The sequence below is a fragment of the Pseudomonas sp. NFR16 genome (assembly GCF_900108875.1).
Taxonomy (GTDB): Bacteria; Pseudomonadota; Gammaproteobacteria; order Pseudomonadales; family Pseudomonadaceae; genus Aquipseudomonas.
The window spans coordinates 1,091,415-1,147,139 of record NZ_FNYJ01000001.1; the positions used below are offsets into that span (position 1 = coordinate 1,091,415).

51 protein-coding genes, 1 pseudogene and 1 riboswitch (2 of these 53 running past the window's edge) are annotated in these 55,725 nt (G+C 62.0%); of the genes and pseudogenes, 24 read left to right on the forward strand and 28 right to left on the reverse strand.

The genetic code is table 11. The features are described 5' to 3' along the window. The 3 genes from BMZ10_RS04900 to BMZ10_RS04910 form a co-directional block, all read left to right on the forward strand. A protein-coding gene (locus BMZ10_RS04900; RefSeq protein ID WP_093458897.1) for an MFS transporter crosses the window boundary here: on the forward strand, positions 1 to 211 show its final stretch. 1,004 nt of this gene lie to the left of the window's left edge; the window shows 211 of its 1,215 coding nt (coding positions 1,005–1,215); the start codon falls outside the window, past its left edge; it ends in the stop codon at positions 209 to 211. 108 nt (positions 212 to 319) lie between these two features. Then, positions 320 to 1,099 carry an endonuclease/exonuclease/phosphatase family protein gene (locus BMZ10_RS04905; protein WP_093458898.1) on the forward strand — a complete coding sequence of 260 codons (780 nt, stop codon included), beginning with the start codon at positions 320 to 322 and terminating at the stop codon, positions 1,097 to 1,099. Between the two features lie 135 nt (positions 1,100 to 1,234). Next, positions 1,235 to 1,435, forward strand: a complete 201-nt coding sequence (locus BMZ10_RS04910; RefSeq protein ID WP_093458899.1) for a con-10 family general stress protein — start codon at positions 1,235 to 1,237, stop codon at positions 1,433 to 1,435. Between the two features lie 127 nt (positions 1,436 to 1,562). On the opposite strand, the gene BMZ10_RS27670 is transcribed toward BMZ10_RS04910, so the two are convergent. Together BMZ10_RS27670 and BMZ10_RS04915 are read right to left on the reverse strand one after the other, a co-directional pair. Next, entirely contained in the window at positions 1,563 to 1,733 is a 171-nt protein-coding gene (locus BMZ10_RS27670) for a hypothetical protein (protein WP_177182014.1), read from the reverse strand. A gap of 65 nt (positions 1,734 to 1,798) precedes the next feature. Beyond that, the gene (locus BMZ10_RS04915) at positions 1,799 to 2,356 is read right to left on the reverse strand and encodes an ATP-dependent Clp protease proteolytic subunit (RefSeq protein ID WP_093458900.1); all 558 of its coding nucleotides are present in this window, start codon (positions 2,354 to 2,356) and stop codon (positions 1,799 to 1,801) included. A gap of 227 nt (positions 2,357 to 2,583) precedes the next feature. Here BMZ10_RS04915 and BMZ10_RS04920 point away from each other — a divergent pair, with 227 nt between their 5' ends. The 5 genes from BMZ10_RS04920 (at position 2,584) to BMZ10_RS04940 (ending at position 7,593) form a co-directional block, all read left to right on the forward strand. Continuing rightward, the gene (locus BMZ10_RS04920) at positions 2,584 to 3,579 is read left to right on the forward strand and encodes an aldo/keto reductase (protein ID WP_093458901.1); all 996 of its coding nucleotides are present in this window, start codon (positions 2,584 to 2,586) and stop codon (positions 3,577 to 3,579) included. Positions 3,580 to 3,666: 87 nt separating this feature from the next. Continuing rightward, positions 3,667 to 4,389: an aspartate/glutamate racemase family protein gene (locus BMZ10_RS04925; RefSeq protein ID WP_093458902.1), complete on the forward strand. Its 723-nt coding sequence runs from the start codon at positions 3,667 to 3,669 to the stop codon at positions 4,387 to 4,389. Positions 4,390 to 4,422: 33 nt separating this feature from the next. Beyond that, a riboswitch (cobalamin riboswitch) is annotated at positions 4,423 to 4,618 on the forward strand. 133 nt (positions 4,619 to 4,751) lie between these two features. Further along, on the forward strand, positions 4,752 to 5,780 hold the full coding sequence (locus BMZ10_RS04930; protein WP_093458903.1) for an ABC transporter substrate-binding protein: 1,029 nt from the start codon (positions 4,752 to 4,754) through the stop codon (positions 5,778 to 5,780). Then, positions 5,777 to 6,808 carry a FecCD family ABC transporter permease gene (locus BMZ10_RS04935; protein WP_093458904.1) on the forward strand — a complete coding sequence of 344 codons (1,032 nt, stop codon included), beginning with the start codon at positions 5,777 to 5,779 and terminating at the stop codon, positions 6,806 to 6,808. Before BMZ10_RS04930 ends, BMZ10_RS04935 begins: the two co-directional genes overlap by 4 nt. After that, complete coding sequence (locus tag BMZ10_RS04940) at positions 6,805 to 7,593, forward strand: ABC transporter ATP-binding protein (RefSeq protein ID WP_093458905.1); 789 nt, start codon at positions 6,805 to 6,807, stop codon at positions 7,591 to 7,593. Before BMZ10_RS04935 ends, BMZ10_RS04940 begins: the two co-directional genes overlap by 4 nt. A gap of 15 nt (positions 7,594 to 7,608) precedes the next feature. On the opposite strand, the gene BMZ10_RS04945 is transcribed toward BMZ10_RS04940, so the two are convergent. Then, entirely contained in the window at positions 7,609 to 8,361 is a 753-nt protein-coding gene (locus tag BMZ10_RS04945; RefSeq protein WP_093458906.1) for a hypothetical protein, read from the reverse strand. Between the two features lie 185 nt (positions 8,362 to 8,546). On the opposite strand from BMZ10_RS04945, the gene BMZ10_RS04950 reads away from it, so the two are divergent. Then, entirely contained in the window at positions 8,547 to 9,242 is a 696-nt protein-coding gene (locus tag BMZ10_RS04950; protein WP_093460027.1) for an AzlC family ABC transporter permease, read from the forward strand. Continuing rightward, on the forward strand, positions 9,239 to 9,553 hold the full coding sequence (locus tag BMZ10_RS04955) for an AzlD domain-containing protein (protein WP_093458907.1): 315 nt from the start codon (positions 9,239 to 9,241) through the stop codon (positions 9,551 to 9,553). The genes BMZ10_RS04950 and BMZ10_RS04955 overlap by 4 nt, the downstream gene beginning before the upstream one ends. 43 nt (positions 9,554 to 9,596) lie before the next feature. On the opposite strand, the gene BMZ10_RS04960 is transcribed toward BMZ10_RS04955, so the two are convergent. Beyond that, a complete protein-coding gene (locus tag BMZ10_RS04960) occupies positions 9,597 to 10,886 on the reverse strand; it encodes an MFS transporter (protein ID WP_093458908.1) in 1,290 nt (429 codons plus the stop codon). A gap of 338 nt (positions 10,887 to 11,224) precedes the next feature. Between BMZ10_RS04960 and BMZ10_RS04965 the strand changes: the two genes are divergently transcribed. Next, the gene (locus tag BMZ10_RS04965; RefSeq protein ID WP_093458909.1) at positions 11,225 to 12,274 is read left to right on the forward strand and encodes a mannonate dehydratase; all 1,050 of its coding nucleotides are present in this window, start codon (positions 11,225 to 11,227) and stop codon (positions 12,272 to 12,274) included. Between the two features lie 68 nt (positions 12,275 to 12,342). Here BMZ10_RS04965 and BMZ10_RS04970 read toward each other — a convergent pair whose 3' ends face one another. From BMZ10_RS04970 to BMZ10_RS04980, 3 genes are all read right to left on the reverse strand, one after another. Continuing rightward, positions 12,343 to 13,050: a FadR/GntR family transcriptional regulator gene (locus BMZ10_RS04970; protein ID WP_093458910.1), complete on the reverse strand. Its 708-nt coding sequence runs from the start codon at positions 13,048 to 13,050 to the stop codon at positions 12,343 to 12,345. A gap of 474 nt (positions 13,051 to 13,524) precedes the next feature. Beyond that, positions 13,525 to 14,649, reverse strand: coding sequence for a mannitol dehydrogenase family protein (locus tag BMZ10_RS04975; protein ID WP_093458911.1), 1,125 nt, complete (start codon positions 14,647 to 14,649; stop codon positions 13,525 to 13,527). A gap of 9 nt (positions 14,650 to 14,658) precedes the next feature. Then, entirely contained in the window at positions 14,659 to 15,669 is a 1,011-nt protein-coding gene (locus BMZ10_RS04980) for a zinc-binding alcohol dehydrogenase family protein (protein ID WP_093458912.1), read from the reverse strand. Positions 15,670 to 15,939: 270 nt separating this feature from the next. Between BMZ10_RS04980 and BMZ10_RS04985 the strand changes: the two genes are divergently transcribed. Further along, a complete protein-coding gene (locus BMZ10_RS04985) occupies positions 15,940 to 16,341 on the forward strand; it encodes a hypothetical protein (protein WP_177182041.1) in 402 nt (133 codons plus the stop codon). A gap of 57 nt (positions 16,342 to 16,398) precedes the next feature. On the opposite strand, the gene BMZ10_RS04990 is transcribed toward BMZ10_RS04985, so the two are convergent. The 4 genes from BMZ10_RS04990 to BMZ10_RS05005 form a co-directional block, all read right to left on the reverse strand. Beyond that, positions 16,399 to 17,250 carry an urea carboxylase-associated family protein gene (locus tag BMZ10_RS04990; protein ID WP_093458913.1) on the reverse strand — a complete coding sequence of 284 codons (852 nt, stop codon included), beginning with the start codon at positions 17,248 to 17,250 and terminating at the stop codon, positions 16,399 to 16,401. Positions 17,251 to 17,263: 13 nt separating this feature from the next. Beyond that, complete coding sequence (locus BMZ10_RS04995; protein WP_093458914.1) at positions 17,264 to 17,929, reverse strand: GntR family transcriptional regulator; 666 nt, start codon at positions 17,927 to 17,929, stop codon at positions 17,264 to 17,266. Between the two features lie 113 nt (positions 17,930 to 18,042). Next, positions 18,043 to 19,206 (reverse strand): phytanoyl-CoA dioxygenase family protein, encoded by a 1,164-nt coding sequence (locus tag BMZ10_RS05000; RefSeq protein WP_371265923.1) that lies wholly within the window; start codon positions 19,204 to 19,206, stop codon positions 18,043 to 18,045. Continuing rightward, positions 19,203 to 20,075, reverse strand: a complete 873-nt coding sequence (locus BMZ10_RS05005; RefSeq protein WP_093458915.1) for an SDR family oxidoreductase — start codon at positions 20,073 to 20,075, stop codon at positions 19,203 to 19,205. The genes BMZ10_RS05000 and BMZ10_RS05005 overlap by 4 nt, the downstream gene beginning before the upstream one ends. A gap of 175 nt (positions 20,076 to 20,250) precedes the next feature. On the opposite strand from BMZ10_RS05005, the gene BMZ10_RS05010 reads away from it, so the two are divergent. Then, positions 20,251 to 21,276: a LacI family DNA-binding transcriptional regulator gene (locus BMZ10_RS05010; protein ID WP_093458916.1), complete on the forward strand. Its 1,026-nt coding sequence runs from the start codon at positions 20,251 to 20,253 to the stop codon at positions 21,274 to 21,276. 57 nt (positions 21,277 to 21,333) lie between these two features. Beyond that, positions 21,334 to 22,332 (forward strand): inositol 2-dehydrogenase, encoded by a 999-nt coding sequence (gene iolG, locus BMZ10_RS05015; RefSeq protein ID WP_093458917.1) that lies wholly within the window; start codon positions 21,334 to 21,336, stop codon positions 22,330 to 22,332. 54 nt (positions 22,333 to 22,386) lie between these two features. On the opposite strand, the gene BMZ10_RS05020 is transcribed toward iolG, so the two are convergent. The 9 genes from BMZ10_RS05020 to BMZ10_RS05060 all read right to left on the reverse strand — a co-directional run bounded on the left by BMZ10_RS05020 (position 22,387) and on the right by BMZ10_RS05060 (position 32,839). Beyond that, the gene (locus BMZ10_RS05020; protein WP_093458918.1) at positions 22,387 to 25,488 is read right to left on the reverse strand and encodes an error-prone DNA polymerase; all 3,102 of its coding nucleotides are present in this window, start codon (positions 25,486 to 25,488) and stop codon (positions 22,387 to 22,389) included. Continuing rightward, on the reverse strand, positions 25,485 to 26,915 hold the full coding sequence (locus BMZ10_RS05025) for a Y-family DNA polymerase (RefSeq protein ID WP_093458919.1): 1,431 nt from the start codon (positions 26,913 to 26,915) through the stop codon (positions 25,485 to 25,487). The genes BMZ10_RS05020 and BMZ10_RS05025 overlap by 4 nt, the downstream gene beginning before the upstream one ends. A 7-nt stretch (positions 26,916 to 26,922) precedes the next feature. Then, positions 26,923 to 27,540, reverse strand: a complete 618-nt coding sequence (imuA, locus tag BMZ10_RS05030) for a translesion DNA synthesis-associated protein ImuA (protein WP_177182078.1) — start codon at positions 27,538 to 27,540, stop codon at positions 26,923 to 26,925. Further along, entirely contained in the window at positions 27,540 to 28,157 is a 618-nt protein-coding gene (gene lexA, locus BMZ10_RS05035; RefSeq protein ID WP_093458921.1) for a transcriptional repressor LexA, read from the reverse strand. The genes imuA and lexA overlap by 1 nt, the downstream gene beginning before the upstream one ends. 129 nt (positions 28,158 to 28,286) lie before the next feature. Then, positions 28,287 to 29,090, reverse strand: coding sequence for an isocitrate lyase/PEP mutase family protein (locus BMZ10_RS05040; protein WP_093458922.1), 804 nt, complete (start codon positions 29,088 to 29,090; stop codon positions 28,287 to 28,289). Positions 29,091 to 29,168: 78 nt separating this feature from the next. Then, complete coding sequence (locus tag BMZ10_RS05045; protein WP_093458923.1) at positions 29,169 to 29,708, reverse strand: methylated-DNA--[protein]-cysteine S-methyltransferase; 540 nt, start codon at positions 29,706 to 29,708, stop codon at positions 29,169 to 29,171. A 117-nt stretch (positions 29,709 to 29,825) separates the two neighbouring features. Further along, positions 29,826 to 30,746 (reverse strand): DNA-3-methyladenine glycosylase family protein, encoded by a 921-nt coding sequence (locus tag BMZ10_RS05050; RefSeq protein ID WP_093458924.1) that lies wholly within the window; start codon positions 30,744 to 30,746, stop codon positions 29,826 to 29,828. Positions 30,747 to 30,826: 80 nt separating this feature from the next. Continuing rightward, positions 30,827 to 31,507, reverse strand: coding sequence for a hypothetical protein (locus BMZ10_RS05055; RefSeq protein ID WP_093458925.1), 681 nt, complete (start codon positions 31,505 to 31,507; stop codon positions 30,827 to 30,829). A 192-nt stretch (positions 31,508 to 31,699) separates the two neighbouring features. Next, on the reverse strand, positions 31,700 to 32,839 hold the full coding sequence (locus tag BMZ10_RS05060; protein WP_093458926.1) for an MFS transporter: 1,140 nt from the start codon (positions 32,837 to 32,839) through the stop codon (positions 31,700 to 31,702). 37 nt (positions 32,840 to 32,876) lie between these two features. Between BMZ10_RS05060 and BMZ10_RS27365 the strand changes: the two genes are divergently transcribed. From BMZ10_RS27365 to BMZ10_RS05095, 8 genes are all read left to right on the forward strand, one after another. Continuing rightward, entirely contained in the window at positions 32,877 to 33,119 is a 243-nt protein-coding gene (locus BMZ10_RS27365; RefSeq protein WP_143070254.1) for a hypothetical protein, read from the forward strand. A gap of 68 nt (positions 33,120 to 33,187) precedes the next feature. Next, positions 33,188 to 34,174: an aliphatic sulfonate ABC transporter substrate-binding protein gene (locus BMZ10_RS05065; protein WP_093458927.1), complete on the forward strand. Its 987-nt coding sequence runs from the start codon at positions 33,188 to 33,190 to the stop codon at positions 34,172 to 34,174. Next, positions 34,171 to 35,010: an ABC transporter permease gene (locus tag BMZ10_RS05070; protein WP_093458928.1), complete on the forward strand. Its 840-nt coding sequence runs from the start codon at positions 34,171 to 34,173 to the stop codon at positions 35,008 to 35,010. The genes BMZ10_RS05065 and BMZ10_RS05070 overlap by 4 nt, the downstream gene beginning before the upstream one ends. A 206-nt stretch (positions 35,011 to 35,216) precedes the next feature. Next, entirely contained in the window at positions 35,217 to 36,239 is a 1,023-nt protein-coding gene (locus BMZ10_RS05075; RefSeq protein WP_093458929.1) for a LacI family DNA-binding transcriptional regulator, read from the forward strand. A gap of 110 nt (positions 36,240 to 36,349) precedes the next feature. Beyond that, positions 36,350 to 37,159 (forward strand): sugar phosphate isomerase/epimerase family protein, encoded by an 810-nt coding sequence (locus BMZ10_RS05080; protein WP_093458930.1) that lies wholly within the window; start codon positions 36,350 to 36,352, stop codon positions 37,157 to 37,159. Continuing rightward, positions 37,152 to 38,117, forward strand: coding sequence for a sugar kinase (locus tag BMZ10_RS05085; RefSeq protein ID WP_093458931.1), 966 nt, complete (start codon positions 37,152 to 37,154; stop codon positions 38,115 to 38,117). Before BMZ10_RS05080 ends, BMZ10_RS05085 begins: the two co-directional genes overlap by 8 nt. A 79-nt stretch (positions 38,118 to 38,196) precedes the next feature. Then, the gene (locus tag BMZ10_RS05090; protein ID WP_093458932.1) at positions 38,197 to 39,513 is read left to right on the forward strand and encodes an MFS transporter; all 1,317 of its coding nucleotides are present in this window, start codon (positions 38,197 to 38,199) and stop codon (positions 39,511 to 39,513) included. 16 nt (positions 39,514 to 39,529) lie between these two features. Then, positions 39,530 to 40,513, forward strand: a complete 984-nt coding sequence (locus tag BMZ10_RS05095; protein ID WP_093458933.1) for a 2-hydroxyacid dehydrogenase — start codon at positions 39,530 to 39,532, stop codon at positions 40,511 to 40,513. Positions 40,514 to 40,630: 117 nt separating this feature from the next. On the opposite strand, the gene BMZ10_RS28185 is transcribed toward BMZ10_RS05095, so the two are convergent. Together BMZ10_RS28185 and BMZ10_RS28190 are read right to left on the reverse strand one after the other, a co-directional pair. Continuing rightward, positions 40,631 to 41,494 carry a methyl-accepting chemotaxis protein gene (locus BMZ10_RS28185; protein ID WP_371265944.1) on the reverse strand — a complete coding sequence of 288 codons (864 nt, stop codon included), beginning with the start codon at positions 41,492 to 41,494 and terminating at the stop codon, positions 40,631 to 40,633. Further along, positions 41,489 to 42,256, reverse strand: a pseudogene (locus BMZ10_RS28190) (MCP four helix bundle domain-containing protein); the annotation flags it as partial. The pseudogene BMZ10_RS28190 and the gene BMZ10_RS28185, both read right to left, overlap by 6 nt. Positions 42,257 to 42,881: 625 nt before the next feature. Between BMZ10_RS28190 and BMZ10_RS05105 the strand changes: the two are divergent. After that, entirely contained in the window at positions 42,882 to 43,163 is a 282-nt protein-coding gene (locus BMZ10_RS05105; RefSeq protein ID WP_093460034.1) for a DUF1652 domain-containing protein, read from the forward strand. A gap of 56 nt (positions 43,164 to 43,219) precedes the next feature. On the opposite strand, the gene BMZ10_RS05110 is transcribed toward BMZ10_RS05105, so the two are convergent. Beyond that, on the reverse strand, positions 43,220 to 45,763 hold the full coding sequence (locus BMZ10_RS05110; RefSeq protein ID WP_093458935.1) for a UvrD-helicase domain-containing protein: 2,544 nt from the start codon (positions 45,761 to 45,763) through the stop codon (positions 43,220 to 43,222). A gap of 248 nt (positions 45,764 to 46,011) precedes the next feature. Here BMZ10_RS05110 and BMZ10_RS05115 point away from each other — a divergent pair, with 248 nt between their 5' ends. Continuing rightward, positions 46,012 to 46,707 (forward strand): pirin family protein, encoded by a 696-nt coding sequence (locus BMZ10_RS05115; protein WP_093460036.1) that lies wholly within the window; start codon positions 46,012 to 46,014, stop codon positions 46,705 to 46,707. Between the two features lie 186 nt (positions 46,708 to 46,893). On the opposite strand, the gene pgm is transcribed toward BMZ10_RS05115, so the two are convergent. From pgm to BMZ10_RS05140, 5 genes are all read right to left on the reverse strand, one after another. Further along, the gene (gene pgm / locus BMZ10_RS05120) at positions 46,894 to 48,552 is read right to left on the reverse strand and encodes a phosphoglucomutase (alpha-D-glucose-1,6-bisphosphate-dependent) (RefSeq protein ID WP_093458936.1); all 1,659 of its coding nucleotides are present in this window, start codon (positions 48,550 to 48,552) and stop codon (positions 46,894 to 46,896) included. A 156-nt stretch (positions 48,553 to 48,708) separates the two neighbouring features. Beyond that, positions 48,709 to 51,063, reverse strand: coding sequence for an ATP-dependent DNA helicase (locus tag BMZ10_RS05125; RefSeq protein ID WP_093458937.1), 2,355 nt, complete (start codon positions 51,061 to 51,063; stop codon positions 48,709 to 48,711). Positions 51,064 to 51,194: 131 nt separating this feature from the next. Further along, entirely contained in the window at positions 51,195 to 52,592 is a 1,398-nt protein-coding gene (locus tag BMZ10_RS05130; protein ID WP_093458938.1) for an aminotransferase-like domain-containing protein, read from the reverse strand. 93 nt (positions 52,593 to 52,685) lie between these two features. Beyond that, a complete protein-coding gene (locus BMZ10_RS05135) occupies positions 52,686 to 54,188 on the reverse strand; it encodes a hypothetical protein (protein WP_093458939.1) in 1,503 nt (500 codons plus the stop codon). Positions 54,189 to 54,844: 656 nt separating this feature from the next. Further along, positions 54,845 to 55,725: the 3' portion of a zinc-dependent alcohol dehydrogenase family protein gene (locus BMZ10_RS05140; RefSeq protein ID WP_093458940.1), read on the reverse strand. Its footprint extends 142 nt past the window's final position; the window shows 881 of its 1,023 coding nt (coding positions 143–1,023); its start codon lies beyond the right edge, outside the window; it ends in the stop codon at positions 54,845 to 54,847.

Consider the following 55,725-nt stretch of genomic DNA (forward strand, 5'->3'; position numbering starts at 1 on the left):
GCAAGTGCCCAACAGCAGCCGGGGCGCGGGGCTGGGCGCTTACGCGGTGTTCTTCGACCTGGCGCTCGCCATCGCGGGCCCGCTGATGGGTGCCATTGCGCTGGGCATGGGCTACGGCTGGATTTTCTTCTTTGCCGCGCTGCTGTCGATATTGGCCCTGGCGCTGACCGTGCTGCTGTCGCGCCGTCCTGCGGTGGATACCCGGGTCTGATCGAAGCGGGCGCGCCGGTGGAAAAAGCTGAACTGGAGACACGCGCCCCGGTCCGACGTAAACATCCCTCGCAACAGGAGCGTGCGTGTGACTCCCGACCCTGCAGGCATGAGTGCATCGTCCTCGGACCTGGCCCACGCGCCCGACGTTCATAAGCTGCGCGTTCTCACCGTCAACACACACAAAGGTTTCACGGCGCTGAACCGGCGCTTCATCCTTCCGGAATTGCGCGAGGCGGTGCGCAGCACCGGCGCCGATCTGGTGTTTCTGCAAGAAGTCCTCGGCGGCCATGACCGTCACGCGGCCCGTTATCAGGACTGGCCGGTGACCTCTCAATACGAATTTCTCGCCGACAGCATGTGGAGCGATTTCGCTTACGGCCGCAACGCGGTCTACCCCGACGGTCACCACGGCAATGCGATCCTGTTCAAGTACCCGATCCTGCACTACCGCAACCTCGATGTGTCGATCACCGGCCCTGAGCGGCGTGGTCTGCTGCATTGCGTCCTGCAGGTGCCCGGGCATGCTGAAGTGCATGCGATCTGCGTGCATCTGAGCCTGCTCGAGAGTCATCGGCAGTTGCAGCTGGATCTGCTCTGCGCGCTGCTGGATTCGCTGCCCGATCACGCCCCCGTGGTCATCGCCGGTGATTTCAATGACTGGCAACTGCGCGGCAACAAGCGCCTGGGCCGATGCGAATACTTGCACGAGGCGTTCGAACGCAATCTGGGACGACTGGCCAAGACTTACCCTGCCCGGTTTCCGTTGTTGCGTCTGGACCGCATCTACCTGCGCAACGCCACCAGCCACGACCCCAGGATTCTGGGCACTCGGCCCTGGACGCATCTGTCCGACCACCTGCCGCTTGCCGTGGAAGTGCACATGTGATCGCGGGATCGACTGCAAGCGACGGCTGCCGTTTGTCCGGTAAGCGGTTAATTCTTTAAACCAACGTTCGCCCGCCTCATCCCAAATAATGCGAGCCACATGACTCGCCTTATTAACAACAAGAGGTACGCAATCATGGCTAATACCGGAAAGTCGAACCCTGGCAATTTTGCAAACGATCGCCAGAAAGCCTCTGATGCAGGCAAAAAAGGCGGCCAGGCTTCGGGCGGCAGCAATGTCGCCAATGACCGGCAGAAAGCATCTGATGCAACCCGCGATGACGCGAGCAAGAAAGGTGGCTCCATGCCACAAGGCGGCGCAGGCCGTAAATCCTGATCAGCGATTGCCAGGAGAATCGAGCGAGGGCGAAAGCTCTCGCTCTTTTATTTTGGCGTGGCATCTTTATTCAGGTTCAGAACCGGCAGCGCCGTCCATCCCTGGATGGTCACCCCGTAGCGGCGCCTTATTCATCCCCCTCGATTAACGGCACAGTGGCATCGCGGTCAAACTGCGAGCCCGGGTCTTCGTTGCCCGGATCATTGTCGACGTCGACTTCCACTTCCTCATCAGGCTCAAAAGCGCCTGACACCGCGGCGCCGAGCCGGTCCGAAGGGGTGTTTACTGTGATGTGCATGTCAGGGTCCTCATATCAGGCAGGTTGCTGGCCTGCTTTGGCGAAGCGTTGGTTCAAGGTTGAGATTAGCTCGAGCTGACAGTCCAGTGCGTTGCATCCTCCGCGAACTGCAACTGCTCGACCCGATGGGCGATCCCGCAGGAAAGCGAGTCTTCGGCGCGGATGACTTTTTCTTCGGCCGACAGGCACCGGCCAATGTCCAGCGGGTGCGCGGCACCGTCGGTTTCACTCAGGTAAATATTGACGTAGCGCTGCAAGTCATTGTCCAGGCTGCGCAGGTATTCGCGCAGCCGTGAATGATCCACTGAGCTCTGGTTGAAGTACCAGTTCATCGGGTGAATCAAGAAACGCGAATGCGGACAGGCGATTCGCTCCTCGGCGGCGAGATAAATGACGATGCCCATGGATTCGATGTTGCCGCTGTTAAGCGCTCGAATCGGGACCTTGAGGGATTTGAGGAAGTTGTAGATCGTGAACCCCAGCGCCGTACTGCCGCCTGCGGTGGACAGGTTCAACAACAGGCCGGTGGCGCCTTTGCCGATGGCCTCCAGACAACGATCACGAAAATGCTCGGTGCTGGTCTGATCGACCCCACAATGGAAATGGATGATGTGCTCACTCATCTACTGCCCTCCGCTTCCGGGAAATCACCGCGGCCTGATAGGTTGGAAGCTGCACGGCCGCTAAAAGTTGCATGCTGCCCTCGCCCAGCGCAGTCGGGTCAGGGGCGCGAGCATCCGGCCCGCTCGCGCCGAACTCCTGCTTCAATCAACGATCAGTACAACACACCGCGCACCGTCGATGACACTGCACGCGCGCTTTCCCATGACGCACAGAACAGGGCATTTTCATGAGTCTGCACGACAAGATTATCGGTCATCTGGGCTTCGGCGCCGCACCACTGGGCAACATGTTCCGCACCATCAGCGAAGAGGAAGCGGCAGCCACCGTGCAATCGGCGTGGGATCAAGGCATCCGCTATTTCGACACTGCACCGGTCTATGGCGCGGGCCTGTCCGAACAGCGCCTGGGCAAGGCGCTTGCCGACCATGCGCGAGACGAATACACCCTCAGCACCAAGGTCGGCCGACTGGTTTCAGACGAACTCGACACCGCAGCCCGGAGCGGCCCGTTCAGCGAAGGCCTGAAAAACAAGATCATCACCGACTATTCGGCGGATGCGACGCTACGCTCGATCGAGGCCAGTCTGAAACGGCTGAACACTGATCGCCTGGACATCGTGTTCGTCCACGACGTCGCGCAGGACGCCCATGGTGATGAATGGATCGAGCATTTCAATGTCGCTCGCAAAGGGGCCTTCCGCACCCTCACCCGCCTGCGTGAAGAAGGCGTGATCAAGGCGTGGGGGCTGGGTGTCAACCGTGTCGAGCCGTGTGAACTGACGCTGGACCTGAGCGAAGCGCAGCCCGACGGGTTCCTTCTGGCCGGCCGATATTCGCTGCTGGACCACGATCAGCCCCTGCAGCGGCTGTTCGCCAAGGCTCGGGAGCACAACGCCGAGTTCGTCGTCGGCGGCCCTTACAGTTCGGGCGTGCTGGTGGGCGGCAAGCATTTCGAATACCAGGAAGCGCCACAGGCGATGCTCGACAAGGTTGCGCACATTCAGGAAATCGCCCGTCAGTATCAGGTCGACATCAAGTCGGCGGCGTTGCAGTTCGTCCTCGCCAACCCGCTGGTGGCCGCCGTCATTCCGGGGGCCAGCCGCCCTTCCCGGATCGCTGAAGATGTCGCTGCCCTGCACGCCCAGGTGCCGGTGGGGTTCTGGCAGGCGATGCGCGATCAGGGCTTCATTTCGCCTCAGGCGCCAGTGCCGGCAAAAGACTGAAGACGGACCGCTTCGGCGCCATGCATTATTCGCCAGTGAATCGGCCGCCGGACGGCCGACCTTGAACCCCCGCACGAGACCTCACTGATGCGAATTCTGATCGTCAACGTCAACACCACCGAGTCCATGACCGACACCATCGCCGGGCAAGCCCGCAGTGTCGCGTCACCCGGCACTGAAATCGTCGGTCTGACCCCGCGCTTCGGCGCCGAATCGGTCGAAGGCAACTTCGAGAGCTACCTGGCCGCCATCGCCGTGATGGACCGCGTGTTGGCCTACGACCAGCCTTACGACGCGGTGATTCAGGCCGGTTATGGCGAGCATGGCCGCGAGGGGCTGCAGGAGTTGCTCGACGTGCCGGTGGTGGACATCACGGAAGCGGCCGCCAGCCTGGCAATGCTGCTGGGCCATTGCTATTCGGTGGTCACCACGCTGGACCGCACTGTGCCGTTGATCGAGGATCGTCTGAAACTGGCCGGCGTCTTTGAGCGCTGCGCCTCGGTGCGAGCCAGCGGCATGAGTGTGCTGGAGCTGGAAGAACAGCCCGAACGCGCCATTGAGGCGATTGTCGAGCAAGCCGCTGTCGCGGTGGCGCAGGACAAGGCCGAGGTGATCTGCCTGGGGTGCGGCGGCATGGCCGGCCTGGACCAGAAGATCCGCGATCGCACCGGCGTGCCGGTGGTCGACGGCGTGACCGCAGCGGTGGTGCTGGCCGAATCGCTGGTGCGCCTGGGCTTGAGCACCTCCAAGGTCAGGACGTACGCCACGCCCCGGCCGAAAAAAATCGTCGGCTGGCCCTTCGCGAAATAAGCGCATGACGATTCGCCTGCTCTCGCCGAATCGTTTAGTATCGCCGCCGCCGGTTTCCACTCGGAATTAATAGGGAATCCGCGAGCCCTTATTCGGGCTCAAACGGAACTGTCCCCGCAACTGTAGGCGCTGAGTCCTGCTCCATGTTTGCCACTGGGTTATCCCGGGAAGGCCGGAACAGGACGACGACGCGCCAGTCAGGAGACCTGCCGGCAAGCTTCACTCATTCGCCGGCGGGGTGTCCGGGAAGGACTCCCGCGTGCGCGCTTTGCGCCTCACTGCTTCGCCGCGTGAACACGCAGCGACGGGATGTGCTTTCCAGTGTCCGCCTGCCACCGACAGGTCCATTGGAGTCGCCCTACATGCCGCTGCGCCGTTTCGCCCTTCTGCTGACCGCCGTGACACTGTCCACTGCCGCGCTGGCGACTCCCGCGCCAGCAACCGCCACTCATTACCCGCTGACCCTCGACAACTGCGGCGTGCCGCTGACGTTCACTCACGCCCCGCGCAAGGCAGTGACCATCGGCCAGGCCGCCACCGAAATGCTCTACGCGCTGGGCGTGGGCGAGCATGTCGCGGCGACCTCGTTGTGGTTCAACGCGGTGCTGCCGCAGTACAAGGCAGTCAATGACGGCATCGAGCGTCTGGCCGATAACGCGCCGGGCTTCGAATCGGTGATCGCCAGACGCCCGGATTTCGTGCCGGTGCAGTTCGAGTGGATGGTCGGGCCACAGGGCGCCGTCGGCACCCGGGAGCAATTCCATGACCTGCAGATCCCGACCTATATCTTGCCGTCCGACTGCGAGGGCAAGAACAACAGCGTCGGCGCCGACGGCACGCGACTCGAGGCGTTCCGGATAGACACGCTGTACAAGAGCATTCGCCAGCTGGCCGAAATTTTCGACGTGCAGGCTCGTGGCGAGCAGTTGGTGGCAGGCTATCAGACGCGGCTGGCGAAGGCCGTCGAACATGCCAGAAAGGCTGACGGCAAGCAGGTGTCGGCCGTGTTCTGGTTCTCCAGCCCCGACATCAGCGTCGATCCGTATGTGGCCGGGCGCAAGGGCATTCCGGCGTTCATGCTCGACACCCTGGGCATGCGCAACGTCATCGACTCCGACGAGGAATGGCCGCCAGTGGGCTGGGAAACCATCGCCCGGGCCAATCCCGACATTCTGATCATCGCCCGCATGGATCGCCGCCGCTTTCCCGCCGACGATCACGAAAAGAAACTGGCGTTTCTGAAATCCGACCCGGTCACGCGCAACATGGCGGCGGTCAAACAGAATCGGATCGTCATCATGGACGCCAGCGCCATGGAATCCAGCGTGCGGTTGTTCAACGGCATCGAGCAACTCGGCGACGCCGTGCACCGGGTAGCCGACGTTCAATGAAGCCTTCCCGTGCAGGACGATTCATCGCCCATGCAGCGTGGGTCAGCGCGGCGTTGCTGATGGCGGTGATGGCCGGGGTGGCGATTGGCGAGACGTCGATCAGTCTGCCGGTGATCGGCCAGGTGCTGGCGAACAAGCTGTGGGCCGCCGGCTATGCGGTGGACGCCATCGATGAAGGTATCATCTGGAATTACCGCCTGACCCGCGCCATTGTCGCCGCTGCCTGCGGCGCCGGTCTGGCAGTCTCGGGCGTCGTGCTGCAATCGCTGCTGCGCAACCCGCTTGCCGATCCCTATCTGCTGGGCATCTCTGCGGGCGCTTCGACCGGCGCAGTACTCGTCGCGATCATCGGCCTGGGCGCCGGGGCGATCTCATTGTCGGCCGGCGCTTTCGTCGGCGCAGTCGCAGCCTTCGCATTGGTTGCGCTGCTGGCGCGCTCGTCCCGAGGCCAGACAGCCACAGGCCAGATCATTCTCGCAGGCATCGCCGGCTCACAATTGTTCAACGCGCTGACCTCCTTCCTGATCACCAAATCGGCCAGCGCCGAACAGGCGCGCGGCATCATGTTCTGGTTGCTCGGCAATCTGAGCGGCGTGCGCTGGGCATCGGTGACGCTGGCTGTGCCGGTGGTGCTGGCGGGTCTGCTGGTCTGTCTCTGGCACCGACGCTCGCTGGACGCCTTCACCTTCGGCGCGGATTCCGCAGCGTCGCTGGGCATTCCCGTGCGTCGGGTACAGGCGATCCTCATCGCGACGGCGGCTTTGACGACCGCCGTGATGGTGTCCATTGTCGGCTCCATCGGTTTCGTCGGCCTGGTGATTCCACACGCAGTGCGCATGATGACGGGTGTCCGTCACGCGCGACTGGTGCCCTTGAGTGCATTGAGCGGTGCGCTGTTTCTGATTGCCGCCGACGTGCTCTCACGCACTCTGATCAAGGGCCAGGTCTTGCCCATCGGCGTGATCACCGCGTTGGTGGGTGCACCGGTGTTTGCCCTGATCCTGCTTCGCGGAAACCGCCCACGATGAACGCGCCGCTGCCACTTGCCGAAAGCGCGCTTGCCGCGCACGACCTCAGTTATACGATCAATGGCGCGCCGCTGCTGAGCCACGTCAGCCTGTGCATCAGAAAAGGGGAAAACCTCGGCATCGTCGGGCCAAACGGTGCGGGCAAGTCAACCCTGATCAGGCTGCTGGCAGGCCTTCAGACGCCTACGGCGGGGAGTGTCTGGCTGAACGGCGAGCGGCTGACGAGCCTGACGCGACGCGACATCGCGCAACGGCTGGCGGTGGTCGAGCAGCACGCGCAGACCAGCGATTCGATCAATGTACTGCAAGCCGTGGAACTGGGTCGTACGCCCTGGCTGTCCGCATTGAGCCCTTGGCGGGAAGTCGATAGCCAGATCGTTGCGCAGGCCATCGCCAGCGTCAGCCTCGATCATCTGACGCAGCGAGCCTGGCAAACGCTGTCTGGAGGCGAGCAGCAACGGGTGCACATTGCCCGCGCGTTGGCTCAACGCCCCAGGGTTCTATTGCTCGACGAGCCCACCAACCATCTGGACATCCAACAGCAGCTGTCGATTCTCAGGCTGGTTCACACCTTGCCCGTCACCACCGTGATCGCGCTGCACGACCTGAATCAGGCGCTGGCCTGTGATCGCCTGGCGGTAATGGACAAAGGCCGGCTCATCGCGGTGGGCGCGCCATTTGAAGTACTGACACCTGAACGCCTGCGCGAGACGTTCGGCGTCGTCGGTCACTGGCTCACGGACCCAATCGACAACGCGCGGATCCTGCGGCTGCGCTGCATCTGAGCACACTCGACGCGGTTAGTTGCCCTGCTCGAACTGGCCTTTGCGCTCCATGATCATTCGCTCGCCACTTTGCTGGCGTTGCTGCTGCATCGCGTCACTGCTGCCGTTGACCCGAGGCGAAGCAGACGACCCGGTGCCATTGCCGGGACGCAGCGCCGGATTGGTCGTGCCGACATTGCCGTTGTTCACACCGCTGGCGTTGTTGACGCCATTGGCGCCCGTGGCCGTGGTGTTATTGCTGTTGCTGCCGTTGGTGTGAGTCGCGTCGGTGCCATTGACATTAATGCCGTTGGTTCCGGTGGCGTTGGTGTTACTGCTGTTGCTGCCATTGGTCCCGGTCGCATTGGTGTTGCTGCTGTTGGTGCCGTTGGTACCGGTGGCGTTGGTGTTGCTGCTGTTACTGCCGTTGGTTCCGGTCGCGTTGGTATTGCTGCTGTTGGTGCCGTTGGTGCCGGTCGCATTGGTGTTGCTGCTGTTGGTGCCATTGGTGCCAGTCGCGTTGGTGTTGCCGCTGTTGGTGCCGTTCGTGCCTGTTGCGCCAGTGCGCGCGCCGGACGTGGCCGAACCCGCACTGCCTGCTGCGCCCGCACCCGCACCGCCGCCACCTGTTGCGCCACCCCCTGTCGAGCCACCTGCACCGCCCGCGCCTATGCCGGACGCCGCCAGCAGGATTGTCGTCGAGGCCGAGGTCTGCGCCATCGCGCCCATCGACACTGTCGCAGCACCCACAAACAGCAGGTTGAGCCATCTTTTCCGTGAACTGATCATCGTCGTATCTCCAGAAAAACCGCGTGAGGTCTTCTTTCGAGGTCAGACGCACGCCAGCGTTCGGCCTTTTTTGTTTGCCAGTGGCCAGCTGCTGAATATTCCGCGCGATCTGCAAGAACGTACCAGACAAGTCGCTGGCGGACGCCGATAATCCGCGCTTTGAGCAGGAGTCTTCATTCGTGCAAGTGATTCACTCAGGTCGGGGCGACGCCTATCGTCGGGGCGCGCTGGCCATTTTACCGTTGTCGCTGGCGTGCGCGCCGTGGGGGTTGCTGGCAGGATCGCTGGCCATCGACGCCGGACTGACTCCCGCGCAGGGCCAGGGGCTGTCGGCATTCGTGTTTGCCGGCGCCGCGCAGATCGTGGCGATCGGCATGCTGAAAAGCGGCACGAGCATGTTGTCGATCCTGCTCACCACCCTGCTGCTCACCTCGCAGCATTTGCTCTACGGTCTGCACATGCGCGCGCACCTGAGCGCGTTGCCGATGCGCTGGCGGGTGGGCATGGGCTTTCTGCTCACCGACGAGTTGTTCGCCATGACCAGTCACCACGACCCGCGCAGCTTCGACCGTTGGTACGCGCTGGGTGTCGGCCTGACGTTCTATCTGCTGTGGAATCTGTTCACCTGCGCGGGAATCGTGCTGGGCAACAGCATCCCGGGGCTGTCGCGGCTGGGGCTGGATTTCTCCATCGCAGCCACCTTCATTGCCCTGATCACGCCGAACGTGCGCAATCTGCCAACGGCAGTGTGCGTGGCCGTTTCGCTGTTGACCTCGGTGCTGCTCAGTTACCTGAAAATCGAGGCGGCGCTGATTCTTTCCGGCCTGGCGGGCATGAGTGCAGGGTTCGTCTGCAAACGTTATAAGGAGATCACGCAATGACGGCGTGGCTGGTGATCCTGTGCATGAGCGCGATCCTGTTCATGAATCGCTACCTTTTTCTGGAGCCAAGGCTGCCTTTGAAACTGGGTCGCAACGTCCGGGATTTCCTCGGCTTTGCCGTACCGGGGTTGCTGACGGCCATCTGCGCGCCGATCATTTTTCTGCCAGACGGCGAATTGACGCTGGCGCCCACAAACCCCTATCTGCTGGCGGGGTTGTTCGCAGTGGCGGTGATGATCTGGAAGAAAAACGTGCTGCTGACGCTGTTCCTCAGCATGGCGGTCTTCTACCTGCTGCGCGCGCTGCTTTGACCAACGAGTCGGTGCGGCAGTCGCCTGCCGCGCCCGGTCACGCTCACATGCGTTGTGCCACTGTGCCGCTGTCGACGCTCGGCGTCTGATCCGGCGTAACCGACAAGGGCTCGATCTTGCCGACAATGAACAGGTAACTGAACGCGCCCAGCAATGCGAAAGCACCTGCAGTCATGAGTGGCGCGGTGAATGAGCCATTGCCCATCACCAGCATGAACCCGGTAAACGTGGTGATGAAGATGCCCGCGGTATTGGAGGCGAAGTTCTGGATCCCGCCAATCGACGCCACATGGGCCGGGGTTGGCGCCACGTCGGCCGGCAGGCACCAGATGCTGGCACCGGCAAACGCCAGACTGGCGTACGCCAGGCTGAAAAACGCCAGCATCGCGTAGGTATTATCGGTGAACACCGACAGCGAGATGCTCGACGACATCAACATGCCGCCAACGATGCAGGTCTTGCGCGCGGCCGTCAGGCTCCAGCCGCGGCGGTAGAGCGCGTCCGAGGTCAGGCCGCCGATCCAGCCGCCGACGATCGAAGCGATGGCCGGAATGGTCCCGAGCGTGCCGAGGGACTTGAGCGAAAAACCGCGCTCGGTCACCAGATAGGTCGGGAACCAGGTGATGAAGAAGTAGATCACGAAGTTCAGGCAGAAGAAGCCCAGCATCATCCCCCACAGTGTGCGGTGCCTGAACAGCGACGCCCATTTGACCTTGGGTCGCGCGGCCAGCGTTGCCGCTTTTCCCGCTTCATGCTGTTCGATGGCGGCGACGGCCTGCGGCTCCTTGTAGATAAGGAACCAGCCCACCACCCAGATCAGGCCCACAGCGCCGGTGATGATGAACGAAGCGCGCCAGCCCCACAGTTCGATGATCAACGCCACCAGTGGAATCGACAGTGCCGAACCGACCCGCGAGCCGCTGTCGAAGATGCTGGTGGCAAAACCGCGCTCTTTTACATCGAACCACTGGCTGACGATCTTGGCGCAGGACGGATAGGCGCCCGCCTCGCCGACGCCGAGCATCAGGCGGCAACCGAACATGCTGGCAAGACTGCTGGCCGCTGCTGTGGCTGCGGTGAACAGCGACCACCACGCCACTGCCAGGGGCAGCGCGATCTTGGCACCGACCTTGTCGACGAACCAGCCGAACGGCATCTGCATCAGCGCGTAGGTCCAGAAGAAGCCGCTGAGCAGCAGACCCATCTGCCCAGAGCCCAAGCCGAGTTCCTTCTGGATATAAGGGGCGGCAACCGCAAGGTTGGCCCTGTCGATGTAGTTGATGGCCACCGCGAGGAAGCACAGGAAAATTACCAACCAGCGCCCTTTCTGCATGGCGAGTCCTCCTAATTATTTTTATGAGTAAGACTTCGTTGGAGCTTCAGACAGCGCTCTGGACCTGTTCCACGCAAGGTTCATCGTTGCCTGTAAAGCACAGCGCGAACCGGTGAATTGGCCTGACCAAATATCCGAATGCAGCCGATACTAGACCCGAAAAGCCGGTTAGGGAAACTCGCTGACGCAATTTTTGAGCGTTTTTATGCCGGACGGTCGACATTTGCATTGTTTGGCCTGACCAATCTATGCTCGTTCACGCCCTCCTCTGCTGACGCAACGGCGGCGTCGGCCCGGAGCGCGATCGCATCGAAACTCATAACAACAAGGACTCAGCGATGAAGATGACCTTCCGTTGGTACGGGGACAGCGACCCCGTTACCTTGCAGTACATCCGCCAGATCCCCGGCATGACCGGCGTGGTGTCCGCCATCTACGACATTCCCGTGGGCGATGTCTGGCCGCTGGAAAAAATCCAGGCGCTGAAGGCCCGCGTAAATGCCCACGGCCTGGCGCTTGAAGTCATCGAAAGCGTGCCGGTGCACGAAGACATCAAGCGTGGCCTGCCAACCCGCGATCGCCTGATCGATCACTACGCGCAGACGTTGCGCAACCTCGCCGCCTGCGGGGTGAAGGTGGTCTGTTACAACTTCATGCCGGTCTTCGACTGGACTCGCTCGACGCTGGCCATGGAGTTGCCGGACGGCTCGACCACGCTGGCGTTCGATGTCGCAGTCATCGAACAGGCCAACCTAGACGAGGGCATCAGCCTGCCCGGCTGGGACGTCAGTTACGAGCCGCACATCTTGCGTGCGCTGATCGAAGAATACGCGCAGGTGAGTGAAGAGACCCTGCGCGAAAGGCTGGCGTATTTTCTCGAGCGGATCATTCCGGTGGCGCGTGAAGCGGGCATCAAGATGGCCCTGCACCCCGACGATCCACCCCGCTCGATGTTCGGCATGCCGCGGGTGGTGAAAAACCGCCAGGACCTGGCCCGGATCATGGCGATGGTCGACGACCCGGCCAATGGGCTGACCCTCTGCTCAGGCTCGCTGGGCGCCGATCTGGGCAATGATATTCCGTCGCTGGTGCGCGAATTCGGCGCTCAGGGCCGCATCCACTTCGCGCATTTGCGTAACGTTAAAGTCAACGAGGCCGGCGATTTCTATGAGACGGCTCATCGCTCCGAAGACGGCTCACTGGACATGGGTGAGATCGTCAAAGCGTATGTGGAGACGGGGGTCGAAGGCTACTACCGTTCCGACCACGGCCGCATGATCTGGGGGGAAACCGGCAAACCGGGTTACGGGTTGTACGACCGGGCATTGGGCGCGGTTTACCTTAACGGGCTCTTCGAAGGGATTCGCAAGGCCACGCCGGCTCATTGATCAATGTCGCGGCGGCATCAGGGGCTGACATGCGTCTGCATGAAGGCGGCGTGTCCGGGAGCGTCGGCTCAGGCCTGCTCCGAATCCATGCCGTCCAGCCAGCGCGCTTCTGATCGGCGCAGGTGTTCGCGCATGGCCGTCTGCGCGCCGATCAGATCACGCGCCTGGACGGCTTGCAAAATGGCTTCATGCTCGGCCACGGCCATGGCCCAGGTTTCACGCGTTTCGGAATGCTCGCTGACGTGCGCCGTCAGCGGGCTGTAGCGCTCTTCGAACAGTGAAGTGATGATCCGCACCAGCGTCGAATTGCCGCTCATCTTTGCCAGCCGCTGATGGAATTTTCGGTCGTCATCCAAGGCCGGAACGCCTTTCAGCGCGCCCTCGCGCATCTTGTCGATGCAGGTTTGCAAATAGCGATAGTCGGCCTTGGTCCCATGCAGGCAGGCCAGCATGACGCACTCACCTTCAATGAGCGCTCGGGCCTGCATCAGTTCTGACGGGCTTTCGCCCAGCGTGCGGGTCTTGCCCCTGACGCCCAGCAGATGCTCGCAGACGTAGATGCCCGACCCCATGCGGATCTCGACGCTGCCCTCGATTTCCAGTGCAATCAGCGCCTCGCGCAGTGAAGGCCGCGACACGCCAAGCAACTGCGCCAGATCGCGTTCCGGAGGCAGGCGCGAACCGGGTTTGATGCCGTTCTTGCGAATGTGCTCGCGCAGACGATCAGCAGTTATCTGGTAAAGGCGTCGTTCGGTGGGGAGGCTTGGCGCAGTCATGAATCACGTTCCATCGGTCTGCGCCGGAGCATACCACACGCCCGGCAAGGCCCCGATAGGCAACACAGTGGCGAGCAAGATCGGCCACGAATGCAGAACTTCGAAGCCATCTGGCCACAGAACCCGTATGAACGCATTTGCCGGGAACTGCACTGTCCATCCGCCACAGCTCTACCCGCAAGATCCAAGCTTTCGTGAGCAAGCTCACTCCCACAGCATCCACTGGCCTCTTCGCGGCTGAAGCCGGTCCTACAGGCGCTGCAAATGTTTGTAGGACCGGCTTTAGCCGGGAAAGCGTCGGGCGTCACGCCGTTGATCGAGGGGCTGTTAAAGACAGTGGCTCACTCCCACAGGGATCTCCAGGCATACTCAAACTCTCCGGCCAGACACAAATCCCGCGGGAGCGAGCTTGCTCGCCAAGAGGCTCTCAGCCGCTAGATCTCCACCAGACAACAGACCCACGCCGCTCGCGCTCTATTGCTGCAGCGCCTCGCGCAGGCCGGGCTGCGCAAGGCCCGGTGGAGCCATCTGAAGCATGGGCAGAAACCTACGGCGTTTCTTCTCTTCATGGTTCTGCGCGATGTCGGCGATCCGGTGCTGCAGAAACGGATTAAGGAAGCGGTCGCGCACGCTTGCCAGATAATCCCGCGCCTGCGCCAACTGGTTACTGGCCGCGAAAATCGGCAGCACCTCGTGCTCCCAGACCTCTTCAAGACTCCGCCGCATCGAGGCGTTGCTCATGGCCTGATAGACCGTCTCGTCAGCCGCCCGGCCCTCGCTCAACCAGCGCTCCGCAAGCCAGCTGTGCCCCAGATTGAGCATGAATAGCTTGAAATGCTCGTATTGCTGCAGTTCGCGAGTCAGCACGATGCACGGGTGCACGCAGGGCAATTGCAAGCCGTCCTGTTCCTCGATGGCCCAGAGCGCGTACGGCTCGGCGACCGCGCCGATGGGCTCGATCGGTTGCGAAACGATGCGATCGACCAGCGAGTTCGCCCAGCGACAGGTCTGCCGCAGGTAGTCGGAAAACGCTGTGGGCAACTGCCAGTCAGCGGCCAGGGCGATGATCAGATCACGCAGGACATCGCCATTGCGCGACACCAGTTCGCACGGGAACAACGACAGCGGCGCGTCGGGACTGACCTGCCAGCGATCATGCAGCAACACCAGCAATTTGGCAGGAAAGCTCAACGGCGCCGGCGCATCTCGACTCAAAAGTGCCGGCGTATCAGCGGCATCCAGCGCATAGCCCTTGTCACCGGTATTGGAAATCACCACCTGCACGTCTCGCTGCATCGCATGACGAATCAGCGGCCAGTCGCGCGCCGCGTTCAGCGCACCGGCAATCGAGGTGGACCAGCATTGCTCATCGATCGTGCGGCCCTGCTCGGTGCCCTGTATCCGCACCGGATAACCCGCCCCCCTGGCGAGCGCCTGCATCCGCCGGGCGCTGTCGGGACTGGCGGTGGTCTGCACCACGGTCACCTTGCCCAATGCCTGGCCCCGGCTGAGCGCCTGGGAGATGAACAGATCGGCATGGGCCTGAAGAAAACGACTCGTGCCAAATTGCAAAATGGGCGTAGACAGCGGATTGCTCATGGCCGTCTCCTAGCATTCGACGATGGCTTTGACCACGCCTTGGGCAGGGTCGAGCAACGTTGTGAAGCGCTCGGTGACTTCGGTCAGTTTCATCCGGTGGGTATTGAGCGCGGCATCGGGAATCAGACCATCGCGCAGGCATTGTTCGACATAACGGAAATCCTCGACGGTCGCGTTACGGCTGCCCATCAGCGTCGCTTCGCGCTTGTGGAATTCGGGGTCGGAGAAACTGATGGTGTCGCGCACGATGGACACCAGCACGTACTTGCCGCCGTGGGCGATGAACTCGAAACCGCGCTCCATGGCCTTGGCGTTGCCGGTGGCGTCATACACCACATCGAAAAATTCGCCCTGGGTCAGCGCCTCGAGCTGCTGTTTGTCGTGTTCTCCGATCAGCACCGCGGCGTCTGTCTGCAAGTGCTGCCTGCAAAACGCCAGACGGTCCTCTCGGGTGTCCAGCACAGTGACCTGAGCGCCGCGCAGCCGGGAAAAAATGGCCACCGCCATGCCGATCGGGCCGGTGCCGACCACCAGTGCGCGCTGGCCCTTTTGAATGTCCGAGCGACGCACAGCGTGGGCGCCAATGGAGAGAAACTCGATCATCGCCGCCTGATCCAGCGTCACCCCTTGGGCCTTGAGGACGAAGGCGTGCGGCAGGCTGAGGTATTCGGTGAAGGCGCCGTCGCGATGCACGCCCAGCACCTGAATCCGCACGCAGCAATTGGTTTTGCCCTGTCGGCAGGCGATGCAGTCGCCGCACGACAGGTAAGGCATCACGTACACCACGTCACCGGGTTCGAGTCCGCTGCCCGCCTCGCTTTGCTCGACGATGCCGGAGAATTCGTGGCCCATCACACGGGGGTATTCCAGAAACGGCTGGTTACCATTGAAGATGTGCAGATCGGTGCCACAGACGCCGACGCGCTTGATTCTGACCAGCGTCTCGCCGGGCGCGCGGGCAGGTTTCTGGCGATCCAGTGCCATCAGAGAGCCGGGTTTTTCGCATACGACGGTGAGCATGTCTCTTCTCCAGACCAGGCAGCCAGCGCGGACCGAGGCCAACGTCGCGCTCGCCGGGGTGATCTTTTGTTGTTGTGGTCCTGGGGTGCCGTCCAGTGCTGTGAGGACAGGCCTTGGTGCTGGAAAAAAGCTACACACGCAGCTCGGCATTGGCAAGACCAATTCAATCTAAATGATATTGGCCTTACCGCCTCGAAAGGACGACGAAGGCTTTCCGGCAGTCGACAGGCGGCTGTCAACCGAACGCGCGCATGGTTATGATCGGTGCCCATGATCCCCTCACTGCCGATCCGCTCCCCTTGCCCGCCCGGCGCCTGTGTCTGCGACCGCGAGCGCCTGCTGGAAACTTCCGGCACAGACCTGCGCATCCTCTGCCTGACCCGCCAGGAAGAAAAGCGCCTGCTGGAACGACTGGAAAACATCGTCAGTCTGAGCGACCTGGAGCACATGCAGCGGCGCATGTTCGAGCAGCTCGGCATCCGCCTTCATGTCGCGCCTGGCGTGAACGAAGTGCGCAGCATGCGCGGGATCATCATCGACATCGCTGAGTTGCCCGGCATGTGCCGCAAGACCCGGGCCGCCATCCCTGCCGCCATTCGCCGTGGTCTGGAAAAACACCCCGAAATCGCCTGGAGCCTGCTCAACGCCCACGACCTGTTGCGCGACGCTTAAAGGCCGGATGGCCTGCCACACCCGATGTGCCGGACGCACAGGCCATTGCTCAATGGTTTACTTTTCCCACGCAGCCTTGGCGATCGCCAGTCCGTGCAGGCCATTGTACTCGGCGCGAGCCGGCGGCTCCCAACCCTGCAGCAACGAGGCGTCGAGGTCGTAGATTTCCACGCCCAACGGCCGACAGACCGTCAGCGGATCCTGTGCTTCCGGGCCCCACATCGGCAGCGACAAGTCTCCGCCCGGGCAGGTGGACAGTGCGCACAGCAGGTCTATCTCGGCGAAAAACTCCAGGTAATCGCCCTTCTGCGCCGGGCAGGCCTTCATGAAATACATATCGTCGTGATTGAGGCCCGTGCACTGGAAGATATTCAGCACGTCATGCACATCGAATTCGGTCAGCCCGTGCGGCAGCACTGCGCGCGTCAGATTGGAATGGCAGTGATGATGAAAATCCTCCCCCGTGAGCATTTTGTTCACGTACGGATCGCAGCGCGTTCCGAGCAAATCGTGCAGCCGACCGCCGTGCTCGTCGATGCCGTAACTCGCCAGGCTGTCATCGGTGATCGTGACCATCGGCCGCAGAAACGGCAGGTTCGACCACAGACGATCGTGGGTGCTGACGTGGGCGCCTTGCAGCTGGCGGGTGCGCGCGGCCCACATGCGCTCCCGTGGGTCGTTGGCGTTCCAGACGTTGAAATCGCCCACCTGCGGGCCGACCGGGGTGGTCACACGAAACACCTGCCCGGCCTTGACCTTCCAGGCGCGTCCAGTGCGAATCGGCACCTCGAATTGCTCGACCAGCGTGCGGCCGTCCCGACGCTCGCGGATGCGCTCATAAAAGGCGGTATCGACCTGCAGCGCTGCGCCTTTGCTGACCTGATAGGCGGCTGGGTAGTCTTTGTACATGGCAATCTCCTGTTCACTGTCTGGCAGCGCTGGCAAGCAGATCCAGCGCCTGGGTTTCGGAATCGTCGAGGTAACTGCTCATGGCCTGGTCGGCGTCACGCCGGTGGCCATCGATCAACAGTTGGTGGATATGCCGGTCGCGTTCGAGCCAGGGTCCCTGGTAGCGGGCTTCGTCGGGGGCAGCGGAAAACACCAGGCGCATCTGCGCGACGATGTTGGTGAAGAACTCATCGAACGAAGGGCTGTGCAGCAGACCGACCACCTGTTGATGGAAGCGCAGGCTGTGGGTGCCGAAAGCGCGCCAGTCCTCGCGTTCGCACGCCAGTTCCGCGGCTTCGATCGCATTGCCCATCCGCGCTGAGCGGTCGTCGACCAGCGGCATGCCCACCAGAATCGCCTGTGATTCCAGCGTGCGACGGACCCTGAACAGATCGCGGACATCGTCCCCGCTCAGGCGCCGGACCATCACGCCTCTGTGTCGCACGTACGTGGTCAGGCCTTCGCGGCCCAGCAAGTGCAGCGCTTCGCGCACAGTGTTGCGCGAGGCGCTGTAGCGACGCACCAGCTCGCTTTCCACCAACGCCATGCCCGACAGCAATCGGCCATTGATGATGTCTTCGCGCAGCTCGTGAGCGACCTGATCGGCCAGCGACAGGCCGTTTGCTTTGGCAATGGACACGTACGACACTTCCTGAACGAGCGGGATTGTTCAACAACCCGGTTGCGTTCAGGACAGCACAGCGCGTGCCAGTTTCAAGCCGCTGGTCTTTACAGCGAGACACATTCAGATCGCTACGCCAGGCGCTTGCGCCGCATCGCCTCCACCGCCTGAGCAAAATGCGTCATCTCCCAACGTTCCCTCAGCGCCTGCTCAAGCAACTGTTGTCCGGTCTGGGGCGCCATGCCGTGCAGTGGTGGATCGGTGTCCAGATTGGTCGGGAAGGAATAACCGTCAGCGCTCATGGCGATCACCGCCTGCAGGCTGTCCTCATCCAGGTCGCCTTGCGCCACTCGCTTGAGCAGCGACGGATACAGCGCCAGCATCATCTCTTCGCGATTGACCGTCTCCATGGGTTTGCCGAACGCCGAGGAAATCTGCAGCAGGTTGGCCATCCGGTATTGGTCCGGGGTGCGGTTGGTGCCCGCTGCGTGGAACAGCGCCGGGTTGAAGAACAGCAGGTCACCCTTGTTCAGCGGCAACTGGATCGCGTGGCTTTGGAAGTAATCGATGAAACGCGGATCACGCCACGCCAGATAGCCGGGCTCGTACCGCTGGGAAAACGGCAGCAGCAGCGTCGGCCCGGTTTCCAGCGGCATGTCGGTGTGCGCCACGGCGCCTTGCAGCGTCAGGTTCTGCGACAGCCGATGCAGTGGCAGAGGGAATCGCTGCGCCACCTCATTGCTCTGGAAACCCAGATGGTAATCCCGATGGGGCTGTTGCGCCTGGCCGCCCGGTGTCACCACGTTGACCTGCGCCGTGGCCTGAAAATACGGGCCCAGCCACGCCTCGGCGATCAGCCCGAGCAACGGATTGGCGTAGTACTCGATGAACGAATCCGGCGAATGCCTGGCGGCTTTCTGCAGCGAATTCCAGATCCGCTGATTGGCCCCGGCGCGGGCGAAATGATCGGCGCGCACGACGCTGGCCGCTTCTCCGGCAATGATCTGGCGAAACACTTCGCTATGACGATCGATCACGGCAAGGTCAGGGTAAGCATCGCGCACCACCATCACACCCGGGCCGTCGCGGAACAGGTGATGCAGCTCGCCCATCAACGCCTGGCGATCCTGGCCTTGAACGCGGCGCATCGTATCGGCCCGGTAGATCACCACGCGACTGACCACCTCCTGCGCGTTGGGGTAATCCGCGGCCTTGACCGGTTGCTCGCACAACGCGGCAAAGGCGTTCACATCGATGTCGGCAGCGCTGCCGAACAGACTGAACGGCGCCGTCACAGCTCACCACCCTTGACGCCGTCCAGCGACAACGCCGCCATCGGCCTCGGTGTGGAGCCGTCGCCGCAGCCGATGATGCCTTGCTCCATGTCGATGACCGCGCCGGTGGTCATGCCCGACTGGTCGGACAGCAGGTACGCGACGCTGTTGGCGACCTCCTGAGGCTTGAGCAATCGACCGAATGGCGACTGCGCTTCGGCGTGTTCCAGCCAGCCGTCTTCGGCGGCGTGGTACTGGCGCTGAATCTGGTCTTCGTGGGGCGTGTCCATCCAGCCGATGTTCAGCCCATTGACGCGAATACGATTGCGCAACGTGCTGAACGCAACGTTTTTGGTGAGGACCGCCAAGGCGCCTTTCGACGCGGCGTAGGCCGACAGAAACGACTGCCCGCCATGACCCGACACACTGAGAATGCTGACGATCGAGCCTTCCACCTGATCAGCGATCATCAGCTTGATGCATTCCTGCATGAGGAAGAACGGCGCCCGGACATTGACCGCGAAGATCCGGTCGAACAGCTCCGGCGAGGTGTCGATGATGGTGCCACGGTCAGACATTCCGGCGCAGTTGACCAGCCCGTGGACGGTCCCGAAATGCGTTTTGGCGGCGGCAACGACCCGTCGGCAGTCCTCGACGCTTTCCATATCGGCTTGCACGAAGAACGCCTGACAGTCGCCTTCCGCCAGCCGCCGCACTTGCTCTTCGCCCATGTCTCGGCTGCGCCCGCAAATGATCAGGCCGGCCGCACCGCGCGCTGCAAGGGTGTGTGCCACGGCGGCGCCCAGCCCCTGGGTACTGCCGGTCACAATGAAACAGCGACCGCTGAACGATCGGGAAAGATCCGGAACACAAAGTTCACGTACTGACATGCCTGGCTCCCGCTGTTGTTGTTTTGGGGTTCAGAAAAGTCCGTCATGACGATGGAAATAAAATTCCATCTGTACAACGAATGGAACTGAGACTAGCATTGCGATCACCTCATTGAGGCTTGAATCGACCTCAACAAGACCTCATAAAAAGCTCACTTCAAGCCAGGGAATCGACATGCTGGACCGCGCCAGGCGTTTCTCGATCAAGCAAATCGCAGCTCAGGCGGGCGTCAGCAAAGCCACGGTCGATCGGGTGTTGCATGAGCGCGGCAGCGTGCATTACCAGACCAACCGGCGTATCCAGCAGGCCCTCGAAGAACTCGAGGCACAGGAAAAGTCAGGCCCCGCCGTTGGCCGGACCTTGCACATCGACATCATCCTGCACACACCCAAGCGCTTCAGCGACGCGGTGCAGGAAGCCATCCACGCACAACTGGGCAATCTGGCGCCGTTCCGCATCTTTCCGCGCTATCACCTGTATCAGGAAATCGACACTCAGCAGATGCACGACCTGATCGTGCGCTGCATCGGCAAAGGCAGTCAGGGCCTGATCCTCAAGGCTGCCGATGAGCCGCCGATCAACGAGGCGGTCAACCAGGTCACGGCCGCAGGCATCCCGGTGGTCACACTGGTGTCGGACCTGCCCCAGAGTGAACGCATCGGCTACATCGGCATGGACAACCGCACGGCCGGGCAGACGGCGGCCTATCTGATGTCGCGCTGGCTGGACACCGGCCCGCAGGATGTCGCGGTAGTGATCAGCAGCGAACTGTTTCGCGGCGAAGAAGAGCGCGAGATGGGCTTTCGCACCTGGTTGCGCAGTCGTGCGCCGCATCTGCGCGTGGTCGACGTCAGTGGTGGCTTCGGTGTCTATCAACCGACCCTCGCGCGGATGACTCAGGCGTTGCATGACCACCCGTCGATCAAGGCGGTCTACAGCGTCGGAGGCGGCAACCGGGCAATCGTCGACGCCTTTCAGGCGCTGGAGCGTCCACTGGCGGTGTTCATCGGTCACGACCTCGATCAGGAAAACCGTCAGTTGCTGGCCGAGGAGAAAATCGCGGCCGTCATCGATCACAACCTGCAGGTCGATGCACGACAGGCATTCCTGCACCTCCTGCAATTTCATCGTTTATGCACAGTCGATCCGATCACCTCCTCCCAGGTGCAGATCGTGACACCGTTCAATCTGGCGCACTGACAGGCGTCGCCTTCCAGACCGATCTACCCGATAACAACAATCCCAGGAGATCCACCCATGTTACGCATTGCAGTTCTCGGCGCAGGCCGCATCGCCAACATCCACGCCGCCAACGTGGCGGCCAATCCGAACGTGCAACTGTCGGTGATCGCCGACCCCTGGCGCGAAGGCGTTGACGCGCTGGCGGCCAGGCTGGGCTGCGCGGCGGCGTATGACTGCGCCGAGGCCATCGCCCGGGACGATGTCGACGCGGTGGTGATCGGCACCCACACCGACACGCACATCGACTACATGCTGCGGGCGGTCAAGCTGGGCAAGCCGGTGCTGTGCGAAAAGCCGATCGATCTGGACTTCGGCAAGGCTGCACAGGCGGTCGAAGAAGTCGAGCGCCTCAACGGCAACGTCATGCTGGGCTTCAATCGGCGCTTCGACCCCGACACCCTGCAAATGCGCAAGGCCATTGCCGCTGGCGAGATCGGCGAGGTGCGTCAGGTGATCATCACCAGTCGCGACCCTGGACTGGCGTCGCTGGACAACCTCAAGCACTCCGGCGGTATTTTCCGCGACATGACCATTCACGACTTCGACACCGCCCGCACGCTGCTGGGGGAAGAGCCGGTCGAGGTGATCGCCATCGCCAGTCGTCTGGTGGACCCCGATCTGGCGCAGCTGGACGACTGGGACAGCGTGATGGTGCTGCTGCGCACTGCGTCGGGCAAGCAATGCCACATCAATTGCTGCCGCGAGGCCGTCTACGGTTACGACCAGCGCCTGGAGGTGTTCGGTTCCAAGGGCATGATCCTCAACGACAACCATCGCCCCAGCAGTGTTCGCACTTACAGCGCCGGCCAGACCGAAGTGCGCGAGCCGTTGCTGAACTTCTTCCTCGAACGTTATGCCGATTCGTATCGCATCGAACTCAACCAGTTCATCGACGCCGTGCGCGCGCACCAGCCGTTGCCGACCACCGCGCGGGATGGCCTGAAAGCCCTGCATCTGGCCAACTGCGCACTGGAATCGATCAGGACCGGACGAGCGGTCAAGGTCGAGCTTTGATCACAATCACCCACCCACAGTGCAGCACCCGGCCCTGACGGAGGCTGCACGCGGTTACTTGAAATCCCGGCTGCGCACATCAAGACCGGTGAGCAGCGGAGTCAGGTCGAACATCCGTTGCGCAATGATGTGGCGCACACCCTTCTGGTATTCGAACTTGCCGAATACCTGCAGCAGTTGCGACCCCACAAGAACCTTGCGCTGGCGTTCAGCCAGGTCGCGCCAGACCACCACGTTGATCATCCCATGCTCGTCTTCCAGCGTGACGAACGTGACGCCGCTGGCGGTGCCCGGCCGCTGGCGGCCCACCACAAGCCCGGCGACGCTGAAATTGCGGCCATGCTCTTCAGTCAACAGGTCCTTCGAACTGCGAAAGCGTCTGGCTGACAACTTATTGCGCAACAGCGCCATCGGATGCGGACCCAGCGTGGTGCCGAGGGTGTCGTAATCGGCCACCAGATCCTGGGCCACGCTGGGCAGAGGTAAAACGACCTGCGCTTCTTCGCCGAAGCAGTCATCGCCGAATAACGGACGCTGCACCTCGACGCCGGCTATTTCCCAACGCGCGCGGTGGCGATGACCGACCAGACCGCGCAATGCCCCGGAGTCCGCCAGTGAGGCACGTGCGCGGTTATCCAGATCGGCGCGTACGCACAAATCGGTGACGTCCTTGAATGCACGTTGCTGGCGGGCCTGCTCGACACGCCGGGCGTCTTCCTCGCGAAAACCACGAATCATGCGCATGCCCATGCGGATCGCCAGGTTGCGGGTGTAATCGGGATGTTCGACCGGCTCCAGTGAACAGTCCCAGTCGCTGTAACGCACATCCACCGGACGCACTTCAATGTAATGACGTCGGGCGTCCTGCAGCAGTTGATCCGGACTATAGAAACCCATCGGCCAGCTGTTGATCAGGGCGCAGGTAAACGCCGCCGGTTCGTGGCATTTGAGCCAGCAACTGGCGTAGGTCAGCAAGGCGAAACTGGCGGCGTGGGACTCGGGAAAACCGTAGCTGCCGAAGCCTTTGATCTGTTCGAAAATGCGATGAATGAATTCGTCGGGATAGCCCTTTTCCTTCATCCGTTCACTGAGCCGGACCCGGTGCGGCTCGAGCCCGCCATGGCGTTTCCAGGCGGCCATTGAGCGGCGCAGTTGATCGGCTTCGCCCGGCGAATAATCGGCGGCAACAATCGCCAGCTGCATGACCTGTTCCTGAAACAGCGGCACGCCGAGGGTTCGCTTGAACACCTCTTCGAGCGCTTCGGAGGGATACGTCACCGCCTCCTCGCCATTTCTGCGACGCAGATACGGATGCACCATATCGCCCTGAATCGGGCCCGGCCGGACGATCGCCACTTCAATGACCAGATCGTAGAAGGTCTTGGGCTTCAGGCGCGGCAGCATCGACATCTGTGCCCGCGATTCGATCTGGAACACGCCGACGGTGTCGGCACGGCTGATCATCTCGTAGGTCGGCCGGTCTTCGGCGGGAAGCGTGGCAATGGTCCAGCGTTTATGCCGATGCAGTTCAACCAGATCAAAGGTGCGGCGCAGCGCGCTCAACATGCCCAGCGCCAGAATGTCGACCTTGAGCAGGCCCACCAGATCCAGATCGTCCTTGTCCCACTGGATGATGGTTCGGTCGGCCATGGCCGCGTTTTCCACCGGCACCAGGGTTTCCAGCGGGTGCTCGGAAATCACGAACCCGCCGGGGTGTTGCGACAAGTGGCGGGGAAATCCGATCAGTTCGCCGGTCAGCGCCATGACCCTGCGCAACACCGGGCTGTCGGGTTCGAAGCCGCATTCGCGCAGGCGCTCGACAGGCGGCATGCTGTCGCTCCAGCGGCTGAAGCAGTCGGCCAACGCGTTGATCTGGTCCGGTGGCAAGCCCAGCACCCGCGCCACATCCCGGACCGCTCCGGCACCGTGGTAAGTGCTGGCCACCGCAGTCAGCGCCGCCCTGCCCCGGCCGTATCGGCGAAACACATATTGCAGGACTTCTTCACGGCGTTCGTGCTCGAAATCCACGTCGATGTCGGGTGGCTCGTTACGCTCCTCGGAAATGAAGCGCTCGAACAGCAGATTGCCTTTGGCCGGGTCGAGCTCGGTGATGCCCAGCACGAAACACACCGTCGAGTTGGCTGCAGAACCCCGGCCCTGGCACAGAATGCTCTGCTCGCGGGCAAAGTTGACGATGTCGTGGACGGTGAGGAAGTAGCTTTCGTACTTCATCGTCGCAATGATCTTCAGCTCTTTCTCGATATTCTGCCGCGCCACCTCCGGAACGCCGTCAGGCCAACGCCAGCGGGCACCGGCTTCGGTCAGTTTTCGCAACCAGCTCGTGGGCGTGAACCCGGCAGGCACCAGTTCATGGGGATACTCATAGCGCAATTGGCCAAGATCGAAGGTGCAACGTCGGGCAATGACCAGCGTTTCGGCCAGCAACTGCGCGGGATACAGTTCGGCCAGCGTCGCGCGCGGGCGCAAATGCCGCTCGCCATTGGCGAACAGTCGATGCCCGGCCTCCGCGACAAGGGTGTGATGTCGGATGGCAGTCATGGTGTCCTGCAGAGCGCGTCGGCCACGAGCATGCATATGCACATCGCCACTGGCCACCGGCGGTATGCCCAGCGAACGTGCCAATGCCAATAACGTGTTCAGTCGCAGGTGATCATCCGGCCCACGGTGCAGCTGAACGCTCAGCCAGAGATCGTGGTGAAAAATACCGCGCAGCCATTCGCCGTGTTCCCGGCGCACCTCGGCAGGCTGATCCAGGTCCGCCACCCATAACGCGAGCAAGCCTTGTACGGGCTGCAATAAATCTTCGCGCAGCAGGCGGTATTCGCCTTTCTTGCTGCGCCGCCGACCTTGAGTGATCAGGCGACACAACGCCTGATAACCCTGCAGGTTCTCCACCAGCAACACCACTTTAGGCCCGTTCTCGAGGGTGATCTCGCTGCCGATGATCAGCGGCAGCTCGGCGTCACGGGCAGCCTGCCAGGCACGCACGATGCCCGCCAGCGTGCATTCATCAGTGATCGCCAGCGCCTGATAACCGTGCTGTTTTGCCCGCTCGAACAGTTCCTTGGCGCTGGATGCGCCGCGCTGGAAGCTGAAATTCGACAGGCAATGCAGCTCGGCGTATTCGCAGCTCATGCAAACCAGCCATGCAGCACCAGGCCGCTGTCATCGCCCACCTTGCGGTAGGCCCAGCCGCGCTGTCCGTTGCGGGTTTCGACGAGAAAATAATCACGGCGCACATCGCCGCCGTCCCACCAGCCGGATTCAATCCGTTCGGGCCCTGCCAGCACACGCACGCCAGATTCGACCAGCGTTTCCGGCTCACGCAGCAGCCACCCCGGACGCGGCACATTGTGGGTGATTTTCGCCGGTTTGCCCGGGCTGACTGGCGACCAGGCACACTCCGGGCGATGGTCGGCCTGAAACCCGAGACCGCCTACGGCATCGTCTCCCAACCGGGCGCGCAGTCGCTCGCGTAATTGCTCCCAGGGCATGCTTTGCTGTGGGCGGTCGTCGAACAGCTCGCGGTGGGACGGCACAAATGCCGGCAAGTCCCTGGCCTGCAATCTCAAGGCACGAACCGGCGAAGGGACTTCCACCTGTTCCAGACGCCCACGGGCCAGCTCGAAGAGCATGTTGGCTTCACGTTCGGCGCTGAGCAATCCAACGGGTATCAAGGTGTCCGGCGCCACGCTGCCCACACTGGGCACGTGCTCCAGATGGATGACGAAACGCTGCACGCCGCTGTCCCGCCCGGCCAGGAACAGCGCCAGATCGGCGATCATCCGCTTGAGCGGAAACAGCAGCGCCTGATGGGATTCAACGTCGAAATTGAGCTCGATGCGGGTGTCGAAATGGTCGGGCGGCACGTAGCACTCAAGGGCCATGGGCCTGCGCCCGAACAAGGTGTCCAGGTGTTGCAGCACAGTCGCCGGAAAGCGCCGAGCCAGGGTGTCGCGGGGCAAGGCCTGCACCTGTCTGACCCTGTGCAGGCCCATGCGCGCCAGTGCCGACGCCACCTCCTGCGGCAGGCCGATCCGGTTGACCGGCATCTGATCGAGCACCTGCTGCAGACTGTCGTGGTCATTCACCGCCAGACCGTCGTGGGCGTTGGCGAGCATGCGCGCCGCCAGCGGATTGGGCGCCGCAACAATGCGATGACTGAACCCCAGCCCGGTCAGTTCCTGTCGCAGGCGCGCTTCGAACACAGGCCAGGGGCCAAACAGGCCGAAGCTGGATTCAACCTCCATCAGCAGCACTCGCGGGTACTTCAGGCTGACATGGGAACTGAAGCGATAGGCCCAGGCTGCCAACAGCCGTTGCCAGCGCTCAGTTTCATCCGGATCGTAATCGACGGTGTCGAACTCGCGGGTCATGGCATGGGCTGCCGTCAGCGACTGACCAGGACGCAACCCCAGTTCACGGGCGGCAGGATTGACAGTCTGCAGAACACGGCGCTGGGCGCTGCCGCTGATCAATGCCAGAGGACGTTCAGGGTCGGCGCGACGACGCATGACGCCGTCCAGCGCCAGTTGCGGCAGCAGGACACAAGCCCAGAGCATGGGAACCTCAGGCGTCGGTGGTAAAAGGAATGGGTGATGAAGGCGCCAGCCCGCCACGGCATTTGAGCACCCGTAACTGGTGGGGTCGCATGTCGATGGCGATGCGCAAGGCGGCCGGAGACGGATTGGCGGCCGCTTGCTGTTCCCGACAAGCGAAGGCCAGGGTTTCCCCGGTTTCGGCGGCCACTTGCAGCCGTCTCAAGGCGCGGTCATCAACTTTGTTCGGCCAGCACAACACCGCACCGCAACTGCCTGAGCGCAGACATTGCTCGACCGCCCATAAGGCATCACGCTCGCTGGCCTCGATCACCGACAACTGCCGCAGATCGATGCCCGCCGCCTGCCAGGCCTGCGCGTAAGGCACGTAAGGCGGTGCGATCAGCACGATGCGCTCGCCACTGTCGGCCAGCCGCGCCAGGGTCGGCCATAACAGGCGCAATTCGCCGCAGCCGTCGGCCGGGATCAACACTTCGGTGAGGGCCGCCGGGGGCCATCCGCCCATCGGCAAAGCGGCATCGAGCAAGGCGTGCCCGGTGGGCTGGGCGGCGACCGGCTGAACCTCCGGACGGCCTTTCCAGACTCGACGCTCGTCCAGCAGCGCGTCGAGGCTGACCACTGCGCCCATCATTCTCGGCGCACCAGCCCGCAGAACACGCCTTCGATGGCGAAATCCTGATCGGGCCCGACAATGATCGGCTGATAGGCCGGGTTGCGTGGCAACAGCCGAAGCTGGTCGTTGCCGCGCTCCAGACGCTTGATGGTGACTTCGCCATCGAGCCGTGCCACGACGATCTGCCCGTCTCGGGCATCGGCACTTTGCAGGATGCCGACCAGATCGCCGTCGAATATGCCGTCCTCGATCATCGAGTCGCCCGTGACCCGCAACAGGTAATCGGGGACGCGCATGAATGTGCGGCTGTCCAGGGTGAAGGTGTCGTGGTGATCGATGTCCGGACCGATGGGCGCACCTGCCGCCACACGGCCCAGCACGGGAATTTCCAGCATGTCCGGACGCCGCGTGGCTTCAACCAGGCGAATACCGCGAGCCTGATTGGCCGTGACCTCGATGAGGCCGGCTTCAGTGAGCGCCACAATGTGTTTGCGCGCCACACTGCGCGACGCGAAACCGAAGGCTTCGCTTATTTCTGCCAGGCTGGGTGGCTGGCCATGCTGGGCGATGCGATCGCGAATGAACGTCAGGATAGCAGCGCGTCGGGGAGTCAGAGTCGTCATGGAGTACATTTGTACTCTTTTTGCCGAACACTGAACAGCGCCTTTTATCCGCTGATGACATTTCCCACATCAGAGAACGCGAACATCAGGCGATTGGCCGACGTGAACAGCCATCGTCACGTCAGCCACTCACGCTGGTCAGTGGCCGAACAGCGCCTGAATCTGCGGGTACGTCAGGTTGCTCTGGGTAACGGGCTCCGAAAGGCCCTGCTCGAGGAACCCCCGGGCCAGAATTTCAGCTTGCCCCCACAAGGTCTGGGCGACGCTGGACCCGGCGCTCAAGCGGTGCACGCCCAGCTTCGCCAGGCCTTCGGCATCAGGCAGGCCTGGCCGCGCCAACAGGTTGATCGGCAGGTCAACGCCCTGCACCACGGCCTCGATCTGCCCGACATCCACCAGCGCGGCGACGAACAGCCCGTCCGCGCCCGCCTGCCGGTACAGGTTGCCGCGCTTCAGCGTTTCCTCGACGCGTAGCCCTTCGTCGACCAGGCTGGCGAGGTAAACGTCGGTGCGGGCATTGATGAATACGTCCAGGCCGCTGTTCGCCGCCATGGTTTTGATCGCCTCAATCTTGCGCGCCAACAGGTGCGGCGCATCGGGCCCGTCTTCCAGATTGATGCCCACGGCGCCTGCATCGAGGATGCGCTTGACGTTCTGCGCGACGGTGTGCGGATCGTCGGAGTAGCCGTTTTCAATGTCCACCGACAGCGGCACCTTGATCAGCTTGGCAATACTGGCCACCACGCTGACCGCCACGTCCATCGGCAACTCCCGCCCGTCGGCATAGCCCTGAGCCCAGGCGACACCGGCGCTGGTGGTGGCGATGGCCTTGGCGCCGACGCTTTCGAACAGCCTGGCGCTGCCCGCATCCCAGGCATTGGGCAGGCGCAGGACGGTGGGCTGGTGGTGCAGATCGCGAAACGTTTGGGCAGAAGCAGGCATGTTTCATCTCCTTGGGGTGACACTCAATGAGGGCGGAGCAGCATCTTGCGCTCCCGCCGGACGTGGCCAGCGCTGAGTCTAGAACAGCGATCCCTGCAGCGACGGGAGCGCTTGCGCTTGCGTGTACGACGCTGGCAGGCGGTGCCCCTCCAACGTCAGCAACCACTGCTTGGCGCTGAGTCCGCCGGCGAACCCGGTCAACGCACCGGAGCTGCCAATCACGCGGTGGCACGGCGCGACGATGGAGATCGGATTGCGCCCATTGGCCGCGCCCACGGCACGCACCGCCGCCGGATTGCCGACCTGGACAGCGATCTCGCGATAGCTGCGGGTCTCACCGAAGGGAATGGTCAGCAACGCCTGCCAGACTTTCTTCTGGAAGTCGGTGCCGTGAAAGTCCAGGGCCAGTTCGAACTGATTGCGGGTCCCGGCGAAATACTCGGCAAGCTGCGCCTGTGCGCGCTGAATGATCTCGCTGCCACGGTCCTCGGCCATCTCACCCAGAAGTACACGGTTTGCGCGCTCATGTTCCCAGAGAATGGCCGCCAGGCACTCGCCCTTGGCGACCAGCTTCAGCCGACCGACCGGGGAATCGACAAAACGGTAGGTAAAGGTCATCAGGGTCACTCCTTATCTACAGTCGTACGCTGCGAACGGCGGCGCAGCGGGGTGTGTCCATACTATCGGTCGACGCGTGTGCGGCGGGCCATCCAGTTCTTGCGATCGAATGCCGAATCAGCCGCCTTTGGCCTTGCCGGCGACATCCGCGGCCGAATTCCAGATGTGCATCGCCGCGTAGGCGCGCCACGGTTTCCAGGCCTCTGCACGGACTTTGTGCAGCGCCAGCCGCGTCAGGCTCGGGTCCTGCAAGGTCATGAGATTCATCAACACCAGATCCGAGGCCGGCCACGCGTCCGGGTCGCGCCAGGCGCGCATCGCTACATATTCGACGGTCCACGGGCCGATGCCTGACAGCGCCAGCAACTGGCGCCTGCGCTCATCGACATGGCCCGCGCGCGCATCGAGGACGAGCTCGCCACTGGCAACCGACGCCGCCAGACGCTGCAAAGTGTCAACGCGCTTGCCAGGCATGCCGATCTTGTCCAGGTTCGCGCGCGCCAATGCATCTGGCGTCGGGAAACGCCAGGCCAGTGGTTCGCTGGCGCTTTCGCCAATCTGAACCCCGGCCCGCTGCACCAGCCTGCCGACGATCGTCGTCGCGCCTTTGACGCTGACCTGCTGGCCGACGATGGTGCGCACCACCAGCTCGAAACCTGAAAACGCCCCCGGCACCCGCAGCCCCGGGCGTGCCTGTACCAACGACGCCAGCCAAGGGTCGCTCGCCAGACTGGGGTCGATGACGTGAGGGTCCGCGTAGAGATCGAACATGTGCGAAACCGGCACGACCAGTTCATCGATATGGCGGCTGACTTCGCCGTGAACGGTGACAATCAGGTGATCCGTGTGCGGCGCCAGCGCCACCGACAACGTGCCTGCACTGCCGTTGAACTCGATGTTGCGCAGGTACACGCCATCGATCACTGCCTCGACGCCGGCCGTCACCCGGGCAGCGAAGAAGTCGAGCATGCGCTGCCAGTCAAAAGGCCGCTTGAACGGCAGTTGACGGGTGGCCTGAAGGTGATCGGTCTGCAGCATGTCGAAGGGGCCGGAAATAAAACGTCAGCAGGAAGCTAACGCAATCTGCACGCGGATACAAAACCTCGGCGCACCGTAGCTCACGTCGGGCAGCCGATTGCCCCGTCATTCAGGTTCTGCTTGTGGTTCTCGTAGTGCAGCGTGGCCTTGCCGTTGTCCCACTTGAGCGTCAGCACCAGCACCGAATCGAAGTCATCGCCAATCCACTCGTCGACCAGCTTGAGGTCCTTGCCCGAGGCTTCTTGCGCGACCTTGTTGATCAATTCGGGCAGATAGCCATGGGACCAGGCCGTGTAGATCGTGGCGTTGTGGTATTTGTCGCGCATCAATTCGTCGGCCAGGTCGCCGGTGTCGTTGGCGGCGTAGTCGATGTTGACCGGCAGGCCCAGTTTGATCGCGCTCGGGCCGACGGTCATCAGCGGGCGCAAATAGCTGTAGGAATGATCGCCCTCACCTTCTTCGACATGACGACTGGGGTTGGCAGCAAAGATGAAATCGGCCTTGCCGAAGGTCTCGGGCAATACAGTGGACAGGTCGATGGCGCGATTCAGGCCTTGGCAGTTCAATTGCCCCAGGCCCATGTCGGGCTTCTCAGCGTGCCGCAGAAACACCAGCGTTTGCGTGCCGCTCTTGGGCTCGGCGTGGACACCTTTGCCGGCGGCGAACCAGAAAATAGCAGTGCAGACGATGAGTACGGGCGGCAGAAGCCAGGTTAGACGCTGAAATGCGCGTGAGATGGCAAGTGAATCGGAAATGCTCATAAAGGCCCGGTGCTGTTCATGCGTGAGGGGCGCGAGGCCCTGTTCAACGTCCCTGTCGCATCTTCTGCGCCTCAAGCGTCACGAGGCTTCATGTCCCTATAAAGAATGACCATGAGAGGAGAAAATGCTTGAGAGGTTGCACGCAAACGTCTGATTTACCGGATTATTCGCCGAACGGTCGACTGCATCGCCTCAAGCAGCGTCGGCCTGAGGGGTATATCGGCTGCAGATTATGGCGCTGATCACCACGGCAAGACCTGCCAGGCTGTAAACCCAGACCGGCGATGCGATCGGCAAGACCACGCCCGCCAGCAACGGACCGACCCCGGCGCCGACGTCGCGCCAGACCGCATTGCCCGCCAGCGCCTGAACACGCCCGGTGCCGGGGTTACGTTCGGCGACCAGGGTGGTCACCAGAGGCAGCTGCAACGCCCGCAGAATCAGCACGCCGCCTGCGCCGATGATCAGCCAGTGCAGGCCGAACGCGGTCAGCGCCACGGCCGTCGCTGCGGAAAACACCACCAGCATGCGCACCGCGCCGAAGCTGTCAGCGGCACGCCCACCGAGCGGGCTCAAGAGCATCTCCGAGACATACCGCAGCGCCAGCAACACCCCGGCGATCACCACCGCGTTACCTCCCAGCACATGCTGCGCCTGTAGCGACAGGCCGAAAATGAACAGCCCGTCCAGCGCGACGCCTTCGATGAATGACCACATGGCCACGCTGTCCGGCCGCTTGAACCGACGCCCGCTGCGACTCGGCATCGCGTGAGGCGCTGCGGGCAGGCCCCGGGCCAGCCACAGCCCCACTAACGAACACAGCGCCAGAATCAGAAAAATCAGCCGCGGCCCGAAGTACAGGCTGATCAGTGCGCCGATCGGCAACGCCAGCATCGGCCCGACCGCGATGATCGCGCGGGATCGCCCGGAGCGGCGCGCCGCCCCGCCCGCCTCTGAAGTGGCCAGCGCCTGGGTGGAAAGATTGAGCGCGGCGTAACTCAGGCCCCACCCCAGCCGCAGCACCAACAGCATCCAGAACCCGGTGATGAACGAGTTGCCCAGCGCGCAGATGACGGACACCAGCGCCGCCAGCGTCAACGCCGCCCTGTCGCCCCGTTCGGCATAAAAACGCACGACATAGCCGTAGCCGAAAATCCGCACCAGCCGATTGGCTGCCAGCAGCACCCCGGCCTGGGCCAGGCTGACGCCGAACGCATCGGCGTTCATCGGCAACAGCAGGTACAGCAGCACATCGCTGGGCAGGCACAAACCGAGAATGGTGGCGGAACGTCGGGAGGCAAGATCGGCATTACGGGCAGCGTCGGCAGGCATGCGCGGAAAGGTCCTGTAACAAATTTGTAGCAGGAGCATGACCACCGGCGAGGCGTCTGACAACCGCATCAGCGCATTTTTTCTAGCGGAAATCCTGACAGCGACCCCGCGCAGCGACCTCCTAAAGGGCATCACCCAGCAAAGTGTTTCTCCAGCAACAGCACCTCAGCAAATTGCCACTCATTCAACTGCTCCGAAACCTCCGGCAGCAGTAAAGGGTGCGATCTACGCGAGCAGTTGCATGGCACAAAGCCTGCAATATTCCATTTATGCAGGCTGACTCGTGCTGACTGCTGATTTCGACATAAGCAGCCACGCGCAGCTTCCGCCCTCCGAATGGATATGAACATGACCGTTTTTTCCCGCATTCCCACCGCGTTGAAGCTTTTGGCCGGTGCCTTGGCCCTGACCCTGCATCCGCTGACCCAGGCGGCAGAAGCTCCGCCAGCCGAGCTTCACCTCGATTACGCCTATTACTCCCCTGTCAGCCTCGTGCTCAAACATTTTGGCTGGCTGGAGAAGGCGCTGCCCGAAACGAAAGTCACGTGGGTTTTCAGTCAGGGCAGCAACCGTTCGCTGGAATACCTGAACAGCGGCGGCGCCGATTTCGGCTCTTCAGCCAGTCTTTCCGCCGTGCTGGCGCGCGCCAACGGCAGCCCGATCAAATCGGTTTACGTCTACAGCCGCGCCGAATGGACCGCGCTGGTGGTGCGCAAGGACTCGACGCTGCAGACCGTAGCGGACCTCAAGGGCAAGAAGATCGCCGCTACCAAAGGCACCGACCCTTACCTGTTCACCCTACGCGCCTTGCAACAGGCCAGGCTCAGCAAAGACGATGTCGAACTGCTTCACCTGCAACACCCGGACGGGCGGATCGCGCTTGAAAAAGGCGACGTCGATGCCTGGGCCGGCCTCGATCCGCACATGGCCGCCAGCGAAATCCAGGCCGGTTCGCGCCTGCTCTATCGCAACAAGGACTTCAACAGTTACGGCGTCGTCAGCGTGACTGAGCGCTATGCCAAGGAGCATCCGCAAGCGATCAAGACGGTCATTGGCGCGTACGAGAAAGCCCGTGAATGGGCGCTGAAAAATCCGGAAGAATTTGCTCAACTGCTGGCAACGGAATCGGGTCTGCCGCTGGATGTCGCCAAATTGCAGTTGTCTCGCACCGACCTGAGCAGCCCGCAGCTGACCGACAAGGACGTTGCCGCGTCCAAGGCCGCGGCGCCGATTCTGGTGTCCGAGGAGCTGGTGCGCAAAGGTACTCATGTCGATGAGGTCATCGATCAGTTGATTGATCCAGCGTTTGGCAAAGCCGTCATCGGCAAGCCATGAACAGCGCCCGGTCAGCCACCCTGAAATCCGACGCGGCGACCACTGCCGAACGGCCCGTGCGGGCAGCCACCGGCCGCTGGCGCAGCCGCCTCAAAGGCCTCGCCGTGCCTGTCGCGATCCTGCTGTTACTGGAAGTCGTGGTCCGGATTGGCTGGGTCCAGTCCTACCAGATGCCGGCGCCCAGCGAGATTGCCTCGACCCTCGCCGATTTGGCCGACGGCGCACTGTGGAAGCACATCGGCGCGAGTCTCGTTCGGGTGCTGTCCGGCTTTGCGATCGGCGCCGGCCTGGCGCTGGTGTTCGCAGCGTGGGTGGGCCTGAGCCGCGAGGCGGAAGCCTATCTGGAACCAACGTTCGCCGGGCTGCGCTCGATCCCCAGCCTGGCCTGGGTGCCACTGTTGCTGTTGTGGCTGGGCATCGGCGAAACCTCGAAGATCGTGCTGATCGCCATCGGCGCGTTTTTCCCGGTCTATCTCAACGGCGTGGCGGCCATTCGCGGGATTGATCGCAAGCTGGTTGAAGTCGGCAGGATGTACCGCTTCAGTCGCCGCCAGATGATCCTGCATCTGTTTCTGCCCGCCGCCCTGCCCGGCCTGCTCACCGGGTTGCGTTCAGGCCTGAGCCTGGCCTGGATGTTTCTGGTGGCCGCTGAACTGATTGCCGCCACCAAAGGCCTGGGTTATCTGCTCAGCGACGGGCGCGAAACCTCGCGGCCAGACATCGTGCTCGCGGCCATCATTGTCCTGGCATTGCTCGGCAAACTGACCGATGGCGTGCTGGCAATGCTGGAAAAACGCCTGCTGTCGTGGCGCGACACCTTTAAAGGCAATAACTGATCCGGCCGAACCTGAAGGCGTGAGCATGCTTACGCCTTCAGGCGCCCGCCGGCGTGGCCATTCCCTGTCACAGCCGCCTGAAGCCCCTCACCTTTTATCCGATGCCGAGTTGACGACCGGTTCGCTTTGGTGTTTCCTGAAACCGGTTTCAAAGCATTACCTGCTTTGCGTAAAAGCCTGCTGATAAATCCAATAAGGGTCAGGCCATGAACACGACTTCCGTCCCGACGCGCGCCCGCGTCACCATGAACGACGTTGCCGATCTGGCAGGCGTCTCCAAAGCCAGCGTCTCGCGATTCATCGGCGAAGACCGGCAACTGCTCTCCGAAGCCATCGCGCAACGGATCGAGCAGGCCATCGAAACCCTCGGCTATCGCCCCAACCAGATGGCGCGTGGACTCAAACGTGGCCGCACGCGTCTGATCGGCATGCTCGTGGCCGATATCCGCAACCCCTATTCCGTGGCCGTCATGCATGGCGTCGAAACCGCCTGCCGCAAACACGGCTACAGCCTGGTGGTGTGCAACACCGATCGCGATGACGAGCAGGAGCGCCTTCATCTGGCGGCTCTGCGTTCGTACAACATCGAAGGCCTGATCGTGAACACCTTGGGCCATCATCTTGACGAACTTCTTGAGTTGCACAGCGAACTGCCGATGGTGCTGGTGGACCGTAAAGTCGATCAGTTGCAGAGCGATCTGGTCGGGCTGGACAACATTGCAACCGTCAAACAGGCCCTCAATCACCTGCACGCAGCCGGCTATCGCGACATTCTGATGATCACTGAGCCGCAGGACGGCACCAGCTCCCGGATCGAGCGAGTCGACGCGTTCAATGCCCAGATTGCCCTGCGCCCCGACATGCACGGGCAGGTCCGGGAAACCGGCGCGCAGCTGCGCGATCAATTGCAGGCCTTTCTTGCCGCCACGGGCGCTGGCCCGAAGGCGCTGTTCACCAGCAACGGCGTCGCGACGTTGAGCAGCACGCGCCTGCTCCATGACCTTGGCTGCCATCTGTTCGACGACATTGGCCTGATCGCCCTCGATGAGCTGGACTGGTATCCGCTGGTCGGCAGCGGCATCACTTCCCTCGCGCAACCAACCCACGACATGGGCGTGACAGCCTTCGAATGCCTGCTCAATCGCCTGCGCGGCGATCAGGAGCCGGTACGCAGTTACGATTTCCCCGCAGAGCTGATTGTGCGTGGCTCCACGCGACGACGACCCTGACCCGTCTTGTATCTCGGCTACCGCGGGTCAGTGACCTGCAGCCCGTGGCGAACTTTTCTCGATTTCGCCCGTTCGAATAAAAATGAAACCGGTTTCAGAGGACAATAACAATGAGTCGATTCCCCGTTGCCATCAGCCTGGGCGCCTTCGGTGCAGACCTTGTGCGCGAGCGTGGTCAGGCCAGCTTCATCCCGCTGCTGGTGGAAGCCGGTGTCACGCGCATCGAATTGCGCGAAGAGCTCTTCACTGCCGAACTCAGCCAGCAAGACTTTCCGGCGCTGGCCCAGGCCATTCAGGCTCAAGGGCTGGAGTGCCTGTATTCCGCGCCCCTGGAGTTGTGGCTGGAAGGTCAGACCCTGCCAAACCCGCAGCTCGAACCGACCCTGCGCAGGGCCAGCACCTGTGGCGCCGCGTGGTTGAAAGTGTCGCTGGGTCACTTCGACGGCGACAAAGACTTCGCTGCTCTCGCCGATTGCCTGAGCCGTCATGACGTTCAATTGCTGGTGGAAAACGATCAGACGCCACAGGGCGGGCGCATCGAGCCGTTCAGTGCTTTCTTCGCGCAGGTCAAGGCGCTGCAACTGCCTATCGGCATGACGTTCGATATCGGCAACTGGCTGTGGCAAGGACAATCCAATCGCAGCGCCGCGGAACAACTCGGGCCGTACGTTGAATACGTACACTGCAAGGCGGTGTCGCGCAACGCCTCGGGCAAACTGGTCGCGGTACCGCCCCGTCAGACCGATCTGCACCTGTGGGAGCAATTGCTCAAGCACATGCCTGTCGGCCTACCCCGCGCCATCGAATACCCGTTGCAAGGCGACGACCTGCTGCAGATAACCCGCGAACAGGTGGCTTACCTTGCCCGCCTCGGCCAGCGCCATTCGCCAGCATCCACGGAGGCGCTGAGCCATGTCTGATCTCGATATCCTCTCGTTCGGCGAAACCATGACCATGCTGGTGGCCGAGCAGACCGGCGATCTGGCGCAGGTGCGTCATTTCGAAAAGCGCATCGCCGGCGCTGACAGCAACGTTGCCATCGGCTTGTCGCGGCTGGGTTTCAACGTGGCCTGGCTGAGCCGGGTCGGCGACGATTCCATGGGCCGTTTCGTCATCGACAGCCTGCAGAGAGAAGGCGTGGACTGTGCCCACGTCGCTGTCGACCCGGCACACCCCACCGGCTTTCAGTTCAAGTCGCTGGAGCTCGAAGGCGCCGATCCCGTGGTGGAGTACTTCCGTCGCGGCTCGGCGGCCAGTCACCTCTCGGTCGACGACATCGTTGCCCCGCTGCTCAAGGCGCGTCACCTGCACGCCACCGGCATCCCGGCCGCGCTGTCCGACAGCTGCCGCGCATTGTCCCGCGAACTGATGACGCAGATGCGCAACGCCGGACGCAGCGTGTCGTTCGACCCCAACCTGCGGCCATCGCTGTGGTCCAGTCAGGCGACGATGATTCGTGAGGTCAACCACCTCGCCAGCCTCGCCGACTGGGTGCTGCCTGGCCTGGCGGAAGGCGAATTGCTGACCGGGTTCGACACGCCTGCCGACATCGCCCGCTTCTACCTGGACATGGGCGTCGAAGCCGTCGTGATCAAGCTGGGTGCCAAGGGCGCTTACTACCGCACCCAGCTCACCGAAGCCTTCGTGCCGGGCGTGCCGGTGGCCAATGTCGTGGACACCGTAGGGGCTGGCGACGGCTTTGCAGTCGGGGTGATCAGCGCGCTGCTGGAAAACCTCGGCTTCGAGCAAGCCACCGCCCGCGGCAACTGGATCGGCAGCCAGGCCGTACAGAGCCGCGGCGACATGGAAGGCCTGCCAACCCGCGCGGCGCTGCAAGCGGCAGAGCTCAAGGCATCGCCGCGAAAGCAGATCGCCTGACCGACTTTCATCAACCTGTGTGCACACGTTGTTCTCCATCACCTGCTGCGACAAAAAAAACATGCTCAGGGAGCGCGAAATGGAAAAGCTACTCGAAACCGTGAAACACGCCGGCCTCAAACGTCGCTGGCTGCTGATCATGCCGATCGTCTTCATCACCTACAGCCTGGCGTACCTTGACCGCGCCAACTACGGCTTTGCCGCAGCGTCGGGCATGGCCGAAGACCTGCACATCACCCCCGGCATGTCGTCGCTGCTGGGCGCGCTGTTCTTCCTCGGCTACTTCTTCTTTCAGGTGCCCGGCGCCATCTACGCGCAAAAGAAAAGCGTGAAGAAGCTCATTTTCGTCAGCCTGATCCTGTGGGGCGCTCTGGCCACCCTGACCGGTATCGTCTCCAATGCCTACATGCTGATCGGCATTCGCTTCATGCTGGGTGTGGTGGAAGCCGCCGTGATGCCGGCGATGCTGGTGTACCTCTGCTACTGGTTCACCAAGGCCGAACGCTCGCGCGCCAACACTGTGCTGATTCTCGGCAACCCGGTGACGATGCTGTGGATGTCGGTGGTGTCAGGGTATCTGGTGGCCCATTTCAGCTGGCGCTGGATGTTCATCGTCGAAGGCCTGCCAGCGGTGATCTGGGCATTCATCTGGTGGCGTCTGGTGGACGAACGCCCGGCGCAGGCCAAGTGGCTGACCGCTGAGGAGAAAACCGAACTGCAGACTCGCCTCGACGCCGAGCAGGTGGGCATCAAGCCGGTGAAAAACTACGCCGAAGCGTTCCGTTCGCCTCGGGTTCTGTTGCTGGCCGCGCAGTACTTCTGCTGGAGCATCGGCGTGTACGGCTTCGTCCTGTGGCTGCCGACCATCATCAAGAAAGGCATGCAGATGGACATGGTCGAAGCCGGCTGGCTGTCGGCACTGCCGTATCTGGCGGCCGTGATCGGCATGGTCATCGTGTCCTGGGCGTCGGACAAACTGCAGAAACGCAAACTGTTCGTCTGGCCGCCGCTGCTGTTGGCCGCCGTTGCGTTTTACGCCTCGTATGCGCTGGGCACCGAGCATTTCTGGTGGTCCTACTCGCTGCTGGTGATCGCCGGCGCCTGCATGTACGCGCCTTACGGGCCGTTTTTCGCCATCGTGCCGGAGATCCTGCCCGCCAACGTGGCCGGTGGTGCCATGGCCTTGATCAACAGCCTGGGCGCGCTGGGGTCTTTCGCAGGTTCGTACCTGGTCGGCTACCTCAACGGCGCGACCGGCACATTGAGCGCGTCTTATCTATTCATGAGCGGCTCGCTGCTGGTGTCAGTGCTGTTGACCCTGATGCTCAAGCCAGACAACACAGCAAAGCCGCTGCGCGATGAGCCCGAGGTTCGTCGCACACCCGCCCACCCTTGATTCGGGAAAGAGTTGAATGAGCAAGCACGTGGTTCTCTACAAGAAACTGTCGCCGGCGCTGATGCAGCGCTTGCAGGCCCACGCCGACGTCACGCTGATCGAAGACGTGAAGTCGGACGAGGGCATGGCGCGACTGCGCGACGCCCTGCCCCACGCCGACGGCCTGCTGGGCGCCAGCCTGAAACTGGACGCCGAATTGCTGGATCGCGCCGTGAAGCTGAAAGCCGTGTCCAGTGTCTCGGTGGGCGTCGATAACTACGACATTGACGATCTGACCCGTCGCGGCATCCTGCTGACCAACACGCCGGATGTGCTGACGCAGACCACCGCCGACACTGGTTTCGCGTTGATCATGGCCACCGCGCGGCGGGTTGTAGAGCTGGCAAGCATGGTCCGTGACGGTCGCTGGACGCAGAACATCGGGCCTGAGCATTTCGGCACCGATGTTCACGGCAAGACGCTGGGCATCGTTGGCATGGGCCGAATCGGTGAAGCCGTGGCGCAACGCGGCCATTTCGGTTTTGGCATGCCGGTGCTGTACCACAGCCACTCGCCCAAGCCAGACGTTGAAGCCCGTTTCGATGCGCAGTACCGCAGCCTGGAAGACCTGTTGCGCGAGTCGGACTTCGTCTGCCTGACCGTGCCGTTGACGGCGCAGACCGAACGCCTGATCGGGGCCGAGCAATTGGCGCTGATGCGTCCGCAAGCGATCCTGATCAACATTGCCCGGGGCAAAGTCGTCGATGAGCAGGCGCTGATCGCGGCGCTGCAGAACAGGCAGATCCGCGCAGCAGGCCTGGATGTCTTCGAACGCGAACCGATCCAGACCGATTCGCCGCTGCTGCAACTGGATAACGTCGTGGCGACCCCGCACATGGGCTCGGCCACTGACGAAACCCGTGAAGCCATGGCCCGCTGTGCCGTGGACAACATGATCAGCGCGTTGTCCGGGGACAAACCGCAGGATCTGGTCAACCCTTCGGCCTGGAACCCTCGCTGACCGACTGGCCCGACACATGCCCGCGATGACGACCCGTCCAATGCCTCGATGCATCAGACATCCTCGGCATTCGCGGGCACGCCTGCGTTCCGCGTGCAGCCCCGCTGGCTGACCCTCTTAAATCACAAACCGCGACACCATCGCCTTCAAGTCCACCGCCAGACGCGACAGTTCATGACTGGCTGCGCTGGTCTGGTTGGCACCGGCGGCCGTCTGGGCAGCCAGGTCGCGAATGTTCACCAGATTGCGATCCACTTCCCGCGACACTTGCGCCTGCTCTTCCGAAGCGCTGGCGATCACCAGGTTGCGTTCGTTGATCTGCGAAATGGCTTCGGTGATCAACTCCAGTGCGTCGCCCGCCGAATTGGCCAGGTTCAGCGTGCTGCGAGTGCTGTCAGTGTTGCGCGACATCGACTGAACGGCATCGCCGGTGCGAGTCTGTATGCCCGCCACCATCTGTTCGATTTCAGTGGTCGATTGCGCGGTACGGTGCGCCAGCGCACGCACTTCGTCAGCCACCACCGCGAACCCGCGCCCGGCCTCACCTGCCCGGGCCGCCTCGATCGCGGCGTTCAGGGCCAGCAAGTTGGTCTGCTCGGCTATAGAGCGGATCACGTCAAGCACCTTGCCGATGTCACGTCCCTGCTCCGCCAGGCCTTCCACCAGACCGGTCGTGGCCTGGATCTGCTGGGTCATCTCCTGGATCGACCTGACCGTTTCCACCACCCGATCCCGGCCCTGACGCGCCGTCTGGTTGGATTGCTGCGACGCTTCGGAGGTCGATACGGCGTTACGCGCCACTTCTTCCACCGCAGCGGTCATCTCGTTGACCGCCGTGGCCGCCTGTTCGATTTCGTTGTTCTGCTGCTGCAATCCGCGGGACGACTCTTCGGTGACCGCGCTGAGCTCTTCGGCAGCCGAAGCCAGTTGGGTCGAGGAGCCGGAGATCAGCTCGATGGTCTTGCGCAGGTTCTGCTGCATCGTCGCCAGCGACTTCAACAGGTGCGCAGCTTCGTCCTTGCCGTCCACTTCGATGGGCCGGGTCAGGTCGCCACCGGCAATCTCTTCGGCCGCACGAACCGCTCTGGCCAGCGGGCTGACGATACTTCGGGTCAACAACCAGGCAAGGATGACCGTGAGTACAACGGCAACTACCGACACGGCAACAATACCGACATTGGCACTGTCATATTGCTGTTTGGAAGCAACTGCCGCATCACTGGCGCCCTGTTTATTGATGGCGATCAACTGGTTGATCTGAACACCCATGAGGTCGGTGGCCTCTTTCATTCGCGTGTTGATCAAGTTGCGCATTTCTTCGGTTTTTTCCTGGCGCGAGAGTTCCAGTACTTGAGCCTGCACTTCGAGGAACGTCGTAAGTGTGGCGTCAAATTGTCGATACACCGAAAGTTCTTCGCCCTCTGCCGGCAGCGCTGCATAGTTCTTTTTTGCGTCTTGTAACTTGCCGATCAATTCAGCGATGCGCCCCTCTGTTTCGCGCAACGAGGCCGGCTCACGGTTGACCAGCGTGCGGAACGACGTGATGCGCAAGCGCAGGCTGTTTTCCAGCATGGTGCCCAGATAACTCACACTGGGAAGCTGATTGGTCTCCATGTCGGTGGTCGCCTCTCGAATCAGCGCCATCCGGTTGATCGAGAAAAAGCCCAGTCCGATCACCAGTACCGCGATGAAGGCGAACCCCAGAAATGCGCGAGGCGCAATGTTCATGTTTCTTATCGACATGGAATATCTCTCTAAAAGATCCGGCTGAGTGCATCCATGCGTGAATCAAACACCAGAAACTTTATTCGTCTCTTCGGTAGATGACGGCTGCAATCGAAACGCGATGACGCGTTTCGACTGCACCTGAACGGGCTATCGGCCAGACCTTTAGTTTTATTCAGCGTCGTGCGTATTATTTTTTAAAACACATGTTTACTGGATCCAAAGTATTCAGGTAAAACGTTTGCGCGTGACGCCGCGTGACAGTAAGGCGCGTTGATAACTTATGTTGAAATGCGGTGAATGGCTCTAATTCGCGCTTCCTAAAACGCCTTACCCAGATAACCCTTTCATAATGGCGCAGTGCCTTAGAACAGAATATCGATTCAGCAATGAGTTTTCCTGCGGTGAGGTAATAACGAGCCGAATCGAGATCAATGAAATGTAAAATTTTTGATTCCGTAGGATTTTTTTCCCATTTCTGTCAGAAGTCGGTGCTACCTTTACCTGACTTGTGATCGTGCACCAGATACGAAGAACGGGAAAGCCAAGCGGCATGCCGCCGAGGTCCCGCAAGAGGACGTTCCTCGACAGCGTCGCGCCGACACACCTTTTTCCTACCCTGCGGAGCTTCGGAAATGCTCGACTGAACGAGGTGGGCGCCATGAATAAAGTCACGTTCCCAAATGCCTGCCAGCTGATGCGCTGGCATTTTCATCCTGTAGGCTTTGAAGCCAATATGGATGCGCCCAGCAGTATGGTTGCGCGCCTGTTCGACCGTGAAAGCGGTGAAACGGTGATCGCCATCGCTGGTATTCCGTGCGCGACGGTCATGAACGCAATGGACGTGGAGCGCATCATCGAGGCCATCGAGCTGGAACTGGAGACCTTCATCCCGTCTCGGATCGATTACCTGAACAGGGCCTGAGTCCCGCTGTTGCCTTCAACGTCCCGCGCGAACGGCCCTACACCGTTGCGCGTGCATCACGCTTCGCTCACCGCCACACCTCGCCGATCTTCGAAAAATGCCTTGTCAGCGGCAATCCGCGCCGAGGCCTTGGCGATGCCTGCTTCTTCGCTGCCCACGGCATCGATGAACCAGTAGCAATGGCGCACGGCGCGGGTGATCGCCACGTACGCCAGGCGCAGGACTTCATCTTTCTGCGCGTTGTCGAACGCCTCCAGATCGCCTTCCTTGCCCAGCCCCGCCAGGCCATACACCTGATTCTTCCAGGGTGACTGGGTCAGGTGCTGGCAATCACCGAGCAGGAACACGGCGTCGGCCTGCAAGCCCTTGGCGCTGTGATAAGTCAGTTGTTTGAGGCGACGTTCCTGCGGCGGCCGTGCGTAATCAGCGTCGGCCAGCGCCTGCAGGGCTTCAGGCAGTCGCGCCCGTTCACTGCCCTTGCGGTACAGCAGCAGCACCGAATCCCCGGCGTGATAATGCTCGCTGAGGCGGTTCATCAACGCTTCATCGTCGCGATCGAGCACCGTCACCGGCAGCAGCTCCTGCACATCGCCGCTGGCCCTGGCTTTTTTGCCGCTGATGGCAGGCGCTGCGCGCACGATGTGCTCGGCGGCGTCGATGATGTGTTGATGGCTGCGGAAGTTGTCACTGAGCATGACCCGCGTCGTTGCAGGTGAGGAAAACTCTTTGGCGAACTCCATGAAGAATTTCGGGGAGCTGCCGCGCCAGCCGTAGATCGACTGCCAGTCATCGCCCACGCAGAGCAGTGAGGAACGCTGCGCGCCCCTGCCCGCCTGCAACGCCGTGCCACGACTGCGCACTTCGCGCAGGCTCGCCCGGATCCAGGAGACGATCTGCGGCGAGACGTCCTGGAATTCGTCGATCATCAGGTGCGACAGAGGGCGCAAGCCGTCGTCGCTGACCAGCTTGAGGTTTTCCGGCGAATTTTCCCCGAACAGCGAAAACATCCGGTTATAGGTCATCACCGGCGGCGTCTGGTCCAGCAGATGGTATTCGAACGCCTTCCAGAACAGACTCAGGCCTTCGAAGAAAAACCGGTCGGGATCCTGCTCGGAGAAGGTCATGCGCGACACTGCATCAGGCACATCCAGGCCCAGGTTTTCGATGAAATTCGCCGCCGCCACAAAGCAATCGAGCAAGGGCGCGGCGCTCAATTCGCCTTTCACCTTGTAATCGAAACCGGGACCGGCGACTGCCGCGCCCGACAGCGACTGCATCATCCCGCGCGACGCTTCATAGTTCTCCAGCCAGATCACCGGCTTGCGACAGAAGGCCTGAAACAGCGTGCGCTTGATCACCCACTCGGCCCAGACCGGCAGCTTGGCGTCGGGACGCCGCAGGTGCTGATCCTCGCTCGGGTCGAAGCCCAGTACGATCCATGCATCAAGCTCGGCTGCGTAACCATGAACGTGGAACGTCAGCCCGCTGACTTCGACCGTCTGGCGCATGGGCTCGACGCCCTGGATCGGCCAGGCGCCCGCGCGGATCCACAGGTCTTCGATGACGTCGCACAGCTCCTCATCGCGCCGGGAAGACAAACCCATGACCGTGATGCGCTTCTGCACATCCGGGTGATCGCGGTCCAGCGCCTTGAGCTGCAGCGAATGCCGGTACAGCGGCGCCATCACTTCACGAAATCGCGAATTGGCCGCGTACAGGTCGCGGTAACACAGATTGAGCTGCTGGCGCTGGGCGTCGTTGATGCGCAAATCGAAGGGGTTGCTGTCGGCCAGGTCTTCCCCCGACGGATTGCCGAATAACGTGCCGCTCTGGCTGCTGAGGTTCTCGAATGCCTGCAACTGCTCGAAGCCCGGCAGGCTGCGCACCAGCGGCAGGATGCGCGAATGGAAGGTGCGCACCACCTCGCGCGCCTGACGCAGCGTCAGGTCATGCCCCCACAGCGCGAAGACATCGATGAGTTTGTTGACGAAATCCTTGCGTGATTCACGCGTGAACGTCACCACCGTCATCGAATCCAGCTCGAAGCCCAGATAGTGATGGAGCAACAACACCCGCAGCACCAGCGATGTCGATTTACCCGCACCGGCACCGGCGATGACATACGTCGACGGCGTGTCGCTGAAGATCATCTTCCATTGCGCGGTGGTGGGCTGTGAATGCTCCGACAGGCGTTGCGCCACGTCGGCCTTGATGCGCTTCTTCAGCTCGTTGCTCAGGGGCAGGCGCCAGTCATCGAACAGGTGATCGTCCACTTTCGGACCGCGATGCCCGGCCGGGCGCGTGTCCCGGATCACCAGCACCTGCCGCCCCTCCTGCACGCCATCCAGATGCCCTTCGGCGTAACCCTCGTTCATGCCTTCGACGTGACCATTGAGATACCCGTCGGCGTGGCCCTGTTTCCAGGAAGGCACGTGCTGCGCCTGCAAGCGGTTCAGGCTGCTGCCCAGGACGCGGACGAGCAGGCGTTTGAAGAATGGCAGGCGCTCTGGGGTGATCAGATCAGGGGGCAGATCGACGGGCAGCGAATGAGGTGGCTCGGCAGGAAAATCGTGCGACACGCAGGCTCCGGGTTTCAGCATTTTGAAAAATGCGCCTATGGTCGCTGCATTTGCCGACAAGCTCCAGCGAAATGCTTTGCGGTCATGGGCTTAGCCGATCAAGGGCAGGTAGAAACTCTCATCGGAAAGAGCAAAACCATCTAGTATTTCGATCATAATCACGCAAAACTTACGCTTTTTATCGATGTTAAATTGATCGATCATGGCTCCATCGACTAACCAGCGGTGCCCAGCGAAACGGCCCGGCCCTGCTAATGGAGGAACTGATCATGCTGCAACTTAGACCTTTCACATCCCTGGGCGGCGCAGACCATGGCTGGCTGAACGCCCACCACCATTTCTCGTTTGCCAACTACTACGATCCAAGCCGCATGAGCTGGGGCCAGCTGCGGGTATGGAACGATGACGTGATCGAAGCCGGCACTGGCTTCCCCCGCCATCCGCACCGTGACATGGAAATCATCACCTACGTTCGTGAAGGCGCGATCACCCACGAAGACAGCCTGGGCAACCGCGGCCGTACTGAAGCGGGCGACGTGCAAGTGATGAGCGCCGGCACCGGCGTGGCCCACAGCGAGTACAACCTGGAGTCGAAGGAAACGCGCATTTTCCAGATCTGGATCATGCCGGACGAAGTCGGTGCTCCGCCTTCCTGGGGCGCCAAGCCGTTCCCCAAAGGCAACCGCGAAGGGTTCGTGACGCTGGCAAGCGGCAAGGCGGACGATGACATCGAACTGCGCCTCCGTGCCAATGCCCGTCTGGTGGCGGCCAATCTGAAAGCGGGTGAGACCGCCGAGTACGCCATGGACGAGGGTCGTCGTGCGTACTTGGTGCCCGCAACCGGGATCATCGAAGTCAACGGTCTGCGCGCCGGAGCCCGCGATGGTGTCGCAGTGGAACAGGAACGCGTGTTGCGCGTCACCGCCATCGAGGACAGCGAAATCGTTCTGGTGGACGTGGCCTGATCCGACCACGGCAGTGAAATAAGCAAAAGCCCCGACTTGCCAGGCAATCGGGGCTTTTGGCATTTCCGGCTTTAGGCGACGGGTTCACTCCCAGACGCTAAAACCCTGCAGGGGCGCGCTTGCTCGCGAACGCGCGAGGGGGTTTATCCTTGCAGGGGTTCAGCAGCCGGTTGGCGCCCTCTCGGATCACTTGGGCGCAATCGCCGCATCCACCAACTCTTGCGCCTCGGCCACCAGACGCTTGAGGTGATCCTCGCCCTTGAAGCTCTCGGCGTAGATCTTGTAGATGTCCTCAGTCCCCGAAGGCCGCGCCGCGAACCAGCCGTTCTCGGTCATGACTTTCAAACCGCCGATCGCCTGATCATTGCCCGGCGCCTTACTCAGGATACTGGTGATTTTCTCGCCCGCCAGCTCCGTCGAGGTCACCTGCTCTGGCGACAGCTTGCTCAACAAGGCCTTCTGCTCGAAATTGGCCTTGGCTTCTACCCGGGTCGAGACAGGCTCGCCGAGCTCGTCAGTCAGCGCCTTGTACATCTCGCTTGGATCGCGGCCCTTGCGGGCCCGGATTTCAGCCGCCAGCAATGCCGGAATCAGACCGTCCTTGTCGGTGGTCCAGACGCTGCCGTCGCGACGCAGGAACGACGCGCCGGCGCTCTCTTCGCCGCCGAAGCCCAAGGTGCCTTCATACAAACCTTCGGCGAAGAACTTGAAGCCCACCGGCACTTCATACAAGCGGCGGCCCAGACGCTGGGTCACCCGGTCGATCATGCCGCTGCTGACCACGGTCTTGCCCACGGCCGCATCGGCCCGCCAGTCAGGACGGTTCTGGAACAGGTAGTCGATGGACACCGCCAGATAATTGTTCGGGGCCAGCAAGCCACCGGTCGGCGTGACGATGCCGTGGCGATCGTGATCCGGGTCGCAGGCGAAGGCGACCTGATAGCGATCCTTGAGTCCGATCAGGCTCTGCATCGCAAAGCTCGACGACGGGTCCATGCGGATCTTGCCGTCCCAGTCCACGCTCATGAAGCGGAAAGTCGGATCGACGAACGTGTTGACCACGTCCAGATTCAGGCCGTAATGCTCACCGATCGCCGACCAGTAACGTACGCCCGCGCCGCCCAGCGGATCGACGCCCAGGCGCAGATTCGCGCCACGGATGGCGTCCATGTCGATGACGTTCTTCAGGTCCGCAACATAGGTGTTGAGGTAGTCATGGCGATGGGTCGTGTCGGCCCGCAGTGCCTTTTCGTGGCTCATGCGCGTCACGCCGACGATCTTCTCGGCGAGCAGTTCGTTGGCCTTGTTCTCGATCCACTTGGTGATGTGCGAGTCGGCCGGGCCGCCGTTAGTGGGGTTGTATTTGAAACCGCCGCTCTCTGGCGGGTTGTGCGACGGGGTGATGACGATGCCGTCAGCCAGGCCGGAATTGGGCGCAGTGCTGCGGCCTTTGTTGTAGCAGATGATGGCGTGGGAGACCGCAGGTGTCGGCGTGTACTCGTCATCCTGAGAAATCATTACGTTGACGCCATTGGCGGCCAGCACTTCCAGCGCGGTCGCCGCGGCGGGCGTGGACAACGCGTGAGTATCGGCGCCGAGAAACAGCGGGCCGTCGATGCCATTGGCCTGGCGGTACAGGCAGATGGCCTGACTGATGGCCAGCACGTGCCATTCGTTGAAGCTCAGGTCGAAGGAGCTGCCACGGTGCCCGGAAGTGCCGAAGGAAACCCGCTGGGTCGCGACCGACGCATCCGGCTGACCGGTGTAATACGCCGTCACCAGGCGAGGAAGATCGACCAGCAATTCTGCAGGCGCCAGTTTGCCCGCGAATGGACTGATACTCATGCGAAACCTCCGTGGATGAAATAAAAGATGAATTGACAGAAAAAACAGACATCGGGAAACCGGCAAACACCGACCGCGCGGCAGTTTACTGGCAGTTGGACCGCCGCGCTCGGCTATCGATCCGTAACCGTTTGAGACAATTGAGCGGATGCCAGCTTACAGCGCCCACCAGGCGGGCAACAGCTGCCGGACCTTGCTTTCAGCGAAACGATCGTCGATCAGCACCACCACCCCGCTGTCCTCCTGACCGCGGATGACCCGGCCTGCGGCCTGCACCACTTTCTGCATGCCAGGGTACAGATAGGTGTAGTCGTATCCGGCGCCGAACAACAGGCTCATGCGCTGTTTCAGTTGCTCATTGACCGGGTTGATCTGCGCCAGCCCCAACGTGGCGATGAACGCGCCGATCAACCGCGCCCCCGGTAGATCGATGCCTTCACCGAACGCTCCGCCCAGCACCGCGAAGCCGATCCCCTGACTGTCCGGGGTAAAACGCTCGAGAAAGGCGTGACGCTCGGCTTCGGCCATGCCGCGCGACTGCAGCCACACCGGCACCTGGGGATGGCTGCCTTGCATCAGTTCGGCGACCTGTTGCAGATAGTCAAAGCTGCTGAAAAACGCCAGGTAATTACCGGGCCGACGCTGAAACTGCTCGGCCATGAGCGCCACGATCGGCGCCAGCGACGCCTGCCGATGGGTGTAGCGCGTGGAGATGCGGCTGACAATCTGCACCTCCAGCTGCGCGCGCTGAAACGGCGATTCCACGTCGATCCAGGCCGTGGTCTCAGGCAGCCCCAACAAATCACGGTAAAAGTGCCGAGGGTTGAGGGTGGCGGAAAACAGCACTGTGCTGACGGCGGCGCTCAGCCTGGGGCGGACGAAACCGGCAGGCACCACGTTGCGCAGGCTCAGGCGCGACAGCGCGCGTTTGCTGCCGACGTCGCGCTTGCTGATATCAAACAGAAAATGCGCGTCGAACAGCTCGGCGATACGCCCGAACTGAATCGCGTCGAAATAGAAACGCTGCAGCTCACCGCTGGCTGCGTGGGGATGATCGTTGAAATAGTCACCGAAGGCGGTCACGCACAGGCTCAGCGCATTGAGAAACCGGGCCGGCGCTTCGGGGTAGGCCTGATACGGCGCGACCTGCTCTTTGTGCAGCGCATTCCACTCGCGATTGAGCCGTTGCAGCGCTTTTTTCAGGGGCTCCGGCGCTACCTGTCGCACCTGGTTCATGGCGTGCTGATCCAGACTTGCGCTGTACATTTGCCGCGTGCGCTCGACCATGTTGTGCGCCTCGTCCACCAGCACCGCCACGCGCCACTGATTGAACTGACACAGCCCGAACAGCAAGGCGCTGAGGTCGAAGTAGTAGTTGTAATCGGCAATCACCACATCCGCCCAGCGTGCCAACTCCTGACTCAAATAGTAGGGGCACACCTCATGGCGCAAGGCGACCTGGCGCAGCCCTGCCTGATCCAGCCAGGGCTGAATCAGCGCATCGCTGCGCGCGGCAGGCAACCGATCGTAAAACCCTTTGGCCAGCGGGCAGGAATCACCGTTGCAGGCCTTGTCCGGGTACTCACACGCCTTGTCCCGCGCCACCAGTTCCAGCACTCGCAAGCCCAACTGCGGCGCGCTGCGTCCGATGACGTTCAGCGCATCCAGCGCCAGTTTGCGCCCCGGCGTCTTGGCCGTGAGGAAGAACACCTTGTCCAGTTTGCGTGTCGGCGCCGCCTTGAGCATCGGAAACACCGTGCCGAGGGTCTTGCCGATGCCGGTCGGCGCCTGAGCCATCAGGCAACGCCCGGTACTCACGGCTTTATAGACCGACTCGGCCAGATGGCGCTGGCCATGACGGAAGCCCTGGTGGGGAAACGCCAGCGCCTTAAGCCCTTGGTCGCGTGCGTCACGGTTAGCCAGTTCCTGGCGCGCCCACGTCAGGAACAGGCTCGCCTGCTGCTCGAAAAAGGCCTGCAACTCAGACGCAGTGAAGCGCTCGCGAATCAGGGTTTCCTGCTCGCTGATGATGTTGAAATAGACCAGCGCGACGTTGATCTCAGCCAGTTCGAGCTGCTGGCACAACAGCCAACCGTAGACCTTGGCCTGCGCCCAGTGCAACTGCCGATGGTTGGCAGGCAGGGCGTCGAGATCCCCGCGGTAAGTCTTGATCTCTTCCAGCTGGTTGAGCGTGGCGTCGTAGCCATCCGCCCTGCCCCGAACGGTCAACTCCTGGAAGGCGCCGGACAACGGCACTTCGGCCTGATACGTCGGATTGCGCCGTGCCGCAACCGTACGATGCCCGGCAATGCCCTCCTGCGCCGTGGGCGAAGGGGTGAAGCGCAGATCCAGATCGCCGGTCTTGGCGGTGAATTCGCAAAGCTCTCGCACAGCGACCCGATAACCGGAAGGCGGATCGAGGGCAACGGGCGACAGCGCGGGGGGCGCTGCAACGTCGGCGTCAGGTCGGATAGAAGTGTCGGGAATCACGAAAGCGGCTGGCCGGAGCATGGCGGTACTGGACGGACGTACAGATAACAGCTGACACCTTCGCTGGCAAATGGAAATGGATCGATGGCGGCGCCAGGCTGGAAAAAAGCCAACCGCGACGCTGCCCGGATCTCGGCACCACCCGAGTCGCGCTAGGCCAGGCGCTCTTGAACCAGAGCACCTTTGATCACGACCAACATCGACTCGATGTCCTGACTCCAGTCCGCCGTCCCGCTGATGCGCAGGCTCTGCTGATGCAGGCCGCGCACACTGAACAGCTCGCCCGGCGCGATCACGATGCGTTGCTCGAGCAGACGCTCGAAGACGCGGCCCATGTCGACCCGGTGAAGGCTGTTCAGCCAGATCGTTGCGCCGCCTTGCGGTGCCTGAAAGCCAACGTCGTCGCCCAGGTAATGCGCCACCATCGCCGACAACTCGCCAAGGCGGGACTGCAGGCTCGAACGCAGGACCTCCAGGTGCCGATCCAGCTGACCAGAACTGTACAGTCGGGCGATTGCCTTCTGACGAATCGGCGGCAGGCGAAACGAACGCAGCAGCAATTGTTGATGCCACAGGGCTCGGGAATGTCGGCTGAGCAGGTAGCCGAACGGCGCCTCGAGGCCAATCATTTTGTCGAAGGCGCCCACGATCAGCAGTCGCTCAGGATCGATCAGGTCCCGCAGCGGCGGGTTCTGCCGATCGAAACACAGCGCGCCGTGGGTGTCGTCCTCCAACACCCAGACCCCATGAAGGTTCAATACCTCGGCGAGTCGCGCACGCTGTTCGGCCGGCATCATCCGGCCGCGAACCGGGTCCATCTGCGAAGGCAGAATCACCATCCTGACCTGCTCGTGCTGCAATAACCCGCCGAGCTCCTCGGGATCAATGCCGCCCTGTGCGTCGCTGCAGACCTCGATCACACGGATGCCGAACGATTGCAGCGTGCGCAGGATATTCCAGCCGCACGGCGATTCGACCAGCACCGCGCTGTCCTGCAGTTGCAGCGCCTGGACGACAGTCTTGAGCACTGCGGTCTTGTCCGGCGCGACGAACACGTTATCCGGGTGCCAGCAATGCTCCGTGGAAGAGGTGTAGTGCGCGGCCAGCGCCGAGCGCAATTCGACGTCGCCGAACGGTTGAAAACGCGGGTCTGGCTGACAGGGATAGTGGCGCATCAGGTCGCGCTCCAGCCCCAGCAATGCGCCGTCCAGCGACTGCAACAGCGTCGGCTCGTCGGCGCCGAAGACAAACATGTCCGCACGCCGGGCGCTGGCGTGATAGCGCTGCAACGCATCGTCGCCCTCGCAGGGAATGTCGTTGCACGGGTGAGGCAAGGCGAAATAACCGGACTTGGGCACCGAGCAGATCCGCCCTTCCTTCTCCAGCAGCGAGTAGGCATTCTGCACCGTTGAGATCGACACCCGCAGACGTCTGGCCAGCAGGCGCAAGGATGGCAGGCGCACCGCAGGTCCCGGCGGCGTTTCGTTGGTCAGCCTGAGCAGATAGCGGTACACCAGTTGATAGGCAAAATCGGTCTTGTTGTTATTCATCGCACACACCCCATCCTTGCGCCCGAGCGCAGGGTCATTGGAAAAATCACGATTGCAGCACAGCGCCGAGGCAGAACCGGCACGCCGCAGGCATCAACGGCCGGAGATCAGCTCCGAGACGGGATCGCCGGTCCGCGGGTCCACCGTCATCACGCGGTGTTTGTCAGGATCGCTGGCGCGCACCCGGGCGATGATCGAGCTGTCATCGGTGAAGTCCACGCGCCGTTTGCGGTACAGATTCTGCAGGCCCTTGAGGCTCAGTCCGCTGACCTCGACCAGCCACTGAACCACCTGATCCGGCGCCACCTGACCCGACAGCGCCTTGTGCAGTTCGCCGCGCGCCACCAGCATGCCCGGGTGACAACGCCGCAGGAACGGCTCCAATTGCGCGCCGGCATCGACGAACGGGGCGAACAGCAGGCACACCAGTTGCGATTCGCTCAGGGCGAAGGCTTCCTGCGCGTACCCGGCGGCCAGTGCTCGGCGCTCATCCAGCTTGGCCGGGGTATCGTAGGCGGCCAAGGCCTGCTCGATCAGGCGTCCGGGCATCTGCTTGCGGCGCATCATCGCGGCTGCCAGTTCCAGGTATTCGGCAATGCCTTCGCCATACTCTCGACCCTGTACGAACTCGGCCTTCAGCCCGCGCATGTGCGCCATGAGCAACGGGTTGGCGCAATCGGACTCACTGAAACTGAATGCCAGATCGTCGAACCGGAAGCCCAGAAAATCCGTCAGCAGCGACCAGTGTTCGTCTACCTTGAAGCCCAGAAGGTCGGCGACGGTCAGGAAGGCTGGCGTTACGGGCTTGTTCGGGTAACCCAGCGGGCGAACATATCCACCCGTTCGGGACTGCTCGCCGTACAACTCGCGGTAGTACGCCCGCCCGACGTTGTCGATGGCATTGAGGGCGGCACTGAAACCCAGCGTGTGCCAGTTCGCGACAGTCTGCCCGCTGCGCCTCGCCAGACGCATGATCCAGGTCGCGTATTGCTTCTGTTCCTTGAGCGAGTCACCGCTGAGCACGGCGTCCACGCCTTGACCCCAGGAGGCGGCCCGCCCCAGAAAATCGGCCATGCCCAAATAACAGCTGTTACAGAACGTGGTCCTGGCATCCCCGGCCGTCATGTGCCCGCCCATCAACATGTCGGAACGGTTCTGCTCGCGCCCGGCGCTGGAAAACGGCAAGTCCGGCTCGAAGGTCTGCACGTACTGTTGATCGACGACCAGCAATTCGACCCGCGGATCATCATGCAGAAACAGCGCTGAGTAGCAGCGATGAATGTTGTCCATGACCGCTGAGGTGATGCCCGCGTGGCGCATGGTCGCGATGCGCAGCTTGAACGTGGTCGGGCCTCTGCCGGCGATGCTCAACTGCGCCGCACGCAGGAACGCCACTGTATAGGCACTGTCCTTGCCACCACTGAAGGCCACCAGCACGGTATAACTGCCGATGCGTTCCATGCCACCGGCCGCGACGATCAAACGTTGAATCAATAATTGCAGCCCGGTTCGCTCGGCCCGGTTGAAGTAATTCATCAGGCGTTGCAGAACTTGTTGATAGACATAGTTCATGGCCTGCTCATGCATGGAACTCATAACGTCACTACCTGAATACAGCGTCAGCAAGATCATCACACTCACGCGACCGATGGCCGCATTTAAATATGATCACATATCAGCGCCCCGAATAACGGCGCGAAACCAACAGTGTGGACATCAACACTTGATGGCGTAAGGGTTCATCGAGCAGCTGCCATAAAAGACGGCGCCAAGCGCCGCGACGCCCGTGCGCCGGGGCTTGAGCCCGCAATTGTTGAACCTGAGGGCATTTGAACTGACAGCACTCCGGTCCACAGGCATGACCGAATGCAATGAAGAAGAAATCATGAACTCGTTCCTTGAGCAATAATGATTGAACTATTATCGGTGTCTGAAAAACAATTACAAGGTACAGATCTGCCCATAAATACCTGTCAGTAGCGTCAGCGACTGTTTAATTAATAAACCCCACTGTTTATTAGCGACAGGCCATTAACGGCCCGCACGGCGCAGGCACTTGCGCTCACGTTTTAAACCTCAGATTCGTGATCCACCGGGCTTATAAACAAAAAGCCTTCCTGATTGCTCGGGAAGGCTTCGTCGAATACAGCGTGGCCCTGACAGACGGGGCGGACACCAGACGCGGCGACCGACACCTCAACGTCGACGCCTGGCCTGGGGCGTCGAACACTCTACAGCGCGGTGACTTGCGCTCAGGAAGGCTCTACTTCAACCACTACACGGCCACCGACCGGGCAGCCATCCATCAGACGGTGCGCTTCCACCAGTTGATCGAACGGGAACACTTTGGTGATTTGCGGCACCAGTACCCGGTCAGCCGTCAGCTGATTGATGTCGCGCAGCGCACGCTTGACCGCGTCCTCGTCCTGCTGAATCCCAAGCTCAGGCTTGCCGGTGAAGTTACCCACGCAATGCACGAAGAACTGAATGTTCTTCTGGAACGCGGCACACGCCGGGAATGGCGTCTGGTTGCCGCCTTGCAGACCATACAGAATCAGGCTGCCGCGGGGCGCCAGTACGTCACCCAACATCGACATCTGTGGACCGCCCAGACCATCGAGCACAATATCGACGCCACGGTTGTCGGTGTATTTGTTGATCGCCATGAGCAAGTCCTGCTCTTCGGTGACCACCACCTTGTCCGCGCCCATCTTCAACAGATACTCGCGGCACGACTCGGTCTTGGTCGCAGCAATGACCTTGATCCCGAGCGCCTTGCCCAGTTGCAGAAACGCAGGACCGGCGCAATGGCTGGCGTCGGTGACCAGAGCGGTCTGCCCAGGCTTGGCGCGCGCCAGTTCGACGAACGCAAAGTAAGCCACCAGCAAGGGCGTGTAGTGAACGGCCGCTTCGTTTGGCGTCAGCACGTCCGGGTAACGGGTGACGGACGTGCGTGGCAATACGATCAGCTCGCCATACACCGGGTGTACGTTGGGGTCGGCAGATGGAAAGCTCGCGACCTTGTCGCCGACTTTCAGATCGGAAACACCTTCACCAACGGCAGTCACCACGCCGGCCATTTCGGCGCCCAGACCCGCAGGGAGCCGCGCTTGGGAAGAAGCCAGATTTTGTC

What these genes read in the sequence shown, in the direction of transcription:
- BMZ10_RS04905 (WP_093458898.1), top strand. Translation starts at nt 320, where the DNA reads ATGAGTGCATCGTCCTCGGACCTGGCCCACGCGCCCGACGTTCATAAG.
- BMZ10_RS04910 (WP_093458899.1), top strand. Translation starts at nt 1,235, where the DNA reads ATGGCTAATACCGGAAAGTCGAACCCTGGCAATTTTGCAAACGATCGC.
- BMZ10_RS27670 (WP_177182014.1), bottom strand. Translation starts at nt 1,733, where the DNA reads ATGCACATCACAGTAAACACCCCTTCGGACCGGCTCGGCGCCGCGGTG.
- BMZ10_RS04915 (WP_093458900.1), bottom strand. Translation starts at nt 2,356, where the DNA reads ATGAGTGAGCACATCATCCATTTCCATTGTGGGGTCGATCAGACCAGC.
- BMZ10_RS04920 (WP_093458901.1), top strand. Translation starts at nt 2,584, where the DNA reads ATGAGTCTGCACGACAAGATTATCGGTCATCTGGGCTTCGGCGCCGCA.
- BMZ10_RS04925 (WP_093458902.1), top strand. Translation starts at nt 3,667, where the DNA reads ATGCGAATTCTGATCGTCAACGTCAACACCACCGAGTCCATGACCGAC.
- BMZ10_RS04930 (WP_093458903.1), top strand. Translation starts at nt 4,752, where the DNA reads ATGCCGCTGCGCCGTTTCGCCCTTCTGCTGACCGCCGTGACACTGTCC.
- BMZ10_RS04935 (WP_093458904.1), top strand. Translation starts at nt 5,777, where the DNA reads ATGAAGCCTTCCCGTGCAGGACGATTCATCGCCCATGCAGCGTGGGTC.
- BMZ10_RS04940 (WP_093458905.1), top strand. Translation starts at nt 6,805, where the DNA reads ATGAACGCGCCGCTGCCACTTGCCGAAAGCGCGCTTGCCGCGCACGAC.
- BMZ10_RS04945 (WP_093458906.1), bottom strand. Translation starts at nt 8,361, where the DNA reads ATGATCAGTTCACGGAAAAGATGGCTCAACCTGCTGTTTGTGGGTGCT.
- BMZ10_RS04955 (WP_093458907.1), top strand. Translation starts at nt 9,239, where the DNA reads ATGACGGCGTGGCTGGTGATCCTGTGCATGAGCGCGATCCTGTTCATG.
- BMZ10_RS04960 (WP_093458908.1), bottom strand. Translation starts at nt 10,886, where the DNA reads ATGCAGAAAGGGCGCTGGTTGGTAATTTTCCTGTGCTTCCTCGCGGTG.
- BMZ10_RS04965 (WP_093458909.1), top strand. Translation starts at nt 11,225, where the DNA reads ATGAAGATGACCTTCCGTTGGTACGGGGACAGCGACCCCGTTACCTTG.
- BMZ10_RS04970 (WP_093458910.1), bottom strand. Translation starts at nt 13,050, where the DNA reads ATGACTGCGCCAAGCCTCCCCACCGAACGACGCCTTTACCAGATAACT.
- BMZ10_RS04975 (WP_093458911.1), bottom strand. Translation starts at nt 14,649, where the DNA reads ATGAGCAATCCGCTGTCTACGCCCATTTTGCAATTTGGCACGAGTCGT.
- BMZ10_RS04980 (WP_093458912.1), bottom strand. Translation starts at nt 15,669, where the DNA reads ATGCTCACCGTCGTATGCGAAAAACCCGGCTCTCTGATGGCACTGGAT.
- BMZ10_RS04985 (WP_177182041.1), top strand. Translation starts at nt 15,940, where the DNA reads ATGATCCCCTCACTGCCGATCCGCTCCCCTTGCCCGCCCGGCGCCTGT.
- BMZ10_RS04990 (WP_093458913.1), bottom strand. Translation starts at nt 17,250, where the DNA reads ATGTACAAAGACTACCCAGCCGCCTATCAGGTCAGCAAAGGCGCAGCG.
- BMZ10_RS05005 (WP_093458915.1), bottom strand. Translation starts at nt 20,075, where the DNA reads ATGTCAGTACGTGAACTTTGTGTTCCGGATCTTTCCCGATCGTTCAGC.
- BMZ10_RS05010 (WP_093458916.1), top strand. Translation starts at nt 20,251, where the DNA reads ATGCTGGACCGCGCCAGGCGTTTCTCGATCAAGCAAATCGCAGCTCAG.
- iolG (WP_093458917.1), top strand. Translation starts at nt 21,334, where the DNA reads ATGTTACGCATTGCAGTTCTCGGCGCAGGCCGCATCGCCAACATCCAC.
- BMZ10_RS05020 (WP_093458918.1), bottom strand. Translation starts at nt 25,488, where the DNA reads ATGAGCTGCGAATACGCCGAGCTGCATTGCCTGTCGAATTTCAGCTTC.
- BMZ10_RS05025 (WP_093458919.1), bottom strand. Translation starts at nt 26,915, where the DNA reads ATGCTCTGGGCTTGTGTCCTGCTGCCGCAACTGGCGCTGGACGGCGTC.
- imuA (WP_177182078.1), bottom strand. Translation starts at nt 27,540, where the DNA reads ATGGGCGCAGTGGTCAGCCTCGACGCGCTGCTGGACGAGCGTCGAGTC.
- lexA (WP_093458921.1), bottom strand. Translation starts at nt 28,157, where the DNA reads ATGTACTCCATGACGACTCTGACTCCCCGACGCGCTGCTATCCTGACG.
- BMZ10_RS05040 (WP_093458922.1), bottom strand. Translation starts at nt 29,090, where the DNA reads ATGCCTGCTTCTGCCCAAACGTTTCGCGATCTGCACCACCAGCCCACC.
- BMZ10_RS05045 (WP_093458923.1), bottom strand. Translation starts at nt 29,708, where the DNA reads ATGACCTTTACCTACCGTTTTGTCGATTCCCCGGTCGGTCGGCTGAAG.
- BMZ10_RS05050 (WP_093458924.1), bottom strand. Translation starts at nt 30,746, where the DNA reads ATGCTGCAGACCGATCACCTTCAGGCCACCCGTCAACTGCCGTTCAAG.
- BMZ10_RS05055 (WP_093458925.1), bottom strand. Translation starts at nt 31,507, where the DNA reads ATGAGCATTTCCGATTCACTTGCCATCTCACGCGCATTTCAGCGTCTA.
- BMZ10_RS05060 (WP_093458926.1), bottom strand. Translation starts at nt 32,839, where the DNA reads ATGCCTGCCGACGCTGCCCGTAATGCCGATCTTGCCTCCCGACGTTCC.
- BMZ10_RS27365 (WP_143070254.1), top strand. Translation starts at nt 32,877, where the DNA reads ATGACCACCGGCGAGGCGTCTGACAACCGCATCAGCGCATTTTTTCTA.
- BMZ10_RS05065 (WP_093458927.1), top strand. Translation starts at nt 33,188, where the DNA reads ATGACCGTTTTTTCCCGCATTCCCACCGCGTTGAAGCTTTTGGCCGGT.
- BMZ10_RS05070 (WP_093458928.1), top strand. Translation starts at nt 34,171, where the DNA reads ATGAACAGCGCCCGGTCAGCCACCCTGAAATCCGACGCGGCGACCACT.
- BMZ10_RS05075 (WP_093458929.1), top strand. Translation starts at nt 35,217, where the DNA reads ATGAACACGACTTCCGTCCCGACGCGCGCCCGCGTCACCATGAACGAC.
- BMZ10_RS05080 (WP_093458930.1), top strand. Translation starts at nt 36,350, where the DNA reads ATGAGTCGATTCCCCGTTGCCATCAGCCTGGGCGCCTTCGGTGCAGAC.
- BMZ10_RS05085 (WP_093458931.1), top strand. Translation starts at nt 37,152, where the DNA reads ATGTCTGATCTCGATATCCTCTCGTTCGGCGAAACCATGACCATGCTG.
- BMZ10_RS05090 (WP_093458932.1), top strand. Translation starts at nt 38,197, where the DNA reads ATGGAAAAGCTACTCGAAACCGTGAAACACGCCGGCCTCAAACGTCGC.
- BMZ10_RS05095 (WP_093458933.1), top strand. Translation starts at nt 39,530, where the DNA reads ATGAGCAAGCACGTGGTTCTCTACAAGAAACTGTCGCCGGCGCTGATG.
- BMZ10_RS28185 (WP_371265944.1), bottom strand. Translation starts at nt 41,494, where the DNA reads ATGCAGCAGAACCTGCGCAAGACCATCGAGCTGATCTCCGGCTCCTCG.
- BMZ10_RS05110 (WP_093458935.1), bottom strand. Translation starts at nt 45,763, where the DNA reads ATGCTGAAACCCGGAGCCTGCGTGTCGCACGATTTTCCTGCCGAGCCA.
- BMZ10_RS05115 (WP_093460036.1), top strand. Translation starts at nt 46,012, where the DNA reads ATGCTGCAACTTAGACCTTTCACATCCCTGGGCGGCGCAGACCATGGC.
- pgm (WP_093458936.1), bottom strand. Translation starts at nt 48,552, where the DNA reads ATGAGTATCAGTCCATTCGCGGGCAAACTGGCGCCTGCAGAATTGCTG.
- BMZ10_RS05125 (WP_093458937.1), bottom strand. Translation starts at nt 51,063, where the DNA reads ATGCTCCGGCCAGCCGCTTTCGTGATTCCCGACACTTCTATCCGACCT.
- BMZ10_RS05130 (WP_093458938.1), bottom strand. Translation starts at nt 52,592, where the DNA reads ATGAATAACAACAAGACCGATTTTGCCTATCAACTGGTGTACCGCTAT.
- BMZ10_RS05135 (WP_093458939.1), bottom strand. Translation starts at nt 54,188, where the DNA reads ATGAGTTCCATGCATGAGCAGGCCATGAACTATGTCTATCAACAAGTT.